General features: G+C 39.1%; 59 protein-coding genes (1 of these 59 running past the window's edge). 43 read left to right on the plus strand and 16 right to left on the minus strand.

Annotated elements, in window-relative coordinates:
- Positions 1-234: 234 nt before the first annotated feature.
- The 3 genes from AC3II9_RS16490 to AC3II9_RS16500 all read left to right on the plus strand — a co-directional run bounded on the left by AC3II9_RS16490 (position 235) and on the right by AC3II9_RS16500 (position 2,000).
- Positions 235-777 (plus strand): peroxiredoxin, encoded by a 543-nt coding sequence (locus tag AC3II9_RS16490; RefSeq protein WP_489157189.1) that lies wholly within the window; start codon positions 235-237, stop codon positions 775-777.
- 43 nt (positions 778-820) lie between these two features.
- A complete protein-coding gene (locus AC3II9_RS16495; RefSeq protein WP_489157191.1) occupies positions 821-1,273 on the plus strand; it encodes a TlpA family protein disulfide reductase in 453 nt (150 codons plus the stop codon).
- Positions 1,274-1,343: 70 nt separating this feature from the next.
- Positions 1,344-2,000: a potassium channel family protein gene (locus AC3II9_RS16500; protein WP_391366249.1), complete on the plus strand. Its 657-nt coding sequence runs from the start codon at positions 1,344-1,346 to the stop codon at positions 1,998-2,000.
- A 69-nt stretch (positions 2,001-2,069) separates the two neighbouring features.
- On the opposite strand, the gene rnjA is transcribed toward AC3II9_RS16500, so the two are convergent.
- Entirely contained in the window at positions 2,070-3,737 is a 1,668-nt protein-coding gene (gene rnjA, locus AC3II9_RS16505; protein WP_391366250.1) for a ribonuclease J1, read from the minus strand.
- 6 nt (positions 3,738-3,743) lie between these two features.
- Positions 3,744-3,953 carry a DNA-dependent RNA polymerase subunit epsilon gene (locus AC3II9_RS16510; protein ID WP_431029324.1) on the minus strand — a complete coding sequence of 70 codons (210 nt, stop codon included), beginning with the start codon at positions 3,951-3,953 and terminating at the stop codon, positions 3,744-3,746.
- A gap of 366 nt (positions 3,954-4,319) precedes the next feature.
- Between AC3II9_RS16510 and AC3II9_RS16515 the strand changes: the two genes are divergently transcribed.
- Complete coding sequence (locus AC3II9_RS16515; protein ID WP_489157193.1) at positions 4,320-5,090, plus strand: Cof-type HAD-IIB family hydrolase; 771 nt, start codon at positions 4,320-4,322, stop codon at positions 5,088-5,090.
- A gap of 126 nt (positions 5,091-5,216) precedes the next feature.
- Here the strand turns inward: AC3II9_RS16515 and def are convergent, their stop codons facing one another.
- A complete protein-coding gene (def, locus tag AC3II9_RS16520; protein ID WP_489157195.1) occupies positions 5,217-5,774 on the minus strand; it encodes a peptide deformylase in 558 nt (185 codons plus the stop codon).
- 363 nt (positions 5,775-6,137) lie between these two features.
- Between def and pdhA the strand changes: the two genes are divergently transcribed.
- The 5 genes from pdhA to AC3II9_RS16545 all read left to right on the plus strand — a co-directional run bounded on the left by pdhA (position 6,138) and on the right by AC3II9_RS16545 (position 12,625).
- Positions 6,138-7,244, plus strand: a complete 1,107-nt coding sequence (pdhA, locus tag AC3II9_RS16525; RefSeq protein WP_489157197.1) for a pyruvate dehydrogenase (acetyl-transferring) E1 component subunit alpha — start codon at positions 6,138-6,140, stop codon at positions 7,242-7,244.
- Position 7,245: 1 nt separating this feature from the next.
- Complete coding sequence (locus tag AC3II9_RS16530; protein ID WP_489157199.1) at positions 7,246-8,223, plus strand: alpha-ketoacid dehydrogenase subunit beta; 978 nt, start codon at positions 7,246-7,248, stop codon at positions 8,221-8,223.
- Positions 8,224-8,239: 16 nt separating this feature from the next.
- The gene (locus AC3II9_RS16535) at positions 8,240-9,580 is read left to right on the plus strand and encodes a dihydrolipoamide acetyltransferase family protein (protein ID WP_489157201.1); all 1,341 of its coding nucleotides are present in this window, start codon (positions 8,240-8,242) and stop codon (positions 9,578-9,580) included.
- A 4-nt stretch (positions 9,581-9,584) separates the two neighbouring features.
- Positions 9,585-10,997: a dihydrolipoyl dehydrogenase gene (gene lpdA, locus AC3II9_RS16540; RefSeq protein ID WP_391366257.1), complete on the plus strand. Its 1,413-nt coding sequence runs from the start codon at positions 9,585-9,587 to the stop codon at positions 10,995-10,997.
- Positions 10,998-11,842: 845 nt separating this feature from the next.
- On the plus strand, positions 11,843-12,625 hold the full coding sequence (locus tag AC3II9_RS16545) for an SDR family NAD(P)-dependent oxidoreductase (protein ID WP_489157203.1): 783 nt from the start codon (positions 11,843-11,845) through the stop codon (positions 12,623-12,625).
- A 48-nt stretch (positions 12,626-12,673) separates the two neighbouring features.
- On the opposite strand, the gene AC3II9_RS16550 is transcribed toward AC3II9_RS16545, so the two are convergent.
- Positions 12,674-13,111, minus strand: a complete 438-nt coding sequence (locus AC3II9_RS16550; protein WP_489157205.1) for a DUF1801 domain-containing protein — start codon at positions 13,109-13,111, stop codon at positions 12,674-12,676.
- Between the two features lie 81 nt (positions 13,112-13,192).
- Positions 13,193-14,623 (minus strand): carbon starvation CstA family protein, encoded by a 1,431-nt coding sequence (locus AC3II9_RS16555; protein ID WP_489157207.1) that lies wholly within the window; start codon positions 14,621-14,623, stop codon positions 13,193-13,195.
- 419 nt (positions 14,624-15,042) lie between these two features.
- On the opposite strand from AC3II9_RS16555, the gene AC3II9_RS16560 reads away from it, so the two are divergent.
- The 7 genes from AC3II9_RS16560 to AC3II9_RS16590 all read left to right on the plus strand — a co-directional run bounded on the left by AC3II9_RS16560 (position 15,043) and on the right by AC3II9_RS16590 (position 20,616).
- Positions 15,043-15,831 carry an enoyl-CoA hydratase/isomerase family protein gene (locus AC3II9_RS16560; RefSeq protein WP_489157209.1) on the plus strand — a complete coding sequence of 263 codons (789 nt, stop codon included), beginning with the start codon at positions 15,043-15,045 and terminating at the stop codon, positions 15,829-15,831.
- A 107-nt stretch (positions 15,832-15,938) separates the two neighbouring features.
- A complete protein-coding gene (locus AC3II9_RS16565; RefSeq protein WP_489157286.1) occupies positions 15,939-16,517 on the plus strand; it encodes a CoA transferase in 579 nt (192 codons plus the stop codon).
- 112 nt (positions 16,518-16,629) lie between these two features.
- Positions 16,630-17,781 (plus strand): IS200/IS605 family element RNA-guided endonuclease TnpB, encoded by a 1,152-nt coding sequence (gene tnpB / locus AC3II9_RS16570; protein ID WP_489157211.1) that lies wholly within the window; start codon positions 16,630-16,632, stop codon positions 17,779-17,781.
- Positions 17,782-17,840: 59 nt separating this feature from the next.
- On the plus strand, positions 17,841-18,287 hold the full coding sequence (locus AC3II9_RS16575; protein WP_489157213.1) for a CoA transferase: 447 nt from the start codon (positions 17,841-17,843) through the stop codon (positions 18,285-18,287).
- A gap of 127 nt (positions 18,288-18,414) precedes the next feature.
- Positions 18,415-19,398 carry an MBL fold metallo-hydrolase gene (locus AC3II9_RS16580; protein WP_489157215.1) on the plus strand — a complete coding sequence of 328 codons (984 nt, stop codon included), beginning with the start codon at positions 18,415-18,417 and terminating at the stop codon, positions 19,396-19,398.
- A gap of 164 nt (positions 19,399-19,562) precedes the next feature.
- Complete coding sequence (locus AC3II9_RS16585) at positions 19,563-19,964, plus strand: CidA/LrgA family protein (RefSeq protein WP_489157217.1); 402 nt, start codon at positions 19,563-19,565, stop codon at positions 19,962-19,964.
- Positions 19,939-20,616 carry an LrgB family protein gene (locus AC3II9_RS16590; protein WP_489157219.1) on the plus strand — a complete coding sequence of 226 codons (678 nt, stop codon included), beginning with the start codon at positions 19,939-19,941 and terminating at the stop codon, positions 20,614-20,616. The genes AC3II9_RS16585 and AC3II9_RS16590 overlap by 26 nt, the downstream gene beginning before the upstream one ends.
- Before the next feature lie 131 nt (positions 20,617-20,747).
- On the opposite strand, the gene AC3II9_RS16595 is transcribed toward AC3II9_RS16590, so the two are convergent.
- Positions 20,748-22,217 carry an aminotransferase class I/II-fold pyridoxal phosphate-dependent enzyme gene (locus AC3II9_RS16595; RefSeq protein ID WP_489157221.1) on the minus strand — a complete coding sequence of 490 codons (1,470 nt, stop codon included), beginning with the start codon at positions 22,215-22,217 and terminating at the stop codon, positions 20,748-20,750.
- Between the two features lie 146 nt (positions 22,218-22,363).
- Between AC3II9_RS16595 and AC3II9_RS16600 the strand changes: the two genes are divergently transcribed.
- Entirely contained in the window at positions 22,364-23,323 is a 960-nt protein-coding gene (locus tag AC3II9_RS16600; protein WP_489157223.1) for an NAD(P)H-dependent flavin oxidoreductase, read from the plus strand.
- A gap of 67 nt (positions 23,324-23,390) precedes the next feature.
- Complete coding sequence (locus tag AC3II9_RS16605) at positions 23,391-23,660, plus strand: UPF0223 family protein (RefSeq protein WP_391366276.1); 270 nt, start codon at positions 23,391-23,393, stop codon at positions 23,658-23,660.
- A 79-nt stretch (positions 23,661-23,739) separates the two neighbouring features.
- On the opposite strand, the gene AC3II9_RS16610 is transcribed toward AC3II9_RS16605, so the two are convergent.
- Both AC3II9_RS16610 and AC3II9_RS16615 read right to left on the minus strand, forming a co-directional pair.
- On the minus strand, positions 23,740-24,639 hold the full coding sequence (locus tag AC3II9_RS16610) for a ferrochelatase (RefSeq protein WP_489157225.1): 900 nt from the start codon (positions 24,637-24,639) through the stop codon (positions 23,740-23,742).
- 136 nt (positions 24,640-24,775) lie between these two features.
- Positions 24,776-25,402, minus strand: coding sequence for a YktB family protein (locus AC3II9_RS16615; protein WP_489157227.1), 627 nt, complete (start codon positions 25,400-25,402; stop codon positions 24,776-24,778).
- A 122-nt stretch (positions 25,403-25,524) separates the two neighbouring features.
- On the opposite strand from AC3II9_RS16615, the gene AC3II9_RS16620 reads away from it, so the two are divergent.
- Both AC3II9_RS16620 and AC3II9_RS16625 read left to right on the plus strand, forming a co-directional pair.
- Positions 25,525-25,722 (plus strand): hypothetical protein, encoded by a 198-nt coding sequence (locus AC3II9_RS16620; protein WP_391366279.1) that lies wholly within the window; start codon positions 25,525-25,527, stop codon positions 25,720-25,722.
- Positions 25,723-25,862: 140 nt separating this feature from the next.
- Positions 25,863-26,654: an inositol monophosphatase family protein gene (locus AC3II9_RS16625; RefSeq protein WP_489157229.1), complete on the plus strand. Its 792-nt coding sequence runs from the start codon at positions 25,863-25,865 to the stop codon at positions 26,652-26,654.
- A gap of 40 nt (positions 26,655-26,694) precedes the next feature.
- Here the strand turns inward: AC3II9_RS16625 and AC3II9_RS16630 are convergent, their stop codons facing one another.
- Complete coding sequence (locus tag AC3II9_RS16630) at positions 26,695-26,913, minus strand: DUF5325 family protein (protein WP_489157231.1); 219 nt, start codon at positions 26,911-26,913, stop codon at positions 26,695-26,697.
- A 124-nt stretch (positions 26,914-27,037) separates the two neighbouring features.
- Here AC3II9_RS16630 and typA point away from each other — a divergent pair, with 124 nt between their 5' ends.
- From typA to AC3II9_RS16655, 5 genes are all read left to right on the plus strand, one after another.
- Positions 27,038-28,888, plus strand: a complete 1,851-nt coding sequence (gene typA / locus AC3II9_RS16635; RefSeq protein WP_489157233.1) for a translational GTPase TypA — start codon at positions 27,038-27,040, stop codon at positions 28,886-28,888.
- A gap of 26 nt (positions 28,889-28,914) precedes the next feature.
- Entirely contained in the window at positions 28,915-29,319 is a 405-nt protein-coding gene (locus tag AC3II9_RS16640) for a YlaH-like family protein (protein ID WP_431029350.1), read from the plus strand.
- An 882-nt stretch (positions 29,320-30,201) separates the two neighbouring features.
- Complete coding sequence (locus tag AC3II9_RS16645) at positions 30,202-31,164, plus strand: ABC transporter substrate-binding protein (RefSeq protein ID WP_489157288.1); 963 nt, start codon at positions 30,202-30,204, stop codon at positions 31,162-31,164.
- A gap of 1 nt (position 31,165) precedes the next feature.
- Complete coding sequence (locus AC3II9_RS16650; RefSeq protein WP_489157235.1) at positions 31,166-31,951, plus strand: ABC transporter ATP-binding protein; 786 nt, start codon at positions 31,166-31,168, stop codon at positions 31,949-31,951.
- Positions 31,926-32,720, plus strand: a complete 795-nt coding sequence (locus AC3II9_RS16655) for an ABC transporter permease (RefSeq protein WP_489157237.1) — start codon at positions 31,926-31,928, stop codon at positions 32,718-32,720. The genes AC3II9_RS16650 and AC3II9_RS16655 overlap by 26 nt, the downstream gene beginning before the upstream one ends.
- A gap of 35 nt (positions 32,721-32,755) precedes the next feature.
- Here AC3II9_RS16655 and AC3II9_RS16660 read toward each other — a convergent pair whose 3' ends face one another.
- The gene (locus AC3II9_RS16660) at positions 32,756-32,959 is read right to left on the minus strand and encodes a YlaI family protein (RefSeq protein WP_391366286.1); all 204 of its coding nucleotides are present in this window, start codon (positions 32,957-32,959) and stop codon (positions 32,756-32,758) included.
- 11 nt (positions 32,960-32,970) lie between these two features.
- Positions 32,971-33,471: a peptidyl-prolyl cis-trans isomerase gene (locus AC3II9_RS16665; protein ID WP_391366287.1), complete on the minus strand. Its 501-nt coding sequence runs from the start codon at positions 33,469-33,471 to the stop codon at positions 32,971-32,973.
- A gap of 174 nt (positions 33,472-33,645) precedes the next feature.
- Between AC3II9_RS16665 and AC3II9_RS16670 the strand changes: the two genes are divergently transcribed.
- From AC3II9_RS16670 to pyc, 3 genes are all read left to right on the plus strand, one after another.
- A complete protein-coding gene (locus tag AC3II9_RS16670; RefSeq protein WP_391366288.1) occupies positions 33,646-33,927 on the plus strand; it encodes an Fpa/YlaN family protein in 282 nt (93 codons plus the stop codon).
- A gap of 65 nt (positions 33,928-33,992) precedes the next feature.
- A complete protein-coding gene (locus AC3II9_RS16675; protein WP_489157239.1) occupies positions 33,993-35,174 on the plus strand; it encodes an FtsW/RodA/SpoVE family cell cycle protein in 1,182 nt (393 codons plus the stop codon).
- Between the two features lie 14 nt (positions 35,175-35,188).
- Entirely contained in the window at positions 35,189-38,623 is a 3,435-nt protein-coding gene (gene pyc / locus AC3II9_RS16680; RefSeq protein WP_489157241.1) for a pyruvate carboxylase, read from the plus strand.
- 34 nt (positions 38,624-38,657) lie between these two features.
- Here the strand turns inward: pyc and AC3II9_RS16685 are convergent, their stop codons facing one another.
- Entirely contained in the window at positions 38,658-39,581 is a 924-nt protein-coding gene (locus AC3II9_RS16685; protein WP_391366291.1) for a COX15/CtaA family protein, read from the minus strand.
- Between the two features lie 878 nt (positions 39,582-40,459).
- On the opposite strand from AC3II9_RS16685, the gene coxB reads away from it, so the two are divergent.
- The 10 genes from coxB (at position 40,460) to AC3II9_RS16735 (ending at position 50,136) form a co-directional block, all read left to right on the plus strand.
- On the plus strand, positions 40,460-41,524 hold the full coding sequence (gene coxB / locus AC3II9_RS16690) for a cytochrome c oxidase subunit II (RefSeq protein WP_489157243.1): 1,065 nt from the start codon (positions 40,460-40,462) through the stop codon (positions 41,522-41,524).
- A 39-nt stretch (positions 41,525-41,563) separates the two neighbouring features.
- On the plus strand, positions 41,564-43,495 hold the full coding sequence (locus tag AC3II9_RS16695) for a cytochrome c oxidase subunit I (RefSeq protein ID WP_489157245.1): 1,932 nt from the start codon (positions 41,564-41,566) through the stop codon (positions 43,493-43,495).
- Positions 43,495-44,121: a cytochrome (ubi)quinol oxidase subunit III gene (locus AC3II9_RS16700; RefSeq protein WP_489157247.1), complete on the plus strand. Its 627-nt coding sequence runs from the start codon at positions 43,495-43,497 to the stop codon at positions 44,119-44,121. The genes AC3II9_RS16695 and AC3II9_RS16700 overlap by 1 nt, the downstream gene beginning before the upstream one ends.
- Before the next feature lies 1 nt (position 44,122).
- The gene (locus AC3II9_RS16705) at positions 44,123-44,464 is read left to right on the plus strand and encodes a cytochrome C oxidase subunit IV family protein (RefSeq protein WP_391366295.1); all 342 of its coding nucleotides are present in this window, start codon (positions 44,123-44,125) and stop codon (positions 44,462-44,464) included.
- A gap of 302 nt (positions 44,465-44,766) precedes the next feature.
- Complete coding sequence (locus AC3II9_RS16710; protein ID WP_489157249.1) at positions 44,767-45,468, plus strand: phosphoadenylyl-sulfate reductase; 702 nt, start codon at positions 44,767-44,769, stop codon at positions 45,466-45,468.
- 12 nt (positions 45,469-45,480) lie between these two features.
- Positions 45,481-46,545: a sulfate permease gene (gene cysP, locus AC3II9_RS16715; protein WP_489157251.1), complete on the plus strand. Its 1,065-nt coding sequence runs from the start codon at positions 45,481-45,483 to the stop codon at positions 46,543-46,545.
- A gap of 37 nt (positions 46,546-46,582) precedes the next feature.
- On the plus strand, positions 46,583-47,722 hold the full coding sequence (gene sat, locus AC3II9_RS16720; RefSeq protein WP_489157253.1) for a sulfate adenylyltransferase: 1,140 nt from the start codon (positions 46,583-46,585) through the stop codon (positions 47,720-47,722).
- Between the two features lie 12 nt (positions 47,723-47,734).
- Complete coding sequence (cysC, locus tag AC3II9_RS16725; protein ID WP_489157255.1) at positions 47,735-48,328, plus strand: adenylyl-sulfate kinase; 594 nt, start codon at positions 47,735-47,737, stop codon at positions 48,326-48,328.
- Positions 48,329-48,731: 403 nt separating this feature from the next.
- Positions 48,732-49,649, plus strand: a complete 918-nt coding sequence (ctaG, locus tag AC3II9_RS16730; protein WP_489157257.1) for a cytochrome c oxidase assembly factor CtaG — start codon at positions 48,732-48,734, stop codon at positions 49,647-49,649.
- 25 nt (positions 49,650-49,674) lie between these two features.
- Positions 49,675-50,136, plus strand: a complete 462-nt coding sequence (locus AC3II9_RS16735) for a DUF420 domain-containing protein (RefSeq protein ID WP_489157259.1) — start codon at positions 49,675-49,677, stop codon at positions 50,134-50,136.
- Positions 50,137-50,218: 82 nt separating this feature from the next.
- Here AC3II9_RS16735 and AC3II9_RS16740 read toward each other — a convergent pair whose 3' ends face one another.
- Complete coding sequence (locus AC3II9_RS16740; protein WP_391366302.1) at positions 50,219-50,584, minus strand: YugN family protein; 366 nt, start codon at positions 50,582-50,584, stop codon at positions 50,219-50,221.
- Positions 50,585-50,738: 154 nt separating this feature from the next.
- On the opposite strand from AC3II9_RS16740, the gene AC3II9_RS16745 reads away from it, so the two are divergent.
- Entirely contained in the window at positions 50,739-51,806 is a 1,068-nt protein-coding gene (locus tag AC3II9_RS16745) for a CAP domain-containing protein (RefSeq protein WP_489157260.1), read from the plus strand.
- 668 nt (positions 51,807-52,474) lie between these two features.
- Positions 52,475-53,944 (plus strand): UDP-N-acetylmuramoyl-L-alanyl-D-glutamate--2,6-diaminopimelate ligase, encoded by a 1,470-nt coding sequence (locus AC3II9_RS16750; protein WP_489157262.1) that lies wholly within the window; start codon positions 52,475-52,477, stop codon positions 53,942-53,944.
- Here the strand turns inward: AC3II9_RS16750 and AC3II9_RS16755 are convergent.
- Entirely contained in the window at positions 53,915-54,415 is a 501-nt protein-coding gene (locus AC3II9_RS16755) for a PaaI family thioesterase (protein WP_489157264.1), read from the minus strand. The two genes, AC3II9_RS16750 and AC3II9_RS16755, sit on opposite strands and share 30 nt — an antisense overlap.
- 173 nt (positions 54,416-54,588) lie before the next feature.
- Here AC3II9_RS16755 and AC3II9_RS16760 point away from each other — a divergent pair, with 173 nt between their 5' ends.
- Entirely contained in the window at positions 54,589-55,038 is a 450-nt protein-coding gene (locus AC3II9_RS16760) for a YlbF/YmcA family competence regulator (protein ID WP_489157266.1), read from the plus strand.
- 67 nt (positions 55,039-55,105) lie between these two features.
- On the opposite strand, the gene AC3II9_RS16765 is transcribed toward AC3II9_RS16760, so the two are convergent.
- The gene (locus AC3II9_RS16765; protein WP_489157268.1) at positions 55,106-56,017 is read right to left on the minus strand and encodes a glycerophosphodiester phosphodiesterase family protein; all 912 of its coding nucleotides are present in this window, start codon (positions 56,015-56,017) and stop codon (positions 55,106-55,108) included.
- A 213-nt stretch (positions 56,018-56,230) separates the two neighbouring features.
- Between AC3II9_RS16765 and AC3II9_RS16770 the strand changes: the two genes are divergently transcribed.
- Positions 56,231-56,503: a YlbG family protein gene (locus tag AC3II9_RS16770; RefSeq protein ID WP_391366308.1), complete on the plus strand. Its 273-nt coding sequence runs from the start codon at positions 56,231-56,233 to the stop codon at positions 56,501-56,503.
- Here AC3II9_RS16770 and AC3II9_RS16775 read toward each other — a convergent pair whose 3' ends face one another.
- Positions 56,504-56,893 (minus strand): DUF7147 family protein, encoded by a 390-nt coding sequence (locus AC3II9_RS16775; RefSeq protein WP_489157270.1) that lies wholly within the window; start codon positions 56,891-56,893, stop codon positions 56,504-56,506. It abuts the gene before it with no gap.
- A gap of 55 nt (positions 56,894-56,948) precedes the next feature.
- Here AC3II9_RS16775 and AC3II9_RS16780 point away from each other — a divergent pair, with 55 nt between their 5' ends.
- Positions 56,949-57,671, plus strand: the 5' portion of a protein-coding gene (locus AC3II9_RS16780) for an RNA polymerase II (RefSeq protein ID WP_489157272.1). Its footprint extends 696 nt past the window's final position; the window shows 723 of its 1,419 coding nt (coding positions 1-723); its start codon is at positions 56,949-56,951; its stop codon lies beyond the right edge, outside the window.

Raw genomic sequence — 57,671 nt, forward strand, 5'->3', positions numbered from 1 at the left:
TAGCCACAGGAGCCGGAACAGGAGATCCAAACAGGCCGCGCCTGTTTTAGCTCCTGTGTAGGCTGTGGCAAAGCGCGAAGGCTATGATACACACTTTTTATTATTTAACTGGTATTTTTAGGGTGATTTTTTACTCATTACGAGAGCGTGTGTTAAATATATACAATTAGGAGCGTGTTTTTTGGTAAGTGTCATTCGACCCGGCAGGACATATTGAAAAGGGAGGCAGTGATGATGGTTGAAAGAATAGTCGGTAAAAAGGCCCCTCATTTTGAAATGGATGCAGTATTGGTGGATAAGTCATTTGGGAAGGTATCGTTAAAAGACAGTATGGAGAAAGGGAAATGGACAGTATTGCTTTTTTATCCAATGGATTTTACGCCGGTGTGTCCAACTAATCTTACGGCAATCAGTGATCGATATGATGAATTTCAAGATTTAGATACAGAAGTGATTGGTATTTCTACGGATACAGTGTATACACATCTTGCATGGGTCAATACAGGCCGAATGCAAAATAGTGTGGGCACATTAAACTTTGCGCTTGCAGCAGACACAAATCATCGTGTTTCAAAGCAGTATGGTGTATTTGTTGAAGAAGAAGGGGCTGCGCTTCATGGTTTATTTATTATTAGCCCAACCGGAGTACTACAATATCAAACGGTTTTTTATCAGAATGTTGGGCGAGATGTGGATGAACTATTACGTGTATTACAAGTACTTCAAAGAGGAGGGCTATACCCAGTAAATTGGTGTCCGAGTCAAGAGACACTTTAACTACATTCGCATATGATAGCAAAGAGCTAGGAGGGATTAGTGGATGAAGTTACGCGCTCCAATGCCTTCGCTAGACGGAGCGAAGTGGTTAAAAGGTAGAGGATGGACAAATGACATGCTTACAGGAAAGCCAACGTTTATTCATTTTTGGTCTGTGAGCTGTAATTTATGTAAGCATGGGCTAGATACTATCAATCATTTAGCTAATCAGTATGCGGGGGATTTAAATATTATAGCCGTGCATATGCCGCGTACCGAGGAAGATGTTATTGTAGATAATGTGAAAAAGGTTGTAAAATATTATGACATGCTACAGCCAATAGTAATCGATAATGAGTTTTTAATCACGGATCGATTTAACAATCGATATGTCCCAGCCTATTATTTATTTGACGATAAGGGACTTTTACGCCATTATCAAGCAGGTGGCAGTGGATTGCGCATACTTGAAAAGCGCATTGAACGTGTTGTCCACGAACATAAAGGTATGGTTTGATGCCATACCTTTTTTATTTTGTTCATTTGCGATACACTTGAAACACATTACAATAAGGGGGCATTATACGATGAGAAAAGAATTTGTAGTCATCGGACTTGGCCGATTTGGTAGTAGTATTGTTGGAGAGTTAATTGCACAAGGGGCTAATGTTATGGCCATTGATATGTCGCAAGAACGAGTAGATGAATTTGCGCAAATTGCGACACAGGCTGTTGTAGCAGATACGACGGATGAGGCGGTTATTAAGTCTCTTGGTTTATGGAATTTTGAGCATGTGATCGTAGCAATCGGGGAAGACATCCAATCAAGTATACTGACAACGTTAATTTTAAAAGAATTAGGTGTACAGCAAATTACAGTAAAAGCGACGAACGACTATCACGAAAAAGTATTGCGTAAAATTGGTGCTGATTTTGTCGTGCATCCTGAACGTGATATGGGGATTCGAATTGCCAATAATATGATATCTAATAATGTACTGGACTATTTAGAACTATCGGACGAGCATTCCATTATGGAGATTAAAGCGAGTGATCGTATTGCTGGACGCTCTCTTGTAGACTTAGACATTCGTGCGAAATATGGGATTAATATTGTAGGGATTAAACGTGGTGAGGAAATTTTAATTACGCCTTCTCCGACAGATCCGATTTTAATGGGGGATATCCTTCTTGTTATTGGCGCGGATGTAGATATTAATCGATTTATGAAAAAAGCGTTGTAGAAAAGGATAGCGTGTATCTAGTAGGAAAGTTCCTATTGGATACACGCTTTTTATTAAGTGTATAAGAAATTACACTTCCATAATGATTGGTAAAATCATTGGACGACGTTTTGTCTTTTCGAAAAGATAAGGCCCTAAAACGTCTGTAATTTCATTTTTTAATTCAGTCCATTGGGTCGATTTCTCTTGGATGACGTGATTTAAATGTTGTGTAAGCATTTTTTGTGCTTCGTTAATCATCGTACCTGATTCGCGCATATACACAAAGCCACGTGAAATAATATCAGGTCCAGCAACGACTTTTTGATTTGTCATATCAACGCTCACAACGACGATGACAAGACCTTCTTCTGAAAGGATACGGCGATCACGTAGTACGATATTACCTATATCGCCAATTCCGTTACCATCAATATAGACATCTCCTGATGGAATGCGACCTGCTACATGTGCTTCTTTGGCACTTAAAGCAAGTACTTCACCATTTTCCATCACAAATGTGTTCTCGTGTAGTACATCACAATCAACGGCTAGCTCTGTATGCATTTTTAACATGCGGTACTCACCGTGGATAGGCATAAAGAATTTCGGCTTCATTAGTCGAAGCATTAATTTTTGTTCTTCCTGTGAGCCGTGTCCGGATGTATGGATGCTATTGAGTGAACCATGAATGACTTCAGCACCAGCGCGGAACAGCAAGTTAATAATTTTATTTACGCTCATTGTGTTCCCTGGAATCGGTGAAGAAGAGAATACAACTGTATCGCCAGGCTGAATTTGAATTTGTCGATGCGTTCCATTGGCAATACGTGATAAAGCCGCCATTGGTTCCCCTTGCGAGCCTGTACATAAAATCATGACTTCATTTGCAGGTAAACGATTAATGCTTTGAGCATCCACGAATGTTTCTTTCGGCGCAGTAATATAACCTAACTCACGACCGATTGTAATCGCATTGTCCATCGAACGACCAAACACCGCAATTTTACGACCGTGTGCAGCAGCAGCATCTGTTACTTGTTGTAAACGGTGGATATTGGATGCAAATGTCGCGAAAATAATGCGACCATCTACTTTTCGGAAAATATCATTAATGCTTTCGCCCACTTTACGTTCAGACATCGTAAAGTTAGGTACTTCAGCATTTGTACTGTCTGATAGTAAACATAAAACACCGTCACGTCCGATTTCAGCCATTTTCGTTAAGTTCGCTGGCTCTCCAACAGGAGTAAAGTCGAACTTGAAGTCCCCTGTATGTACGATATTGCCAGGGGGTGTTTTGACAACGATTCCGAACGCGTCTGGAATACTGTGTGTTGTACGGAAGAAGCTGACAGATGTTTTTCGGAATTTAATAACATCTTCTTCTTTAATTTCAATTAACTTTGTTGTGCGTAGCAAACCATGTTCATCTAGCTTATTGCGTAGTAAACCTAGCGCAAGCTTACCGCCGTAAACAGGAACGTTTACTTGGCGCAGTAAGTATGGAATGCCACCGATATGATCTTCATGCCCGTGCGTAATAAATAACCCTTTAATTTTGTCGACATTACGTACTAAATACGTATAGTCTGGAATTACGTAATCAATTCCGAGTAAATCATCTTCAGGGAATTTAATGCCTGCATCGATGAGAATGATTTCATCTTGGAATTGAACGCCATATGTGTTTTTGCCGATTTCGCCCAGTCCGCCAAGTGCGAATACAGCTGCTTGATCGTTTTTAACGAACTTCATAATCGATTAAGCATTCTCCAAACGGAAGTTAGGGCTGTTTTGCTCATACTCAAGGTATGCACCTTCTAATAATTGTACAAGCTCGATATTGTATTTGCGGTCTTTTAAATACTGACGAACTTCGCGTTCTGAAGAGGCCTCTACATATAAAGATTTTGTGTTTTCGCGAACTGGAATCTCATTCATATTTTCTTGATAATAAACTTTGTAAATCATAATTACTCTCCTTTTAAAACGTACATAGTCATTGCATTTAAGTTTATACTTTATACAACTTTTATGTTATTTGAAATACTTATGTATAAATACATGTCTGAAGAAGTATAAAATAACGAAAGTTATAAAAAGAATCATTTAAATAAATGCATTTCCTTTATATTATCATGCAGCTACTTTAAAATAAAGAAAAGCCCTTCAAATTCTGAAGGGCTTAGGCAATTGATTTTTTTCCGAGGATGCCATTTAACCGTTTCAATAATTTCTTTTTGAGCCGTTTTAGCATGGCACATCACTCCTTACATTCATTATAATGAATTTTCAGATATTTGTAAAGGTTTTTTTGTTAAAGAGAGGGTAGATTATATGAAAAAAATTTTATTTTTCGACGTAGACGGTACACTGTACGATAGTGAGAAACGTTTACCTCATTCAACGAAAGAAGCGCTATTTTCTGCGCGTAAAAATGGCTATGAAATTGCTATAGCAACAGGGCGTGCCCCATTTATGATTACGTCTTTACTAGAAGAGCTTGAAATCGATACATATGTGACATTTAACGGACAATATGTGGTGTACAAGGGGGAGGTCATTTTTACGGATTCTATTCCGCGCGATTATTTACAACAAGTGATTGCATTTGGTGAGCGTCGTGGTGAACCCGTTGTATTTTTAGATGATCGTGAAATGATTGCATCGCTTCCGGATAATCATAAGGTAGAATCTAGCTTAGCTACACTAAAATATCCGTATCCTCGTATCGATGCTGCATTTTATCAAGTGCAAGCAGTCTATCAAACGTTAATTTTTGTAGAAGAAAAAGATGAGCATTTATATCGTAAAGCGTTTCCGGAAGTGCAATTTGTACGTTGGCACCCCTATTCATGTGATATTTTGCCTAAGTCCGGTTCAAAGGCGCGCGGCATTGAGAAAATCTTGCAACATATTGGGAAGACAATGGATGATGCAGTAGCGTTTGGGGATGGCTTGAACGATATTGAAATGCTACAAGCAGTGGGACTTGGTATTGCAATGGACAATGGGCATGATCAAGCGAAGGCAGTAGCAAATGTCATTGCCCCACATGTGGATGATGATGGCATTTATAAAATTATGAAAGAGCTTGGCATGATTTAAAGTTTGTAAAAAAGCGACTTTAGATAACTACAAAGGATGTATCCCGAAAGTGAGAACTTTCGGGATACATCCTTCATTTTTGATCAATATCTACTAAGGAGTCGCATCAGTATGCTTCCTTTGTTGTTAATTTCTTTCGTATGGAGTAGCATTTGGGATTTCGCCAAATGGGTCTTTTTCGTTAATACGATCGTAAAACATGACGCCGTTTAAATGGTCAAGCTCATGCTGGAAGGCAATAGCGGGTAGTCCCGACAGTCGCATCTTTTTCTCTTCGCCGTCTACAGTCATAAATTTCACTGTAATGCGTGCATAGCGGGGTACGTAGCCTGGCACATGACGGTCCACAGAAAGGCAGCCCTCGCCAGATGTCATATATGTTTGCTCAACAGAATGGCTGACGATTTTTGGATTGATTGCAACAAAGCTTAATTGCTCCCCTTTTTCATCTGCTAAATGTAAGGCAAACATACGTTTTAAGCTATTTACTTGATTCGCTGCTAGACCAATCCCTCCACGTAAACCGTATTTTTCAGCCATTTCAGGATTTTGACTATTAATTAAGTATTCTAGCATATCATGAGCGAGGTTTTGTTCTTCTTTAGTGAGTGGGAAAGTCACTTCTTCCGCACGTGTTCGCAAAGTAGAATGACCTTCGCGAATAATATCTCCCATTAAAATCATTTAAATACTTCCTTTCGCATTTCTACTTCTGCCTTTAGTATACAATACGGAGCAAGCTGTTCAATGAAAAAACGTTGAAATACGAAAAAATATCATTGTAAATTATGGAGATGAGAAATGATGAGTTTGATTGAGCGTTTTAAGGGGAAAAATAAAAATGGAGGTGTTATTATAGTACAGGTGTTGTTTTGATATATAACAGATTGGGGTTTTTGAAATTTTTTATTTTGTATAAAAAAATGCGTTTTATTAGAAAATCAACGATTGACCGATTGTGTTTTCTTCTTTATACTGAGTGGTAAGAAATAGTTGTACTAATAAAAATAGATTAAAAAATAATACAGTTGAAAGGGAGCGTTCACTATGGGAGAAAATAAGTTTGATCCAACTGTAACGTTACATGAAATTGAAGACAAATTTCAAATGTTCCAAATTTTAAATGAAGAAGGGGAAATCGTAAACGAAGAGGCAAATCCAAACCTTTCGGATGAAGAGCTTGTAGAGTTAATGTCTCGTATGGTCTATACACGCATTTTAGATCAACGCTCAATTTCACTGAATCGTCAAGGACGTTTAGGTTTCTATGCGCCAACTGCTGGTCAAGAAGCCTCTCAATTAGCATCACAATTTGCACTTGAAAAAGCAGACTGGATTTTACCGGGCTACCGTGATGTACCGCAAATTGTTATGCATGGTTTACCACTTTGGAAAGCATTTTTATTCAGCCGTGGTCACTTTATCGGTAATCAAATTCCAGAAGGTGTAAACGTATACCCACCACAAATCATTATTGGTGCACAATATATTCAAGCGGCAGGTGTAGCACTTGGTTTGAAGAAGCGTAATGCGCAAGCTGTTGCTGTAACGTATACAGGTGACGGTGGTTCATCACAAGGTGACTTCTATGAAGGTATTAACTTTGCAGGGGCAATGAAATCACCAGCAATCTTCTTCATTCAAAACAACCAATTTGCGATTTCTACACCACGCGAATTACAAACAGCAGGTAAGACGCTTGCACAAAAAGGTGTAGCTGCTGGTATTCCAAGTATTTTAGTAGATGGTATGGATCCACTTGCCGTTTACAAAGTAACAAAAGATGCGCGTGAACGTGCAATTAATGGAGAAGGACCGACTTTAATTGAAACAATGACATACCGTTACGGACCACATACGATGGCAGGGGATGACCCAACGCGTTACCGTACAGGTGATTTAGATAATGAATGGGCAGCAAAAGACCCAATTGTACGCTTCCGTAAATTCTTAGAAGCAAAAGGTTTATGGTCACAAGAAAAAGAAGAAGCTGTAATCGAGCGTGCAAAAGAAGAAATTAAAGAAGCGATTAAACAAGCAGACCAAGCACCAAAGCAAAAAGTAACAGAGCTAATCGAGAACATGTATCGTGGTGACTTACCTGCGAACTTACAAGAACAATTAGCGATTTATAAAGAGAAGGAGTCGAAGTAATATGGCACAAATGACGATGATTCAAGCAATTACAGATGCACTTCGTTGTGAATTGAAAAATGACGAAAATGTATTAGTGTTTGGGGAAGACGTTGGGGTAAACGGAGGCGTGTTCCGCGCGACGGAAGGTCTTCAAAAAGAGTTCGGCGTAGATCGTGTATTCGATACACCGCTTGCAGAGTCCGGAATTGGTGGTCTTGCAGTTGGTTTATCGCTAACGGGTTTCCGTCCAGTGCCTGAAATTCAATTCTTCGGCTTCGTTTTCGAAGTATTTGACTCCATCGCAGGTCAAATGGCACGTACGCACTACCGTACAGGTGGTACATACAATATGCCAGTCACAATCCGTTCACCATTTGGTGGTGGAGTACACACACCGGAAATGCACTCGGATTCATTAGAAGGATTAATGGCACAAACACCGGGTTTAAAAGTGGTCATTCCTTCTACACCATATGATGCAAAAGGATTATTAATTTCAGCTATTCGTGATAATGACCCAGTTGTGTTTTTAGAGCACTTAAAATTATATCGTTCATTCCGTGAAGAAGTACCGGAAGAAGCGTACACAATCGAAATCGGTAAAGCGGATGTAAAACGAGAAGGTAAGGATCTATCCATCTTTGCATATGGTTTAATGGTTCATGAAAGCTTAAAAGCGGCAGAAGAGCTTGAAAAAGAAGGGTATTCTGTAGAGGTTGTCGACTTACGTACAATCCAACCATTAGATATCGAAACAATTATTGCTTCTGTTGAAAAAACAGGTCGTGCCATCGTTGTACAAGAAGCGCAAAAACAAGCAGGTATTGCTGCAAACGTTGTAGCGGAAATTACAGAACGTGCCATCTTAAGTTTAGAAGCACCTGTTCTTCGCGTAGCAGCACCAGATACAGTGTATGCTTTCCCACAAGCTGAGGGTGTATGGCTACCGAGCTATAAAGATGTAATGGAAACGGCGAAGAAAGTTCTAACATTCTAAAAAGAGGTGAGCATGTATGTTTAATTTCCGTTTACCGGATATCGGAGAAGGTATCCACGAAGGTGAAATCGTTAAATGGTTCGTAAAACCAGGAGACAAAGTGCAAGAAGATGATATTTTATGTGAAGTACAAAACGATAAAGCAGTTGTAGAAATCCCATCTCCAGTAGAAGGTACTGTCGAAGAGGTATTAGTAGCAGAAGGGACAGTCGCGGTTGTAGGTGACGTCCTCATTCGATTTGATGCGCCAGGTTATGAAGATTTAAAATTAAAAGGCGATGACCATGCAGAAGCAAAAGGTGAAGAGAAAACAGAAGCACAAGTCCAAGCGACAGCTGAAGCAGGTCAAGCGATAGCAAAAGAACCAACAGCAACAGAAGAGGCACCAAAAGCTGAAGTCGTACCAGCAAGTGAGCCAGATACGAATAAACGCATCATTGCAATGCCATCTGTACGTAAATTTGCACGTGACAATGGGGTAAATATTCACCAAGTCGCTGGTTCAGGTAAAAATGGCCGTGTTGTAAAAGAAGATATTGAGAAATTTATGAGCGGTGAGCAAGCGCCAGTTGCACAACAAGCAGTAGCTGAAGTACAAGCACCAGAAACGGTAGATGTACCACAAGTAGCCGTACCGGTAAATGTAGAAGGTGAGTTCCCAGAAACACGTGAAAAAATGAGCGGTATTCGCAAAGCGATTGCAAAAGCGATGGTACACTCAAAACAAACAGCGCCGCACGTGACATTAATGGACGAAGTAGATGTGACGGCACTTGTCGCACACCGTAAGCGTTTTAAAGACATTGCCGCTGAAAAAGGTGTAAAATTAACGTACTTGCCGTATGTTGTCAAGGCGTTAGTGTCTATGTTACGTGAATTCCCAGAGTTTAATCGTTCATTAGATGATGCAACACAGGAAATTATTCAAAAGCATTATTATAATATTGGTATTGCAGCTGATACTGAAAAAGGATTATTAGTTCCTGTCATTAAGCATGCAGATCGTAAATCTGTCTTCGCTGTATCAAGTGAAATTAATGAGCTGGCAACAAAAGCACGTGACGGCAAGTTAACACCAAATGAAATGAAGGGTGGCTCCATGTCGATTACGAACATTGGATCAGCTGGTGGTCAGTGGTTTACACCGGTAATTAACCATCCTGAAGTAGCAATTTTGGGAATTGGCAGAATTTCAGAGAAACCTGTAATAAAAAATGGTGAAATTGTAGCGGCACCTGTGTTAGCATTATCATTGAGCTTTGACCATCGCATGATCGATGGTGCCACTGCGCAAAATGCTTTAAATCATTTAAAGCGTTTGTTAAGTGAACCAGAACTTTTATTAATGGAGGCGTAATAAAATGGTAGTAGGAGATTTTCCAATCGAGATTGATACTCTAGTTGTTGGTGCAGGCCCTGGTGGTTATGTAGCGGCAATCCGTGCAGCGCAAACTGGACAAAAAGTAACAGTAGTAGAGCGCGGTCAACTAGGCGGCGTATGTTTAAACGTAGGATGTATCCCATCAAAAGCATTAATCTCTGTAGGTCACCGCTTTGAGCAAGCGAAGCATTCAGATGATATGGGTGTTGTCGCATCAGATGTGAAATTAGACTGGGCTAAAGCACAAGAATTCAAAAACGGTGTTGTCAAAAAATTAGTAGGCGGCGTTGAAGGTCTATTAAAAGGCAATAAAATAGATATCGTAAAAGGTGAAGCTTACTTTGTTGATGCAAACACTGTACGTGTCATTGATGGCGATAACGCACAAACTTATACGTTCAAAAATGCTATTTTAGCAACAGGTTCTCGTCCAGTTGAAATTCCAACATTCAAATTCACTGAGCGTGTAATCAACTCAACAGGTGCGCTTTCTTTACCAGAAGTACCAGAGAAATTAGTTGTAATCGGTGGCGGTTACATCGGTACAGAGTTAGGTTCTGCATACGCAAACTTAGGTTCACAAGTAACAATTATCGAGGGTGGAAAAGACATCCTAGCTGGTTTCGAAAAGCAAATGACACAGGTTGTGAAAAAAGGCTTAAAGAAAAAAGGCGTAGAAGTAGTAGTAGGCGCATCAGCTAAAGGTGTACAAGAAAATGAAAACGGCGTAATCGTAACATACGAAGTTGGCGGAGAAGAAAAAACAGTTGAAGCAAACTACGTATTAGTCACTGTAGGTCGTCGTCCAAATACAGATGAAATGGGTCTTGAGCAAATCGGTGTTAAATTTGCAGAGCGCGGTTTACTAGAAGTGGATAAACAATGTCGTACGTCAGTACCAAACATTTATGCAATCGGTGATATCGTAGCGGGTCCACAACTTGCACATAAAGCATCTTACGAAGGTAAAGTAGCGGCAGAAGCAATCGCTGGCGAGCACTCAATCGTAGATTACTTAGCAATTCCAGCAGTATGCTTCACAGATCCAGAACTTGCTACTGTAGGTTACTCAGAAGACCAAGCAAAAGCAGAAGGTATCGAAGTGAAAGCGGCGAAGTTCCCATTCGCTGCAAACGGTCGTGCATTAGCTTTAAACGCTACAGAAGGTTTCGTGAAACTTGTTGCGCGTAAAGAAGACGGCTTGTTAATCGGTGCTCAAATCGTTGGTGCTGGTGCATCTGATATGATCGCTGAAATGGGTCTAGCAATCGAAGCAGGTATGACTGCTGAAGACGTAGCATTAACAATCCATGCTCACCCAACATTAGGTGAGATCACAATGGAAGCTGCTGAAGTATTACTTGGCAACCCAATCCATATCGTATCTAAATAATTAATCAGTCAAGCCTTATTATTTCTTCGGAAATAATAGGGCTTTTTCTATGTTTACTAAAAATAATAGCCCTCATATATTAAGTTCATTTTCATCTTTTAACGTAACAGTTGATTTCAAAAATCAGTGTATACCTTGCTATTGAATCGTCTCATTTGTTTGGGTTTTGAAGAAAAAATGAACGGTTTCATTCAAAATAGAGCGCTCTACAACTAGCTACAGTGATAAAAAAGAGAGAAATTTACTAAAAACGGAGGTTGCGCTGAGTGGGGAAAAAGATCTTTTTCGGATGGAAAACGAACAGAATCGAGCTTTTTTCGAAACATATGCCGTCATCGAAATTAGTTGATGTGTGCCTTTATGATGCGATCATTCATAAAAAAATGATAACTTACGATTTTTGAATAAAAAATTTATTTATTCATTTTAAAAACGATGAAAATTGCCACTGGTCGTTTTTGAGATACGACTTAATTATGAATAAGTGCTATTTAGGATAATAGTCCTCGTTTGACACTTATTTTAAATTAAGTTGTATACCGATTTCGCTATGTGACACAATTAGGGGATTCAAAATAATCGATTTCAATGACGAGCAATAAAAATACGTACTCGTTGATTGGATTGGAGGCCACTCGACTGGACTCGGGCAGGAATAAGCATGAGCCGAAATAAATTAGCTGAAGTCGTGCCTGCGGAAAGTGAGTTGGCCGTAGCGGAAATTAACGTATTCTAATGCGTTTCTCAACAATATATAGAATGTTTCAATAATTAATTGAGCAAACATTCATTTCTAATAATTCCCAATGTATAATAGAAGTACATCGGCAAAGGGGGAATGGATGGTGGATTTACAGTTACAAGGCAAAGTAGCCATCGTGACAGGCGCGAGCAAGGGGATTGGCTTTTATACAGCGCTACAGCTCGTAAAAGAAGGGGCACATGTCACGATTTGTGCACGTGGGGAAAAATATTTAGAAGTTGCTGCCGCAAGTATTAAGCAACAAACAGGGGCTGATGTCTTGGCTGTGCCAGCAGACGTAACAAAAGAACAAGATTGCCAAGCAGTCATTGAAAAGACGATTGCTCATTACGGCAAACTTGATATTTTAGTGAATAATGCAGGAACTGCGGCTGCTTATCCATTTGAACAAGTCGCAACAGCGTTATGGCAAACGGATTTAGATGTAAAACTTTTTGGTGCCATTCATTGTGCGAAATATGCAATTCCCCACATGAAACAAGCAGGCGGAGGGGCCATTGTCAATGTGACCGCGGTATTGGCAAAAACACCACCGGCAAGCTCCTTACCGACAACGGTAAGCCGTGCAGCAGGACTAGCCTTAACAAAGGCGATGAGTAACGACTTAGGGGCTTACAATATTCGTGTAAACGCTGTTTGTATCGGTCTTATTCGAAGTGATCAAATTGAAAAACGTTGGCAAGCACAAGCACCACAATTATCGTGGGAGGAATATTCCGAGCAAGTCGGTCAATCAATCCCACTTGGTCGCATTGGCAGTACAGAAGAAGCCGCCAATGTTATTACTTTCTTAGTGTCTGATGCAGCATCCTATGTGACAGGGACAACGGTCAATATTGATGGTGGGGCGGGTAGTGCATTATAAAAAGCTGTGCGTGAAGATTTTCTTCGCGCGCAGCTTTTTATGTTGTTTTTAACGACGAATAGTTCCTTCATACAGCTCAATCCACTCATTCACTGTGATTTTGCTACACAGCTCTGCGATTAAATCAAATGGAATATGCTTTGTGGAAGTCCAGCGAATGCAGCTTTTTCCCATGTTTAGCTTAGTCGGAACCGTTTGTGCATACGCTTGTTGAAACCATGTCAGTATCTGTTCATCTGTATAAATGCCCATATGGTAAAGGGCTAAATGCCGTTTTTGAGCGGCAATACTAATGAATGGTAGCGGTGTATGTGGTGTGACATGGTAGCCAGATGGATAGGTTTCTAGCGGTATAACATATGAAATCATATTGTACTGCATTGTTTTTTCAAAGCCAGCTGGTAAATTTTCTTCAATGGTATGCATTAACTCCATAAATGCATCACGCCACTTCTCATCGATTTGTGAAATATATTGTTCAAACATCGTCCCACAACCTTTGCCTATTAATAAAACATGCATTCACGCTAATCACATATCCATGCGAAGCGTGAATGCATAACATTGTTATTCTTTTATGAAAATAGGATTATTTAGTCCATTATAACGTGCAATTTGATAGGCGTAAAGTAAGCCGATAACCGCTGTGGCAGATAATCCGATGATCATCGATAGATTATAGTCTAATCCGAATCCTTCTGGTGCTACCATTAAATACGTAAAGACGACAGCTGTCATAAACATCGCTGGAAGACCAGCAATCCAGTGGAACTTTCCTTCCTTTAATAAGTAAGAAGTAGCTACCCATAGCATAACCGTTGCCACCATTTGGTTTGTCATCCCTACATAGCGCCATAGAAATTGATAGTCAATCGTTGTTAAGTAAAATGCAGGAATAGTTACGGCAACAGTTGCTAAAATCGCAACCGTTGTCTGATTACCTTTAATGCGTGAGCCTAGGAAATCAAGCACAATCATACGAGCTGAGCGAAGCGATGTATCCCCTGTTGTAATCGGTAAGATAATCACACTTAGAATAGCTAATAAGCCACCGACAGTACCAAGTAATCCAATGGCGATCTGGTCTACTACACCACCAGCACCTACTGACGTAATAACAGCACCAAGTTCCCCTGTACCGCCAAAGAAGCTCATGCCTGCTGTACACCAAATTAAAGCAATAATCCCTTCCCCAATCATCGCACCGTAAAATACTTTTCGTCCCTCTGTTTCTTTTTTTAGTGTACGAGAAATAATCGGACTTTGTGTAGAGTGGAAGCCAGAAATAGCACCACAAGAAATCGTAATCATTAATAAAGGCCAGATTGGTAAATCAGCTGGATGTAAATTAGCAAATGTTAATTCTGGTATTTTAATATCTGAGAATAATAATGAGACTAAAATAGCACTAGCCATAATTAATAGTACAGCCCCGAATAACGGATAAATACGACCGATAATTTTGTTAATCGGTAAAATCGCTGCGATTAAAAAGTATAAGAAAATAATCACAATCGCAACCATAAAGGTAATGCCTGTTTTCGCTGAAATGACAGCTGCAGGACCTGCTGTAAATGCAGCAGCTACTAAAATCATTAACACGACAGATACGATATCTGTGAAGACACGCATTGCTTTTCCTAAATATTTTTGAACAAGCGCAGGGAATTGTGCGCCACCATGTCGTAGTGACAGCATACCTGCAAAATAATCGTGAACTGCACCGGCAAAAATACAACCGAATACGATCCAAACCATTGCAACCGGGCCATATAAGGCACCTGCAATCGCCCCATAAATTGGACCAAGCCCTGCGATATTTAATAATTGAATTGTCCAACCTTTCCAAGCGGGCATCGGAATATAATCTAAGTTATCTGTTTTTGTGTAAGCAGGGGTCGGCGTTGCATCATTGACAATAAACACCTTTTCTACAAACTTACCGTAAACAATATAACCAATTAGTAATAGAAGGATAGAACCTAAAAGTGTAAACATAAAAACTCTCCTAAAATAATTTCATTTTTTTGATAAATCGAATTATATAACGCAAAAATTATTTTGACAAACTATTTTTAGAAAATTTTATATATTGAAAACGTTTGGTGCTACTAAAAAATTTCATGTAATCGGTTACATGAAATCATTCATCTATTTCATACAGAAATCTTGTTAGTTAATTTTTTGATAATAGACAGAAAATTTTAGCTGATTTAAAAGTACGATCTTTATGTTATTTAAAACACAACAAAGCCTGAGTAAGACATTATGTATGACATAACGGAAAGAAGCTGTGTTTTAAGTCTAGCAATAGTAGCTTGTGCATATAGAATAATTATGGAAAAAACAAGTGGCGCTGTAATTGCACCTAGTATTTTCAGCAAACCATTAATAATGGCCTACGAGGAGGAAATGATATGAATTTAGAAACAATGACGGTTGAATTATTAGAATATGGTGTGCAAGTTGTAACAATTAATAACCCCCCTGCCAATACATTAAATTTAGCGATTCAACATGATTTGCTGCAACTTATTGATGAAGCGAATCATAATCCAGCTATTCGTGCAATTGTTTTTAAATCAGCCAATCAAAAAATTTTTATTGCAGGAGCAGATTTAGGACAAATGAGCAACAGTACAGGTGAAGTGGATTATGAAGAAGGGGCAAAGCAGCTTCAAGATATTTTTAATGCGCTAGAAGCTGTTCGTGTACCGACCATCGCAGCGATGAATGGACATGCACTTGGCGGTGGCTGTGAATTTGTATTAGCGTGTGATTTTCGCATTATGGGTAGCGGTACAATCGGCTTAACTGAATCATCGTTAGGGTTATTACCAGGTGCAGGTGGGACACAGCGCATGACGAAGCTCGTTGGTGGAGCAAAGGCACGTGAATTAATGTTCTTAAGTCAGCGTTTGAAAGCAGAGGAAGCGGCTGCAATCGGACTTGTGACAAAAGCGGTTGCACCAGAAGAAGTAGAAACAGAAGCGATTGCACTTGCAAAGACGCTAGCACAAGGAGCAGTGGGTGCGTTAGGTTTAATTAAAGAATGTATTTTAGCAGCTGAGCTTCCACTTGAGCAAGGGTTAAAGGTAGAGCGTGAAGCATTTGCGAAAACATTTGCAACAGGTGAGCCAACGGAAGGGATGAGAGCATTCTTCGAAAAGCGCCCACCGAATTTTATCAAGCAAGTGACAACATAAATTACTGTGGCAGGTTCTTTCTAGAGCCTGCCTGTTTGCATTTCAAGTAAAGGCTCAGCGCTTCGAGGGCGGAAATTGTCCACGCAACTAAACCAGCAGAAGAGCCTATTTGGGTTGTAGACGAATATTTACAACGTTCCAAAAAATCCATCGTCGTAGATTTAAAAAATCCAGAGGTGATCGCCTCTTTAAAAGCGTTAGTGAAAGACTATGATATTGTGGTTGAGCAATTTCGACCAGGCGTCATGGAGCGTCTTGGACTTGGTTATGAAGAGCTAAAAAAGATTCATCCAGGGCTTATTTATTGCTCGATTACAGAATATGGGCAAACAGGGCCTTTGAAGGATCGTGGAGGTCATGATATTAACTATGTCTCGCTTGCGGAAATTCAAGGGTATTCGGGTACACAAGCGGAAGGGCCTGCTCAAATCGGGATTCAAATGGCAGATATAGCAGGTGGGTCGTTGCAAGCTGTCGTTGGGATTTTAGCAGCGGTTATTTACCGTACGCGTACAGGGGAAGGGCAACATCTCGATATTAGTATGACGGACTGCGCGTTAGCATTAAATGTATTATCAGCACCAGAATACTTAGTGAGTGGTAAACCTCTAGAACGTGATCGCCTCATGTTGAACGGTGGAACTTTTTATCGTTCTCCGACAGAAGACCCTCACTTCAAGGAATGAGAAGGGGGTAGCCCAATGAGTAAGTGGGAGATGAATGTCGGTTGACGATTGCCAAAACTTGTATCATTGTGATAAAATAGGAACAAACGTTCTATAGGTGAGGTGAAAGGCAATGTTTGTCCATAAAGCATACAAATTTCGCATTTATCCAAACAAGGAACAAACCATACTGATGGCGAAAACAATCGGTTGTTCTCGTTTTGTATTCAATCACTTTTTGGCACAATGGCAGAATGCTTACAAAGAGACGGGTAAAGGGTTGACTTATAACGCTTGTTCTGCTCAATTAACCCAATTAAAGAAAGCGTTCGTTTGGTTAAAAGAAGTGGACAGCATTGCGCTGCAGTCATCACTTAAAAACCTTGCTGATGCCTATACGCGATTCTTTCAGAAACAAAATAACGCACCACGTTTCAAGTCTAAAAATAGTCAGGTCCAATCGTACATAACGAAGCATACGAATGGAAATATTGCGATTATAGGCAATCGCATCAAGTTACCTAAACTCGGTCTTGTTCGCTTTGCTAAAAGTCGTGAAGTGAAAGGACGTATTCTTCATGCCACGATTAGACGTAACCCAAGTGGCAAATACTTTGTGTCTATCTTGGTTGAAACAGAAGTACACAAGTTACCTAAGACGGGTTCTGCTGTTGGTGTTGATATGGGCTTGAAGAATTTTGCGATTCTTTCTAACGGAACAGCCTACGAAAACCCTAAATGGTTTCGAAAACTAGAGGAAAAATTAGCGAGAGCACAACGGATTCTTTCCAGACGACGAGAACTAGCAGGCAAGCGAACATGTCCATTAGATGAAGCGAAGAATTATCAGAAACAAAAGCGTAAAGTAGCACGTCTCCATGAGAAAATCACAAACGCAAGAACCGATTACTTGCATAAAATTTCAACTGATCTTGTCAAAAACCACGACATCATTGGGATAGAAGATTTGCAAGTAGCCAATCTGTTGAAAAACCACAAATTAGCGAAAGCGATTAGTGAAGTATCTTGGTCACGATTTAGGATGATGCTTGCATATAAAGCAACATGGTATGGCAAGCGAATCGTTGTGGTGTCAAAAACATTCGCTAGTTCTCAACTTTGTTCGTGTTGTGGTGACCCCAATAAAGATGTTAAACAGCTGAATGTCCGTGAATGGGATTGCCCAACCTGTGGGACACATCATGATCGAGATATGAACGCAGGGCAAAATCTTAAAAATGAAGCAATCAGACTTCTAACCGTAGGGACTACGGGGATAGCCTAATCCAAACTTTCGGTTACGAAAGTGTTCTTAGGAATCTCTCACTTCTAAGCGTAGCGAAAGTGGGAGTAGTTCAAGGGTATTATGAAACGAAGGACGGTCGCCATTTATCAGTAGGAAGTCTCGAGCCGAAATTCAGACAACAACTTTGTATGGCGATTGGGCGTGAAGATTTACTTCCGTTAGCGATGAGCTTTAAGCCAAAAGATGCGATTGCTTTGAAAGAACAATTACAGCTTATTTTTAAAGAGAAAACATTTGATGAATGGACGTCCATTTTTGCGCAGGTAGATGCTTGTGTAGAACCGGTACTCACATTTGAAGAGACGGTGGAACACCCATTGTTTTCAGCGCGTGAAATGTATGTGGAAGTAGCAAAAACAGATGGGACAACACAAAAACAAATTGCTTGTCCGATTAAGTCTAATATCTTTCAGCCAGTTTATCCTACTGCTGGGGTAGCAGCAGGCACGCATAACGAGGAGATACTCGGATCGCCTATAAAGTGAAACGTCCTGTTGCCCTTAACCAATCGGGCTTTTACGGGTAGTTGATCTCCTACCTATGCTTCTCGATTTTCCTTGAGCCTTGAGGTGGGAGTCTTAATGCGGGATAAAATAGATAGGGGATGGAACAGTGTCAAACGTCATAACAATTGGAACAAAGGCGGTATATCCCATTATTTTTGAAGTGGATTACGGTCAAATGAAAAGCATCAATTGCTATTTATATCAACATGGAGAAAGTTTAACCTTAATCGATGCGGGCATTGATTTACCAGCTTTCCTTGAATTTTTTGAGCAAAAGCTGAAAGAATATGGCTTTACAATCCATGATATTGATCAAATTTTATTGACCCATCATCATGGGGATCATATTGGGCTAGTCAATCATATTGTAAAGCAAAAGCAAGTACCGATATATGCACATCATGTATCCATTGAACGTTTGCAGTTAACAGAGGCGTATCAATTGCGGAAGCGTCAGTTTTTTCAGCAGTTGTACGAGGAATACGCTAGTTTAGAGTTAGCAGGTCCACGCCTCAAAAAGATGGAACAAACATACCAAAACACCGAAGCATTGAAAATTAATGCACCTATTATTGCCTTTTCTGATGGGGATACAGTTTGCGGTCTCCAAGTCATGGAAGTGCCAGGTCACTCGCCGGATTCCGTGTTATTTTATGAAAGAGAAACAAAATGGTTATTTGCTGGGGATTTAGTATTATATACAGGTACGACCAATGCATTGATTGACCATGATGAGCAGTTGAATTTATTGCCAACGGTGATGCAGTATAAACAGTCACTTGAAAAATGCCTACAACTTGATACAAGTGTGATTTATGCAGGACACCAGCAACCGTTTTCGAATTTATCTGAAATCGTAGAGAAAAATTTACAGCGGATTAATTTTAAGCTAGAACGTATTGTGCGCAAGGTGGCAGAGGGACATAAAACAGCCCTTGATTTAGCGAAGGCGATTTATGGTGATCGAATAAAACATGAATTTCCACTGATTATGTCTGAAATTATTGGTTATGTCACATATGGTGAAATGCAAGGGATGCTTGAAAAAAAGAGCAATGATGGGCAATGGGAGTTTTTTGTGAAGGCGTAAAAAAGTATAAGAAATGTAAAAACTGTCTTTCAATTGCAAGGGTGCAATAGAAGGCAGTTTTTCTACTTGGTGCATAAATATTGTCAATAATTTGTCAAAAACAATAGACAGAAAATTTCGTAAGTCGTAAAATGAAACTCATAGATAGAGAGGGGGCTATTAACATGAGAGTGATTCGCACAATTGCCCAAATCTGCATTTTATGGGTCTTTTATTATATTGGTGTATTAATTGTCGAGTGGACAGGGATTTTTATTCCACCGAGTATTATCGGTCTTGTTCTATTATGGGGATTACTCATGCTAAATGTGATTAATGTTAAATATATTCAAGATGGTGCTAGCTTTTTAATTGCTTTTTTAACATTATTTTTTATTCCATCTACGGTTGGAGTCGTTGAATACCCTGAATTACTAACGGTATCAGGACTTTTACTCGTTTTAGCGGTCTTTTTAAGTACCGTGATTACCATTATTATAGCGGGAAAAGTGAGTCAATTTATCGAGCAAAAGGAGCAAACAGTAAAGGAGGAAGCAGAGCATGCTAGCATTACTCATCATCATTAGTACGATTGTATTATTTATGATCCTTCAAAAAATCTATGTAAAAGTAAATCATCCGCTCTTCCTACCATTATTATCGACAACGTTTATCACGGCCATTATTTTAGTTGTATTCAATATCCCATATAGTACATATATGCAAGGCGGGGAGTGGATTCAAAAAATGCTAGGGCCAGCTGTTGTTGCGTTAGCTTATCCTTTATATAACCAGCGTACGCTTATTTATAAATATAAATATTCGATTCTATCCAGTTTAGTCGTAGCGATGCTATCTGGTCTTAGTAGTGTATATGTCTTGTTAAAACTGTTTAAAGCGAGTGATGCGTTTATGTTGACGGCTTTGCCGAAATCGTTAACAACACCTGTCGCAATGCAGGTGAGTAGTTCGATTGGAGGTATTGCGCCATTAACGGCAGTACTTGTAATGGTTGCGGGGTTTACAGGAGCCATTGTTGGACCTTTTCTATATAAAATTGCCCGTATTGATACAGCGATTAGTCGCGGGGTATCAATGGGTAGTGCAAGTCATGGCGTAGGGATTTCAAAATTAAAAGAATATGGTGAGGAAGATTTATCGATTGGTTCGCTCTCTATGGGGCTCAGTGCAGTATTAGGGGCATTTATTTGTCCTGTATTTGCCATGCTCATTATGTAAATTAAGCGAAGTCATCAGCTAATGTTGATTTTTGTTGAAACGAGTAAATTAGAAAAGTATGTGATTGCAGGTGATGAAAGCCACTCTTTTTACCCATAAAAAAACTTGAGGGCAACGTACCCTCAAGTGTTTTAGAAAATCGCACGACGTTCTTTAATGACGCGGATATTTTGTAATGTTGCATCTTCAGGGCCTTGTACAGGCAAACCTGCTTCTATATTCATTTGAATATATTTAATGTTATCTTGTGTAATTACTTCGCCAGGAATAAAAATTGGGATTCCTGGTGGGTACACCATAATGAATTCAGCTGAAATGCGGTCATGTGCTTCTGACAGTGGAATGACTTCTGTTTCTGCATAAAATGCATCACGTGGAGACATCGCAAGTGCTGGAATTTCAGGTGCTTTTACATTTGGTATCTTAATAGCTATCTCTGAGTCAAATGCTTGAGACATGCGTACTAAAGCATTCACGAGGAGATTCATTTCCTTTTTCGTATCACCAAGTGTCACTAAACATAGGATATTATATAAATCTGATAACTCGACTTCAATATTAGCGTTTTGGCGTAACCATTCTTCTGCAGTATGTCCTGTAATCCCTAAATCTTTTACGCTAATTAATAGTTTGCAAGGGTCCATATCAAATGTTGCAGAAGAGTGAAGCTTTTCACGGCCAACACATGTTAAATGTGGAATGGCATTAATCCGTTTTCGCGTATCCTTTGCCAAACGAATAGCATCATCAATTAAATCATGACCATGTACAGCTAATTGGCGACGTGCGCAATCTAAAGATGCTAGTAATGGGTAGGATGTTGATGTTGTTGTGAGCATCGAAAAGATCGACTGTGCACGTTTAGCAGAGACACGTCCTTCACGTATATTTAAGATGGATGTCCCTGTCATGGAACCGCCTAGTTTGTGCACGCTTGTAGCTGCCATATCAGCACCTGCTTGCATGGCTGATAGTGGAAGTTCGTCATGGAATTTAATGTGTACACCATGTGCCTCATCGACAATAACAGGAATATCATGGGCATGTACGATTTCAACGATGCGCTTTAAATCAGCAGCAAAGCCAAAATACGTCGGGTTAATGACTAAAACAGCTTTTGCGTCTGGGTATTTTTGTAATGCTTTTTCTACTGATTCTGGTGAAATTCCATGAGAAATACCTAACTCAGTATCTACTTCAGGATGAATGAAAATCGGAATTGCACCTGCAAATACAATTGCCGACATAATCGATTTATGAACATTCCGTGGTACTAAAATTTTATCACCTGGGCCGACGACGGTCAGAACCATCGTCTGAATTGCGCCACTAGTACCTTGAACGGAAAAAAATGTATGATCAGCACCAAAAGCTTCGGCAGCAAGGGCTTGTGCTTGCTTAATCGCTGCTTTAGGTGAATGTAAATCATCTAGCGGAGCAATATTGATTAAATCAATTGATAAAACGTTGTCGCCGACGAACTCTCGAAACGCCGGGTCCATACCGGAACCTTTCTTATGGCCTGGAATATGGAACTGAATTGGATGTCTGTTTCGATGCTTGAGTAAAACGTCGAACAATGGAGTCTCTAACTGTGACAACGCAGGTACCACCTCACTTAAATTAAATTTTTTAAAAACAAATGAATTATAGCACCTATTGCATCATGTGACTATATATAAAGTTAGAAAATTCGTCTTACTTTAATAGCGAATAAAAAAATTTAAAAGAAAAAGGGGTCATTTTAATGAATTGGGAGACACGTATAACAAAATTATTAAAAATAAAATATCCAATTATTCAGGGTGGACTTGCATACTTAGCGTATGCGGACTTAGCTGCAGCTGTATCCAATGCAGGTGGACTTGGTCAAATTACAGCAATGAGTTTACCATCGCCAGAAGCGCTAAGAGAAGAAATTGAAAAAGTACGTACGTTAACGGACAAGCCATTTGGGGTGAACTTTGCCATTGGTATGTATGGTAAAGGGTACGAGCCGATGGTTGAAGTTGCAAAAGAAATGAATGTACCTGTTGTGACAATGACAGGAGGTAACCCAGCCCCTATTTTCGATATTTTGGAGGGGAGCGATTGTAAAAAGCTTGTATTAGTCGCAGCACGTCGTCAAGCACAAAAAGCAGAAGAGTTAGGTGCCGATGCGGTGATGGTCGTTGGACAAGAAGGAGGAGGTCATTTAGGACGTGATGATGTGGGGACGATGGTACTTGTACCACAAGTAGTAGATAGTGTATCGATTCCAGTTATAGCCTCTGGAGGGATCGGCGATGGGCGTGGCTGGATGGCCGCACATGCGCTTGGTGCAGAAGGGATTGAAATGGGTACACGATTTATTGCGACAAAGGAATGTGTGCATGCATCTGATGTGTACAAGCAAGCGTTATTAAACAGTGCAGAAACGGATACGACGGTGATCAAGCGTTCAATCGGTGCACCAGCAAGGGCACTTCGGAATGACTTTACGGAGCAAATTTTAAAAATTGAAAGTGAAACACCAACGTATGAGGCATTGAAAGATTATATTAGTGGCAAAGCAAATAGACGCTATATTTATGATGGCGATATAGCACAAGGGTTTGGCTGGGCTGGTCAAGTAACTGGCATGATTCATGATATCCCAAGCGCAGCGGAACTCATCGAGCGAATGGTTGTACAGGCTACAGAAATCCGTTTAAAATGGGGGCAGTAATACAGAAAGGCCATTATCGATTTATAGGTGAAAATGGCTAGAAAGAACAACGAAGGTAGGTTACAGCATGGAATATTCGTATCCATTATCAACGGATTGGACAACGCAAGAAATGGTAGACGTTGTACATTTTTTTGAGGCAATCGAAGCAGCGCATGAAAAGGGTATTAAGCGTGAAGTATTTATGGCGAGGTATCGCCGTTTTAAAGAAATTGTTCCGTCGCAAGCAGAGGAGAAAACCATTTTCCGTGAATTTGAGCAAGCGAGTGGCTATGTGGGTTATAAAGCGGTAAAAATGGCTAAAGAATCAGCAGACGGACAAATCATTCGTCTATAAAGACAAAAGGTGTAGTAATCGTGAGGGACGATTACTACACCTTTTTACGTGAATTGCTTAGATATTTTTTTCTAAAAGTCTATATACGTGATGCAACTAGAGTAGCGAGTGCATACACTGTATCAAAGCTATCGCCAGGGAATTCTGCTACTGCAAATGGGACGCCTAATTCGTGGCATAATTGTTGGCACTGCTCACCAATCTCAAAGTAAGATTCGACATCGGCAGTGAGTGATAGTAGCTCACATGTGACAAAGCCAGTGCTACCTGAAGCATGTAGTGCACGAATTTTATCTTTTACATCTGGCTCTAGCCAATTTGCTTTCCCGCCAGAAGAACGATAAGTAAGATGGAAGTTATGAATATTCGACTTAGCAGCAATTGCTGTTGCTAGCTCTGTAAATTGCTTCACATAGATCGCATTGCGTTCTGGATCAATTGGTTGGCTATGCACAGTAAATAAGATGTGGGCATTGTCCTGTGCTGCAAGTGGTAACCAATGCAATGCACGTGTTACACGTTCAGCATAAACATTCACAATCCCTTCATCTGTATGCCAATCTGTAATAGCGATATGTTTGATATTGTTTTGTGCAACTAAATCCGCTACTTCTTGATGTACTGCGCCACCACCAGATGCAGAGAAAATCGGGTTAATGGGTAATGTAACGATTGTCGTTACACCGTCATTTAGTGCTTGTTTTACAGCCTCCTGCACGAATGGTGTGGTATGTTTATAGGCATTGTAAACTTTTACAGGCTCCTCTAGACGACGATTGAGTAAGCTTTCTAAACCTTTAGCAATCCGTTGGGTAGAAGAGGCAATGAAATCTGGGAATCCAGACTTTTTAAACGATGCCTCAATTTGTTCCATCATCGGTGCTGGAACAGGCTTGCCATTGAGAATATGGCTAAAATATGTACGAACATCATCGATTGATGTTGGTGCACCATATGCATAATAAATGATACCAATCATGTGTTGTATACTCCTTTCAACTCATAGTATATACAATATAATTTAAATTGCGCACTTAAATGATAATCATTTTCAACGTGTTTAAAAAAATAATTAACAGATATGTCATTATTCCGCACATCTGTTAATAAAATAATTATTTTCCAACGAAAATATTGTAAATTAACAGTAAATCATCGAATGTTTTTTTCGTGAATTGCATAAACTCATCAGAAGAAAGGTTAATTGCATCGTCAGCTACGATATGTCGACCTACTAATAGTTCACCTTTTTTTACATCGCGCAAGCGTATAATAAGTGTCTCAAGTTTTTCACTACGTGCTTCCCCTAATTTTATGGCATCTGGGGACATATGATCACCTGAAATAATGTAATCATCACTTAATTGATTAAATGCATCGATATTTTGCAATAAGCGTTTGGCCATCTCAGCTTTTTGAGGTGCTTCGTAAATGATAGCGGTCACAATAAATAAATGACTATTCCACAAACCAATTTGAAAATGCGGTAATGCTTTGTAGCCTCGTTTATAAGGGGCAAAAGCTACCCAAGAATCTTTTGGAGGATTGACAGTTCGACGTGCATGCTTGGCAACGTGATGGAAAAATTCATCTCCAGTTTTAATACTTAAATAATTGGAAAAGATTTCACCTAGTGTATGGAATTTAGGACGAACAATAGTAGTCAATGCTTCCATGCGCTCATCTAAACCATTTATTTGAAAAACATTAAAATCCTCCGCCGTCCACTGTACATTGCTCAAAATTAATAACTCCTTTCGATTTTTAGGTTTATTTTAATAAGTTTTTGGGAAAAAATCATATAACACACACTTTCCATAATGTCAAAAAGTGTTGCAAAAAAATGCTAAGGAAGTGATGGAAAATGAAACAGATGATTAAAATTATACGCAAAGTTGATATTGAAAAGCAATATGAGCAAATTTTGCGTCTAGAGCTGGATTATGAGCTCGCATCTTTGTATGTTGCGATGAAGGATCAAGACAATGTAGAGATGGAAAAGGCTAAAAAGCGGTTAAAGGAAATTCATGAGGAATTAGAAGGTCTCCATGCATATGCATAGCAAAAAATTCATACCAAACTAAAAAATCACTTGCTGAGTGTTCGGACAGCAAGTGATTTTTTGTTATACTAAACATATAGTGCAAATTTATATTCATTCATTATATAGATGAAAACAGGGAAGAGGAAGGTGGTTACACAGTGGATTTAAAGCGATTAGATGCATTTGCAAAAGGGGTTATTTTCGAGGCGGGAAAACGTATACGAGAATCATTTACATATGATTTAGAAGTTGAAACAAAATCGAATGCGAATGATTTAGTAACGAATATTGATCGTGAAACAGAGCTTTTTTTTATTGAACAAATTCATGCATTTGACCCGACACATAAAATTATTGGAGAAGAAGGGATGGGGGAAAGACCGGACTCTTTAGCGGGGGTTGTTTGGATTATTGACCCAATCGATGGCACGATGAACTTTGTTAAGCAACATCGCCATTTTATGATTACGGTTGGGATTTACATTGATGGTATTGGAAAACTTGGGTACATATTCGATGTAATGCGTGAGGATTTATTTTATGCCATTGCAGGGGAAGGCGCTTGGTACAACGATTCACCGATGCGTAAGCTGCAACCATTAAAAATTGAAGAAGCAGTGATTGGGATTAATGCGAGTTGGGTAACACCGAATCCTAAAATCAATCATGAAAAATTAATCGAACTTATTCGAACAGTACGTGGTACGCGTTCATACGGCTCAGCTGCAATGGAAATTGCCTTTGTGGTGAGCGGTAAACTAGATGGGTATATTTCGATGCGGCTAGCTCCTTGGGATATTGCGGGTGGCATCATTATTGCACAAGAAGTTGGCGCAATCGCAACTAATTTAGAGGGGACTGGTTTTGATTTAATGCAATCTGATACGTTTATCATTGCCAATCCGTCTATTCATCAACTCATCCTAGAAAACTATATCGAACAGAAATAAAGAAAGCCACCAAATTTACACATTTGGTGGCTTTTATCAATTATAAAAGACCTGCTTGTACGAACTTTTTCTTTTGTTTCATACCCATTATAAAGATCACACACGTGGCGATAATGCAAGCGATAATCCCAATCATGCCAGCCGTATCGTATTTATCTGTTCCAGCCATAAATACAAAAGATACGGAGAAGCCGATGCCAATCATCGAAAGCATCGCTGCGAGTGCGTAAATAAACATGACAAGTTTTGCTTTATTCATGAGAAATCCTCCTCTAAAGATACTATATTAAGAGAACAATGTTCAATTTCCAAAAAGACATTTGTGTCTACATATGCTATAATAGCACAGTTAAACAACTGAAAAAAGAATATGGAGTGGAATAATGACAAATTTACGTCAAGATTTACGTAACATTGCAATTATCGCGCACGTTGACCATGGGAAAACGACGCTAGTAGACCAATTATTAAAACAATCAGGGACATTCCGTTCGAATGAACAAGTAGAAGAACGTGCAATGGACTCAAATGATATCGAACGTGAGCGCGGTATTACGATTTTAGCAAAAAATACAGCTGTTAACTATAATGGCACACGTATTAACATTTTAGATACACCAGGACACGCAGACTTCGGTGGAGAAGTAGAACGTATCCTTAAAATGGTAGACGGCGTTTTACTCGTAGTAGACGCTTATGAAGGCTGTATGCCACAAACACGCTTTGTATTAAAGAAAGCACTAGAGCAAAATTTAACGCCAATCGTTGTAGTGAACAAAGTCGATAAAGATTCAGCTCGTCCAGAAGAAGTAGTAGACGAAGTGTTAGAGTTATTAATCGAACTAGATGCAAATGACGATCAATTAGACTTCCCTGTTGTGTATGCTTCAGGTGTGAATGGGACGGCTTCATTAGATTCAAACCCAGCAAATCAAGAAGAGAACATGCAGTGCTTATTTGAGCAAATCATTGAGCATATTCCAGCCCCAGTGGATAATTCAGATGAGCCATTACAATTCCAAGTAGCATTACTTGATTATAATGACTTCGTCGGTCGTATCGGTATTGGCCGTGTATTCCGTGGGACGATTTCTGTTGGTCAGCAAGTAGCATTAATGAAGCTTGATGGCACAGTGAAAAACTTCCGTGTAACGAAAATTTTCGGCTTCTTCGGTTTAAAACGTGAGGAAGTACAAACAGCCAAAGCGGGTGACTTAATCGCCGTTTCGGGTATGGAAGATATTAACGTAGGCGAAACAGTTTGTCCTGCTGAGCATCAAGAAGCGCTACCGCCATTACGTATTGATGAACCAACATTACAAATGACATTTTTAGTCAATAACTCACCATTTGCTGGGCGTGAAGGGAAATGGGTAACATCTTCTAAAATTGAAGAGCGTTTACGTGCACAACTGCAAACGGACGTATCACTTCGCGTTGAAGATACAGATTCACCGGATGCTTGGACAGTATCAGGTCGTGGTGAATTACACTTATCGATTCTAATCGAAAACATGCGTCGTGAAGGCTTTGAGTTACAAGTGTCGAAACCACAAGTAATTATTAAAGAAGTAGATGGTGTGAAATGTGAACCAATCGAACGTGTACAAGTAGATGTACCAGAAGATTGCGTAGGTTCTATTATCGAGTCACTTGGTACACGTAAAGGTGAAATGTTAGACATGGTTAACAATGGTAACGGGCAAGTACGTATTATTTTCAACGTACCAGCGCGTGGCTTAATTGGTTACTCAACAGAGTTCATGTCGTTAACAAAAGGTTTTGGTATCATTAACCATACGTTTGATTCGTACCAACCAGTTGTAGCAGGTAAAGTGGGAGGCCGTCACCAAGGTGTACTTGTATCAATGGAGAACGGTAAATCAACAACTTATGGTATGATGGGTGTGGAAGACCGTGGTACACTATTTGTGGAACCAGGTACAGAAGTTTACGAAGGGATGATCGTTGGTGAAAATACACGCGAAAACGACATCACAGTAAATATTACAAAACAAAAGCAAAAAACAAATATTCGTTCTGCGAATAAAGACCAAACAAACGTGATTAAAAAACCTCGTCTTATGACACTTGAAGAAGCGTTAGAATATTTAAGTGATGATGAGTACTTAGAGGTAACACCAGAGTCAATTCGTTTACGTAAACAAATTTTAGATAAAAATGAACGTGAACGTATTGCGAAAAAGAAAAAATACGCTGAAATGGAGCAGTAAAAGCGTATCAAAAGAAAGGATGAAGGATGTTGTTGAATTTAGCACTAAACTTTATTCAAGCATCTGCACCTACTGATGAAATAACGCAAGTTTATAGTAGAATGTCTGGTATTACGCGCTATATTTATGAAAATTTAGCGACGGTAGATGCGTCAGGTGCGGTTGATTATACGATTCCAGGTTATATTACGTTAGCGCTTATATTTGTCTTATCGGCGATTGTATATAAACTAGGCTTCGCAAAAACATTACCGCTATGGCAAAATGCTATTATTTATATATTCCTATTTTTAGGATGTATTATGCTGACATTCTTCGCCTTTTTCCTGCCAATGGTGGAAGGGTTAATTGTTGCAGCGTTGATTTTAATCGTCTATAAATCGCGCTTATGGCGTGAGAAACGTGAAGAGCAAAAAGCTGTAGCAAAATAATTCAAAAAGCTCGAATCTCCTTTAAGATAGGAGATTCGAGCTTTTTTAGTAGCTTAGGATAGAGCATGGGTTTTATAAAGACAAAAAAACAAGCGTGTTGATTTACCTTTTATTGTTAATGCAATCTTGTGAAACGTTGATTTCCGCTCCATTCGGCTCGCTTTCCACGGGCATGGCCTCAGCCTCCTCGTCGCTCGTACCTCGCTCCTGCGGGGTCTTCAGCTCATGTTTTTCCCGTAGGAGTCTCGCCGATTCCGCTTCAATCAACTGGCAAGTCATTTTTGATTACGTTTTACTAAAAAACAAGCTTCTATAAAGGAATATTTTGTTAATCAACACACCTGGCTAAAAATAAAGAAAGATTCTCATTCATTACGGTAGAGACTGGGTAATTACACTTGCAAATAGAAAGAAAATGATTTCTTTTATATAGTCGGTTTTTAAAATTTAGAGTTAAAAAAGTAGGCTAATTTAACAAAGGGAGTGCATTCACCTATTTCAAATACTCTTTCTCACTCTAAAAAACAAATGCCTTCTATATAGACTTCTATATAGATAAGAGAAATATTTTTCTAGCATATCGAGAAGTATTCACTTTTGCCGTAGCGCGCCATAGCCACAGGAGCCGTAACAGGAGATCCAAACAGGCCACGCCTGTTTTAGCTCCTGTGTAGGCTGTGGCAAAGCGCGGAGGCTATGATAAATACCTTCACTATTCAACTGGTATTTTTAGGGTACGTTTTTGCTCATTACGAGTAATAAATACAGATTTCTATCAAGGCACCCTTTTAGGCGATTTTGCATAACCTACTCTAGATAAAAGACCCTATTATTTAGAGGAGGATAGTCGTGAAAAGATTCGTGAAATCTGGTTTTGTTGTGATGTTCACATTGATGTTGCTTCTCGTTCTGTCAGCGTGCGGCGAGAAAGAACTGCAAGATGTGAAAGTTGGTGAGGTCACGCGCTCTATTTTTTATGCCCCTCAATATGTAGCAATTGAAAAAGGCTTTTTTGAAGAAGAAGGCTTGAATGTCGAGTTAACGACAATCCCTGGTGGTGACAAGACAATGACGGCTTTACTATCTGATGGCATCGATATCGCCCTTGTCGGCTCGGAAACATCGATTTATGTAACCGCTCAAGGGGCAAATGATCCAATTAAAAACTTTGCCCAGCTTACGCAAACAGACGGGACATTTTTAGTAGCACGTGAGAAAATAGAACAATTTTCTTGGGATATGTTAAAAGATTCTACTTTCTTAGGGCAGCGTAAAGGTGGTATGCCACAAATGGCGGGCGAATTCGTCTTAAAGAAACATGGCATTGACCCACACAATGACCTTGAATTGATTCAAAACGTAGACTTTGCTAATATTGCCTCTGCTTTTGCATCGGGTACGGGTGATTATGTTCAATTATTTGAACCGACTGCCTCTGTATTCGAAAAAGAAGGAAGAGGCCATATTGTAGCGTCATTCGGTACAGAGTCGGGTCATTTACCATATACAACATTTATGACGAAAGCGAGCTTTATTGATAGTGATCCTGAAACGGTAGAGAAGTTTACAAGAGCGATTAAAAAAGCCCAAGACTGGGTGTATGAAAATAGCGCGGAAGATGTAGCCAAAGCGATTCAACCGTTCTTTGAGGATACAGATGTAGAGCTGATTGCAACGGTTGTAGAACGTTATAGAGCCCAAGAATCCTATGCAAAAGATCCAATTTTAGATGAAGAAGAATGGAACAATTTACAAGATGTTATGGAAGAAGCGGGCGAGTTGCCAAGACGGATGGATTACAATGAGCTCGTGGATACTTCATTTGCAGAGAAAGTAACGAAGTAATATGGAGTTTTTAACAGTTAACAATGTACATCATACGTATTTTTCAACTGAAACGGCGACAGAAGCATTACAAAATATTCATTTATCCATTCAAAAAGGTGAATTTATCTCTTTTTTAGGTCCTAGTGGATGCGGGAAGACAACGCTTTTATCGATTATTGCTGGTTTATTCCCTCCAACAACGGGAACAGTTTTAATTGAAGAACAACCCGTTTACGAAAATGATTACTTGTCAATCGGCTATATGTTGCAACAAGATTATTTATTCCCTTGGAAAACCATTGAAGAAAATATTGCATTAGGACTCACGCTTTTAAATAAAGAACAAGAACAAATACAAGAAATTACGGCCCGCTTATTAAAGATGATTGGGCTACCGCATATCGGGCAAAAATTTCCTAGAGAGCTTTCTGGTGGGATGAGGCAGCGGGTAGCGTTAGCTAGAACATTGGCAGTTGATCCAAAAATATTACTATTAGATGAACCGTTTTCTGCACTTGACTATCAATCAAAATTAAAGTTAGAAGATTTAGTGTCCGAAATGTTGAAGGCATTTGGCAAAACAGCGATCCTCGTCACACATGATATTGGCGAAGCAATTGCGATGAGTGATCGAATCTTTATCTTTTCAGCTCGACCAGGAAGAGTATATAAAACATTTGAAGTACCAGAAGAGTTAAAGCGTTTAACACCATTTAAAGCTCGTGCCCATCCAACCTACTCTACGCTATTCCAAATGATTTGGAAGGAGCTTGAAAGTCTTGAACACGGAAACACTTCACAATGAATATAAAAAATCATTAATAAAAGAAAAGCGATTGATTCGTTTTTTTCAACTTGTAATATTAATTGGTTTTATCGGTCTATGGGAGCTCGCTTCTAGATGGCAGTGGATTGATCAGCTCATTTTTAGTTCACCATTAAAAATCGGCGCGTTATTTATCGATAAGATTCAGGATGGCACTTTATTTGCGCATATTGGTATTACATTATTTGAAACCGTACTGGGCTTTATTATCGGTACACTGCTCGGCACAATATTAGCAGCTATTCTTTGGTGGTCATCTTTTTTATCGAAAGTGCTAGATCCGTATTTAGTCATACTCAATGCGATGCCTAAAGTAGCGCTAGGCCCTATTTTAATCGTGGCACTAGGACCAGGTATGACATCGATTATTACAATGGGGGCTATTATTTCGGTCATTATCTCAACGATTGTTATTTATACAGCTTTTAAAGGGGTAGACGGAAATTATTTGAAGGTGCTGCAAACGTTTAATGCAAGCAGGCTGCAAATGTTTAAAGAGGCCGTTCTACCTGCATCCTTTCCGACAATTATTTCAACATTAAAGGTAAATGTTGGGCTATCTTGGGTAGGGGTCATCGTGGGGGAATTTCTTGTCTCGAAACAGGGACTTGGTTATTTAATTATTTACGGCTTCCAAGTATTTAATTTCAATCTTGTCTTAATGTCGCTTGTGATCATCGCTATTTTTGCAACAATTATGTATCAGGTTGTAGAGCTACTAGAAAAGAAATTGGTGAGGAACGGATAAAGAAACCCTTGAGCATGCTCAAGGGTTTTTAGTATTTAAAATTCTTCATCAATCTTTGAAGAGGTGCGGTAAAATTTGAATTTGCCTGTTGCAATGCGTTGTTCTGTTTTTTCGGCAATTCGTTCGCTACATGGCTCACACATATACGTATGAATAGGACGATTGCGTAATTTTTTTGCTAGGGGCAAATCATCTGATAGCTGGTGGATTGAATCACAAATGACGCATTTGACGCGCATGCTATTCCTCCTTATTGAACACGAATCGCGATAACCTCTTTAATCGGGTTGTCAACGTTTGAACCATCATCAAATAATAAGTGAACCGGACCACCATCTGTAATCGGTTTGCCGTCTTGACTAAATTTGAAAATGATTGTTTTTGCTTCTTCAATGGAGAAGACATGCTCCTCCCCATTGGCGCATTCGAATACGATTTGTGTCGCTTCTGGTTTAATTTCTGCATTTTTTAGGAAAGGGCTAATTGCCATGCCAAATGTCCCTGTTAGCATCCCTTTACGGTCAAATTTACGTTCTGTTTTTAAGGTCGGAGGGAAAACGGCACCTTCCATAATTTCACGTGACCAGTGTGCACCAACATCGGCTAAATATTTTTCTTCTGTATTATCAGGTGCTTTTTCTGTGACAAAATAAGTTGTTAAATCAAGGCGGCGGTCATCGAAAATCCAAACGGTTGGATCCAGTGTTAGCGAATATGTAACCGCACCTTTAATAGGAATGATTGAGTTCATCAAAAATCCTCCTTTTATAATATATCCTCATACAGTATAACGCCTTTTTTATAAAATAAGAAACATTTAAATGAAGTTTGCGTCTATATGCAAAGACACTTGCATTTTTACCCTTGAAAAGATAAACTTTATTAAGATAGAGTCGAAGAAATATCAGATAATGGGGGCGTCCTCATGGATACTAAATCACAAGCTTCCTTCCAGGAGAAAGCATTAGAGCAGTTACAAACAGATGCAGGTAAAATTGCTCGTTTAATTAAAGTACAAATGGATAATTTAACGATGCCACAATGTCCTTTATACGAAGAAGTGTTAGATACACAAATGTTTGGCTTATCGCGTGAAATTGACTTTGCCGTAAAGGTAGGTCTTATTGAGCGTGAACAAGGTAAGGACATTCTTGATGCTTTGGAAAAAGAGTTATCCTTACTGCATGATGCATATACAGACAAATAACAGAAAAAACTCAAACGCATGTATAATGCGGTTTGAGTTTTTTTTCTAAAATGAGGGTTAAAATAATGAAAAAATATTTCGCAACATACTTCAGGAACTTTGATTATTTGTTATTTTTTACATACGTATTTTTATGTTTATTCGGATTAGTCATGATTTACAGTGCGGGCATGATGGTGGGCATTATGTATGAGGATGGAACACCCGACTACTTTTATCGAAAGCAAGTAATCAATTTAGTTGTTGCTGCAGTTATATTTTGTATCGGTGCCTTTTTCCCGTACAAGCATTACAGTAATAAATTCGTCATGCTTTTTGGTATGGCTATGATGGCAATTTTACTTGTTTGGTTAAATGTCGATGGATTTGGTCGTGAGGAAACAGGTTCACAAAGTTGGATTCGATTGTTGGGGATGTCGTTCCAGCCTTCTGAATATGCCAAACTATTTATTATTTTATATATAGCAGGTTCTTTTTATAAAAAAAGTTTAAAAGAAAAATCCATTCAATATGTAAAACCAAATGATATCGGTTATCCAATTGCGATTTGGCTCATTATTTTGTTGAGTGTCGGCTTAGAAACAGACTTAGGGGCATTCATTATTATTTTTATGATTGCTATTTCGGTTGTTTTTTTAAGTGGTATACGAGGAAAGTCATTATTTCGGTTCTTTACTGTATTAAGTGCATTCGGTGGCGTCCTGGCCGGTGCATTAGCACTCTTTAAGCATGATTCTATTTTTAATGCTAGTCGATTAGGACGATTACAAGTTTGGTCAAATCCGTTTGCATATGAACAAGGGTCTGGTTACCAAGTGATTAATGGGTATTTAGCGATTGGGCAAGGTGGTTTAGAAGGGGTAGGACTTGGTCAATCCATTCAAAAGCTAGGGTATTTACCGGAACCACAAAATGATTTTATTATGGCAATTATTGCAGAAGAATTAGGAATCCTTGGGGTAGCCATCGTCATTGGTGGTATTGGATTGATTGTTCTTCGCAGTTTCTATATTGCAATGACTACAAAAGATCCACTAGCACGTATGATTGCAGGTGGAATTGGCAGTTGGATTGGGTTTCAAACCTTTGTAAATCTAGGGGGTGTATCGGGAGTAATCCCGTTAACCGGAGTAACGCTACCTTTTATAAGCTACGGCGGTACTTCTATATTGATGCTTTCTTTAGCGATGGGCATTTTAATTAATGTCTCTATGTACTATAAGAAAGATAAAAAAAAGCTATTATAGGGGGTTGAGGAGAAATGACACACATTCACAAAGTGTTGGTCGCAAATCGAGGGGAGATTGCCATCCGTATTTTCCGAGCGTGTACGGAACTAAAGTTGAAAACGGTGGCTATTTATTCGCGTGAGGATAGCGGTGCCTTTCATCGTTACAAAGCGGATGAAGCGTATATTGTAGGAGTAGGAAAAAAGCCGATTGATGCCTATTTAGACATTGAAGGAATTCTTGCGATTGCAAAGGATGCTGGTGTTGATGCGATTCATCCAGGGTATGGCTTTTTATCTGAAAATGTGGAGTTTGCACGCCGCTGTGAAGAAGAAGGCATTTTGTTCATCGGGCCAACATCTAAACATCTCGACATGTTTGGCGACAAAGTAAAAGCGCGTGAACAAGCGATTTTAGCAGACATTCCTGTCATTCCGGGTACAGACGGTCCAGTAGCAAATCTGGAAGAGGTTGCTGCATTTGGTGAGGCGTACGGCTATCCAATTATGATTAAAGCAGCCCTTGGTGGTGGTGGCCGTGGGATGCGTCTCGTGCAAACGAAAGAAGAACTGGCTTCTTCCTATGAACGGGCTAAATCAGAGGCAAAGGCAGCATTTGGTTCTGATGAGGTGTATGTAGAAAAGGCCATTATAAAACCAAAGCATATTGAAGTACAAATTATTGGTGATACAGCAGGGAATATTGTGCATTTATATGAGCGCGATTGTTCTATTCAACGACGTCATCAAAAGGTTGTTGAGATTGCACCATCGAATTCGATTTCAACACAACTGCGTAATCAAATTTGTGATGCAGCTGTAAAACTAATGAAAAATGTAGGCTATGTGAATGCAGGCACAGTGGAGTTTTTAGTAGCTGGCGATCATTTCTACTTTATCGAAGTAAACCCGCGTATCCAAGTAGAACATACCATTACGGAAATGATTACGGGTGTAGATATCGTGCATGCGCAAATTAAAGTTGCAGCTGGTTATACCCTTCATTCACCTGAAATTAATATTCCAGCACAACAAGAAATCCCGCTATTCGGATATGCGATTCAATCACGTGTGACGACGGAAGATCCGAAAAATGATTTTATGCCGGATACAGGAAAGTTAATGGTGTATCGTTCAAGTGGTGGCTTTGGCGTTCGTCTAGATGCAGGTAACGGATTCCAAGGTGCGGTTGTTACCCCTTATTACGACTCGTTACTTGTCAAAATTTCGACTTGGGGTATGACATTTAATGAGGCCGCAGCGAAGATGAGCCGAAACTTAAGTGAATTCCGTATTCGAGGCGTTAAAACGAATATCCCATTTTTAGAAAATGTTGTACTACATGAAAAATTTTTAACAGGAACATTCGATACAAGTTTTATCGATTCAACCCCTGAATTATTTGTGTTCCCAGTACGAAAAGACCGTGGTACAAAGCTGCTTAGCTATATTGGTAATGTTACATTAAACGGCTTCCCAGGTGTAGAAAAACAAGCAAAGCCTATTTTTACACAACCAGAGCAACCGAAAATTGATTTGCTCATACCGCCACCATTAGGTACAAAGCAAATTTTAGATGAGCACGGTGCGGATGGGTTAGTGGAATGGATTAAGGCGCAAGAAGATGTGCTATTAACGGATACGACATTCCGTGATGCACATCAATCCCTTCTAGCAACACGCGTGCGCTCGCAAGATATGTTCCAAATTGCAGATGCAACGAGTCGTCTCATGCACAATTACTTCTCGCTTGAAATGTGGGGAGGGGCTACATTTGATGTAGCGTACCGCTTTTTAAAAGAAGATCCGTGGGCACGTCTTGAAAAACTACGTAAACAAGTGCCGAATGTACTGTTCCAAATGTTATTACGTGGTGCCAATGCAGTTGGTTATACAAACTATCCAGATAATTTAATTCGGGCATTTATTCAGGAATCAGCGGCATCTGGTATTGATGTATTCCGTATTTTTGATTCACTCAACTGGATCAAAGGAATGGAAGTAGCCATTGATGAAGTGCGTAACACAGGGAAGGTTGCAGAAGCAGCCATTTGTTATACGGGCGATCTTTTAGATGATACACGTGCGAAATATACAGTACAGTACTATAAAGAGATGGCACGTGCGTTAGAAAATACAGGTGCACATATTTTAGCGATTAAAGATATGGCGGGACTTTTAAAACCAGAGGCAGCTTATCGTTTAATCTCCGAATTAAAAGAGGCAACAAGCTTACCAATTCACTTGCATACGCATGATACAAGTGGTAACGGGATTTACTTATATGCCAAAGCGATTGAAGCAGGGGTCGACATTATTGATACGGCACTCGGTTCAATGGCGGGCTTAACATCACAACCAAGTGCAAACTCGCTCTACTATGCGATGAAAGGAAGCGAGCGTCAAGTACGAGCGGACATTGCGTCACTTGAAAAGCTTTCTTACTACTGGGAAGATGTGCGTAAATACTATGTTGACTTTGAAAGTGGTATGAATGCACCTCATTCGGAAATTTACGTACACGAAATGCCAGGTGGCCAATACAGTAACTTACAGCAACAAGCAAAAGCAGTAGGACTTGGTGACCGTTGGGATGAAGTCAAAACGATGTACTCGCGCGTGAATATGATGTTTGGGGATATCGTGAAAGTGACACCGTCTTCGAAAGTGGTAGGCGATATGGCATTGTTTATGGTGCAAAATAACTTAGATGAAGACAATATTGATGAGCGTGGACAAACATTGGATTTCCCAGATTCGGTTATCGAATTTTTCCAAGGCTATTTAGGTCAACCACATGGTGGTTTCCCAGAAAAACTACAACAAGTAGTTTTAAAAGATCGTGAAGCCATTACAGTGCGTCCAGGAGAATTACTTGCACCTGTTGACTTTGAGCAATTAGCGAAAGACTTAGCGGAAAAAATAGGGCGTGACGTCACAAATAAAGACGTGCTTGCCTATGCACTATATCCGAAAGTATTTGAGGAGTATGCTAAAACTGTCGATTTATTTGGCGATATTTCAGTGCTTGATACGCCGACGTTTTTATATGGCTTAAAGCTAGGAGAAGAAATTGAGGTAGAGATCGAGAAAGGCAAAACGTTAATTGTGAAGTTAGTGTCAATTGGTGAACCGCAACATGACGGTACGCGCGTTATGTACTTCGAGTTAAACGGTCAATCACGTGAACTGGTCATTCAAGATATGACGGTAGAAGTCGATGGCAGTATTGCATTAAAAGCAGATCCGTCCAATCCAAATCAAATCGGTGCGACAATGCCGGGTACAGTACTAAAAGTTGTTGTATCGAAAGGGAGTTCAGTGAAGCGTGGCGATCACTTGTTGATTACCGAAGCGATGAAGATGGAAACGACTGTACAAGCACCAAAAGATGGGATTGTCAAAGAAGTATATGCTTCAGCAGGAGATGCCATTTCCACAGGTGACCTATTAATTGAATTAACATAAAAAATAAGAGTACGAGGTTTCAAACCTCGTACTCTTATTTTAATTTTTCGTTTTGATTGCTGCGATAGACAAGTAAAATCATATAGCAGAACAAGCCAAATAGTAATGAAATAAACAAAGAGTGTAATAGTGATACAGTCAAATTTAATTTTGTTAAAACGACTAACATGCCGGCTAATACTTGTAGTATGACAATAATGAATGCGATAATCCAGCCCCAGTAAATCACGCGTTGCTCTTTGTAGTTTTTCACGACATGAAGTGTAATGTACAGTATCCAAATGAAGATGAGCAATACAGCAAATCTGTGCCCCATTTGAACCCACTCATACATATTATATGGCAATGCAAATGGCTGATCATTGCGACAGAACGGCCAATCTGGACAAACTAAGCTTGAGTCTGTATGACGTACAAGTGCTCCCGTATACACGACGATATAAGAATAGATTGTAACCCCAATAATATGCCATTTTAATTTAGGTGCAATGAATACTTGGTCTGCATCAAACTTTGTATCTACTTCAAATACTATTAAAGAAAGTAATAGCACGGCAGCAAATGAGATTAGAGAAATACCAAAGTGCAATGCTAAAATGAAATCCCCTTGCCCCCATAATACTTGTGCAGCGCCAATCAGCGCTTGTGCAACAAGAAAGAAAATGGCGTTAAAGCCTAAAAACTTTACTTCTTTAATATGACCTAATTTGCGCCAAGTCCAAAAAACTAAAGCAACGATGAAAATGGATACAGAACCTGTTACTAGTCGGTGTGAAAATTCAATTAATACTTCTGTTGTAATTTCTTTAGGGATAAGAGATCCGTTACAGTCCGGCCAATTTCGTCCGCAACCTAAACCACTATCGGTTTTTGTAACGAGCGCCCCTCCTAAAAGGATCAGCAGCATGCCTAATGTTGCTGCTACAGCTAGCCATTTCAAATATTTACTATGTTGCATTATAATGTGCCACCTACTTCTAATATCAACATCGCTCTTAAAAAGCGTCTCTAGTTTTAGATGATAGCGAATAAAGTAGCAAAAGACAACTTCTAACGAGAATCCGTTTTTAGATACGATTTCCATTTCACAAATTGTTCATAAATTCGTACCCTAACTTTCACAAATGATAGTAGAAAATGGATTACTATATATATGTTGTTTTCTCGCGGATTCGCTTCATTCCGATTTCATGAAACTTTCACCGAAATTTCACCAAACGTCTAGAAATCATAGACAAATTTCGATATAGTTAATGATAGCGGAATATGCTTACAAAAATGAAAGGAATGGTAACTTTTAGGGAAGTTGTATACTGAATTGGAAAAGCCATCAGATGTAAAGGAATTATTTGCATTCATAAAGATTGAAAGCGGCTATTCTAATTTAGTTGTACTTTTCACATTGAGTGGAATGTTTGTCTTTTCAACAAGTTCTCTATTCATTTGCAGTGTACATATTGAATATGGGATACTCACCACTCATTCACGTGTTGCCGGTCCTTAATAATTTGTAAGTGAAATTTTTGATCTATGGCATTACTTGGTGCCAGCATGTGGGGACTAGTTAGAGACATAATCTTTGAGGCGTTCGGCTGAGAAAATTAAATGAATAGTTATTTCATAATTATTCAATGCTTGTATTGGAAAAGATCGAAATTAGACAAACTTTGTTCATGAACTAGATAGCCGGATGAAGTATGTACTATTAACACGATCTGTTCAATGATAAGCTAGTGTTAGGGATTCTTTCTTGGATGATAAGAATTCATATAGAACTAAACCATAGTCCTGGTTACACATGAAAATACAACAAAGAAAGAGAGGTTTTATTAAGCTATGATGAAAGGGCTTAAAAAATGGCGTCTATTCTCGCTGTTAGCAGTAATGACTGTCTTCCTTTCAGCTTGTGGTGAAGAATATATTTCGACACTTACACCAGCTGGTCCAGTTGGTCAAGAACAGCTGAATATTTTATTACTTGCAACTGCGATTATGACGTTAGTAGTTGTCATTGTTTCTGTTATCTATTTACTTGCTTTCGTTAAGTTCCGCCGTTCAAAAGTAGGCGAAAATTATATGCCTAAACAAGTAGAAGGTAGCCATACTCTTGAAGTAATTTGGACAGTAATTCCAATTATATTACTGTTAATCTTATCTGTTCCTACACTTACAGCTACTTATAAATTTGCAAATGTTGCTGCAATGGATGAAGTAGATGAAGAAGGAAACAAAACAGCACTTACTGTAAACGTAACTGCAAAATTATATTGGTGGGAGTTTGAGTATCCAGATTTAGGAATTATCACGGCGCAAGAGCTTGTTGTTCCAACTGGTGAAAAAGTATACTTCAACCTAATCGCTGCTGACGTTAAGCACTCTTTCTGGATTCCAGCAGTCGGCGGTAAAATGGATACAAACGTAGATAATTTAAACAAGTTCTATTTACAATTCGACAAAGAGTCTGAAGGCTTAAAAGATGGCGTATTCTATGGTAAATGTGCTGAGCTTTGCGGTCCTTCACATGCTTTAATGGACTTCAAAGTTAAAACATTAGAGCCTGCTGCATTTGATGCATGGGTAGCTGCTATGAAAGCGACTGAAGGGAACACAGCTGATGCTAACTCAACAAATGCTGGTGAAGCTACATTCGCAAAAAGCTGTTTAGGCTGTCACGCAGTATCTGGTGTATCTGGTGCTGGCATTGGACCAAACTTAACGACATTCGGTGACCGTAACCGCGTAGCTGGTTTCATGGATCACACGGTAGAAGAAACAACAAACTGGATTGTGGATCCAGAGTTCTACAAACCGGGCAACTTAATGACTGGTAAATACAATGTTTCAGAAGAAGAAGCGAAAGCTATTGCTGAGTACTTAATGACATTAAAAGTAGAAGATTAATTTCACACTTAGACAGAAACTTTGAAGGAGGTTAAAGTTGTGAGCTCTGTGGCAAAGAAAAAGGGCTTAGGAGGACACATCTGGGATTATTTAACGACTGTCGATCATAAAAAGATTGCCATTCTTTATTTAGTTGCTGGTACATTGTTCTTCGCAATCGCTGGTTTTGAAGCGCTACTTATACGTATTCAATTAATGATTCCTAACAACGATTTCATTTCAGCGGGCCTATTTAACGAATTATTAACAATGCACGGTACGACGATGCTATTCTTAGCAGCGACACCGTTACTATTTGCATTTATGAATGCGATCGTTCCGCTTCAAATTGGGGCACGTGACGTAGCATTCCCATTCTTAAACTCACTAGGATTCTGGTTATTCTTCCTTGGTGCAGTATTCCTTCACCTGTCATTCTTTATGGGTGGGGCTCCTGATGCAGGGTGGACTTCTTATGCATCATTATCTTTATATTCACCTGGTCATGGTATTGACTTCTATGTATTAGGTTTACAAATTTCTGGTGCGGGTACATTAATTTCTGGTATCAACTTCATCGTAACGATTATTACGATGCGTGCACCTGGTATGACGTTCATGCGTATGCCATTATTCACTTGGACTACACTAGTTTCAAGTACATTAATTTTATTCGCATTCCCTCCATTAACAGTTGGTTTATTCTTAATGTTAGTGGACCGTATGTTCGGAGCTAACTTCTTCGACCATACAATGGGTGGTAACACGATTGTTTGGGAGCACTTATTCTGGATCTTCGGTCACCCTGAAGTATATATTTTAGTATTACCTGCGTTCGGTTTATTCTCTGAAATTATTCCGGTATTCGCTCGTAAACGTTTATTCGGATACTCTTCAATGGTATTCGCAACAATTTTAATCGGTTTCTTAGGGTTCATGGTATGGGCTCACCACATGTTCACAACAGGTTTAGGTGCAACTGCCAACGCAATCTTCGCGGTAGCAACAATGGCAATCGCTGTACCAACTGGTATGAAAGTATTCAACTGGATCTTAACTATTTGGGGCGGATCTATTAAAGTTACAGTACCAATGCTTTATGCACTTGGTTTCATCCCGTCATTCGTTGCGGGTGGTGTGACAGGGGTAATGCAGGCAACTGCTCCACTTGACTACCAATTACACGATTCTTACTTTATCGTAGCTCACTTCCACTACGTAATCGTAGGTGGTATCGTAACTGCGTTATTCGGTTCAGCTCACTTCTACTGGCCGATTATGTTTAACCGTACGTTAAATGAAAAACTAGGGGTACTTACTTTCTGGGTATTCTTCATTGGTTTCCACTTAACGTTCTTCTTACAGCATTTCTTAGGTTTAATGGGTATGCCACGTCGTGTATTCACATACATGGGCGATCAAGGTTGGGATTCATTCAACATGATTTCAACAGTTGGTGCATTAATGATGGGTGTTGGTGTAATCCTATTAGTAATTAACGTATTATTATCAATTAAATCAGCACCAGTTAATCGTCGTGACTACTGGGGCGATGGTCGTTCACTTGAATGGGCGCTTGAAACACCGCTTCCATTCTACAACTTCAAACAAACGCCACTTGTTCGTGGATACGATCCATATTGGATTGAAAAGGAAGAAGGCAATAAAGAGGGTATGGTGTATGCTGAGCCACTAGGCGATATTCACATGCCAAATAACTCAATTTTACCTTTCTTAATGTCAATCGGTATGTTCGTTGCTGCATTCGGTGCGCTTTATAGCCCATGGGGTGACCAAGCGATTGCAGGTACTGCTGAAAGTATTTCATCAGGTGCGTCATTAGCATTAATGATCGGTGGTTTAGGTTTAACAGTTGCTTGTATGATTACTCGTTCATTCAAAGACGATTTAGGCTACCATGTGCATAAAGCAGAAGTAGAACAAATCGAACGTGAACTTGCTGAATACCGTGCTAAAGGGGGTAAAAAATAATGGATATCAATCATAAATTTACTCCACAAAGCTGGCCTCAGCATGCTGAGCAAGCAACTATGGAAGGTAAAAACAAGTTCGTAGGTTTCTGGATTTTCCTTTCGTGTGAGGTTGTACTTTTCGCTTCATTATTTGCCACATACTTAGCGCTTAAAGACCAAGGTCCAGCTGGTATGGAGTTCTCTGCTAAAGGGCTTTATGAGTTACCATTAGCATTTATGATGACGATGTTATTATTAACATCTTCATTAACTTCTGTGTACGCAATGTACCACATGAAAAACTATAACTTTAAAGGCGTTCAGACTTGGATGGCAATCACTGTTATTTTAGGTCTTGGCTTCTTAGGGTTAGAAATTTATGAGTTCCAACACTATGTACACATTGGTTTTGGTTATACGCAATCAGCGTTCTCTTCAGCGTTCTTCACGCTTGTAGGTACGCACGGTTTACACGTTATCATCGGTTTAGTGTGGATCACTGGCCTACTAATCCGTAATGCTAAACGTGGTCTTAACTTATACAACGCACCGAAGTACTTCGTAGCGTCACTTTACTGGCACTTCATTGACGTTGTTTGGGTATTCATCTTTACAGTAGTTTACTTGATGGGAGTGTTAGGATAATATGGCACACGATACTCATTTTGAAACTCGTTCTCAGGCACAGTATGAATACGATCGCGTTCAAAACTCAAAAAAAATGCGTAAGCAAGTAACGCAATTCGCGATTATGATCCTGCTAACATTTGTTGCATTCTCAGCAGTTGTAGCAGACTTTGCTCCAAACTTCATTAAACCGTTAGTATTATTACTAGCAGGTATTCAAGTAGTACAACAACTTTATTCTTTCATGCATATGGAAGAAAAAGATGCTCCGCACATGGGCGTTATTCAATTCTTCATGTGGGGTGGCGGATTTATCGCCTTTACGTTCTTCGTAGCGTTCTTAACAATTATTTGGTGGTAATTCGTTAATGAAAACGTCTCTAGCATTTGCTAGAGGCGTTTTTTTATGTGTTTAATCATATGCAATGCCGGTTAGTTCAAATACTCAAAGAGATAATTAATTAAAAAAACACAAAAACCTAGTTGACTAATAGGATATGTATAGTATACTTCATTATAAGAGTATTCGTTAAGCAAAAAAAATGAATCTCTATTTAAATCGATGAACTAAAAATAGAGCTGACTAGTCAACTAGAGGCGTTTTAATGCAGGCTTTGGCCATGCATTAGAGCGCCTTTTTATTTTAAGTAAGGGGGAAATGGATTGTTAACGTATGAAAATTGGCGAAAGCCAAACATTGAATTTGAACAAGACGACACGTATAAAGGGGCATTGCATGTTTTGAAATGGGCGTATGAACATTACAATGAGGAAATTGTATATGCATGCAGCTTCGGGATTGAGGGGATTGTACTAATCGACTTAATTTCGAAAGTGAAGCCAGATGCACAAATTGTTTTTTTAGATACAGATGTTCACTTTAAAGAAACATATGAAACGATTGAACGTGTGAAAGAAAAATATCCACAGTTGCAAATTGACATGAAAAAGCCAACATTATCACTTGAAGAACAGGCAGAAAAATATGGTGCTGCACTTTGGGAAAGAGAGCCGAATCAGTGCTGTCATATTCGTAAACTAGTTCCTTTAAATGAAACATTGACTGCTTCAAAAGCTTGGATTTCCGGTTTGCGCCGTGAGCAATCTGAAACACGAGCAAATATTGAATACATTAATGTCGATGACCGTTTTAAATCCGTTAAAGTATGTCCACTTATTTATTGGACATGGAAAGATGTATGGCGATATGTGTCAAAGCACAATTTACCATACAATCCACTTCATGATAAAGGGTATCCAAGCATTGGCTGTGAAACATGTACTAAGCCTGCTTTCACGATGGAAGATTTACGGTCAGGTCGTTGGGCAGGTAATGGGAAAACGGAGTGCGGCTTGCACGGATAAAGGGGGACTTACATGCTAGAATACATTGCCATTGCCATTGCCTTATTTTTTGCAGCAAATATTGGCGCAAGTGGAGCTGCAGCTTCTATGGGGGTGGCATATGGCTCAGGCGCAATAAAAAATGCCAAGTTTGCCCTTCTGCTTTGCGGAATTGGTGTTATCGCCGGTGCCGTATTAGGAGGGGGAGAAGTTGTTAAAACAATTAGTGGTGGCATTATTCCCGAAAGCATTATTACAGTAAAGTTAGTCATCATTATTTTATTAGCTGCTACAAGTACATTATTTATTGCAAATTTAATGGGGATTCCGTTATCCACCAGCGAAGTAACAGTAGGTTCCATTGTCGGTGTCGGTGTCGCGTACCAAGTGCTTTATATAGAGAAGTTGCTATATATTATGGCATTTTGGTTTATCGTACCGATCATTGCATTTTTACTATTATTGATAGGAGGGAAAATTCTTTATCATTTTCAGCAGAAAGGTTATTTGAAAGATCGCCCGTTATTTACATTTTTACTTATTATCGCCGGGTTTTTTGAAGCATTTTCAGCAGGCATGAATAATGTGGCAAACGCTGTTGGTCCCCTTGTTGCTGCAAATATGATGACGATCACTGAAGGTGTTTGGATTGGCGGGGTTTTTGTTGCCATTGGTGCACTTCTTCTAGGGAGACGTGTCCTTGAAACGAATGGAAAAAAGATTACACGATATGAAAAAACAGAGGGCATTTTAATTTCAAGTACAGGTGCTTTATTAGTTGGGATTAGTTCTATTTTTGGTTTACCGGTACCGCTAACACAAGTTACGTCTTCAGGGATCATTGGATTAGGCGTTGCTAAAAATGGTGCCAAAGTGTTTGATAAAAATATTGTCAAAAAAATTTTACGGATTTGGATCGTATCTCCGCTGTTTTCGTTAGCGATCTCTTATATGTTGGTCAAAGTATTTATCGAAAGTGATTATTATTCAATGATTGTACTTGTAAGTGTGGCAATCGCGATTATGGGTGCTTTTAGTTTAATGCAAATTGTACGAGAAGAGGAACAAACCTTCAACGACGAAGGGTCAGGTATTTAAACTGAGTAATTAAATTGGAATAATTGGAGGGAATATAATGAGTTTACAAGCACATGGTGGGGATTTAATTAATACGTATCGTCCAGATACAGATGTTTCAGCAATTCAAAAGGAAATTCAATTAGATGCAATAGCGCTAAGTGATTTAGAGTTAATTGGGATAGGGGCGTATAGTCCATTAGATGGTTTTTTAAATCAAGCCGATTATGATTCCGTTGTAAAAAATATGCGTTTAGCAAATGGCATAGTGTGGAGTATCCCGATTACATTGCCAGTAGAACCGGCAGTTGCTGCGACATTGCACCGCGGGGAACAAGTAAAACTTATTTTTAATGGAGAAGTTTACGGTACATTAACAGTTGGAGATATTTATGAACCGAATAAGCAGCAAGAGGCAAAATATGTGTATGGAACGGAAGATTTAGCACATCCAGGGGTAGCGAAATTATTTGAGCGTCCAAATGTTTATGTAGGCGGCGCCATTACATTAATTAAGAAATCTGAGAAACCATTCCCAGCTTATACATTTGAGCCTTCCGAAACACGGGCCATTTTTGCTGAAAAAGGTTGGAAAACAATCGTAGGATTCCAAACTCGTAACCCTGTGCATCGTGCCCATGAATATATTCAAAAAGTAGCGCTTGAAATTGTGGATGGTTTATTTTTAAATCCGCTTGTAGGCGAAACGAAATCAGATGATATTTCAGCAACTATTCGTATGGAAAGTTATGAAGTCCTGCTTGAAAAATATTATCCCACAGAGCGTGTGCAACTAGGGGTATTTTTAGCAGCCATGCGTTATGCAGGCCCTCGTGAGGCGATTTTTCACGCTTTAGTACGGAAAAATTACGGTTGTACACATTTTATTGTTGGACGCGATCATGCGGGGGTTGGTGATTATTACGGCACATATGATGCACAAAAATTATTTGATTTATTTGAGCCGGAGGAAATTGGTATTACGCCGTTGAAGTTTGAGCATAGTTTTTATTGCAGTGAATGTGAAGGAATGGCCACAACGAAAACATGTGCGCATGGTCCAGAAGCACGCGTTATTTTATCTGGCACAAAAGTACGTGAAATGCTACGAGCAGGTGAAATTCCGCCAAGTACATTTAGCCGTAAAGAAGTCATTGAAGTGTTAATTCGTGGATTACGAGAAGAAGCAACAGTATAGGAGGATATAGAGATGAGCACAAATATCGTATGGCATGAGGCATCGATTTTAAAACAAGAACGACGAGAAAAAAATAGCCATTCCAGTTTTATTTTATGGTTTACAGGTCTTTCGGCATCAGGGAAGTCTAGTATTGCCAATGCATTTGCTCGCAAGTTGTTTGAGCATAATAAGCAAGTGTTTGTGTTAGACGGAGATAATATTCGCCATGGTTTAAATAATGATTTAGGATTTGATGAAGTAAGCCGTAAAGAAAATATTCGTCGTATTGGTGAAGTATCGAAACTTTTCGTTGAAAGTGGACAAATTGTGTTAACAGCATTTATTTCGCCCTATCGCGAAGATCGTCAGGTTGTTCGTGCTTTAGTAGAAGACGGCGAGTTTATTGAGGTATATGTGAAAGCTTCGGTTGACGCCTGTGAAAAGCGTGATCCGAAAGGGCTTTATAAAAAAGCGCGTAACAACGAAATCCCAAACTTTACAGGCATTAGTGCGCCGTATGAAGAGCCGTTACATCCGGAAATTGTCCTAGATTCTGAAAATCACTCAATTGAACAATGTGTCGAACAACTGCATGCGTTTTTAATTGAAAAAGGATTAATCTAAATAGTGAAGGGGATGTCTAGAAAGTGAACGCTTTCTGGATATCCCCTTTAGTTATTGATCGCTATCTACTAAGAGATATTGCGCCACCATCCTCGTGGCAAGGAACCGTCTTAAAATATCTTTTTAGATAGCTCCTTTTTCATTAATAATGAGAGTATAAAATGTCGCATTATGAACAACAATCATTGAAAAAAGTATCTATGTCTAGGCAAATTGCCATTCCCTCACGACGCTTCGACCCTCTCCTACGTATGGTAATTACATTTGTTGAGGATGAGCAACACTTTTGTTCTTGCGTATTTCTCAACATTCCCTCATAATGCAATTGTCATACTATGTTCATTGAAGTCTCTAAAAACGACATTTATAATAGAGATATTGAAGTTTAAAGGAGCGCGATTTTATGCCACTTAGTATATTTGGTTTTCAAGCGTTATGGAGCCCTTATTTAATCGGGGTCATCGCATTTTTAACAGTCGTTTACTTTTTAACAACTGTTACATGGAGAAAAGATTTTAAAGTAAGCGAGCCTTTAAAGAAAAGCGAAGCAATTTATTTTATTTTAGCGATGATTATATTATATATCATTAAAGGATCTCCAATTGATTTATTAGGTCATATTATGTTTACGATGCATATGGTACAAATGGCATTCTTATTATTATTAGTACCTATTTTCATCATTAAAGGTATCCCGTGGTGGGTATGGAAAGTCGTTGTAGAAGCGCCGGTTGTACGTACGATATTTAAAATCTTTACACAACCACTTGTTGCGATTTTTATCTTTATTGCGATGTTTAGCTTTTACCATATTCCATCCGTTTTTGATGCCATTAAATTAGATATGACGCTACATGGCATCTATACATTCGTCTTATTTATTACAGCTTTATTTATGTATTGGCCATTATTAAATCAAGTAGACGGACAACATAAGATGAAAAATATTAATAAACTGGCGTATATTGCAGGGAATGCGGTATTAATTACACCAGCTTGTGCCTTAATTATTTTTGCGTCACACCCGATGTATGCAACTTATACAGAGGCAGACGCATGGCTACAAGCGATGGAGCTATGTGTGCCTGTTGATACATTAGCTGGTCTTAATTTATCAGGTCCTGAGCTATTTTCTAATATGGACCCAGTAAGTGATCAACAAGTAGGCGGTGTAATGATGAAAATCATCCAAGAAATTATTTTTGGTGTGATTTTAGCACGCATTTTCCGTCAATGGTGGGTGAGTGAACGTGGTAGCCAACAGGAAATCAATGAAAAGGCATTGCGTGATTTCCAACAAAAACGTGCAAATTATAATTAATTAGATAGGAATAGGAGAATAGGAAATGAGTGTACCAATTTTACCAACTATTAGTACATCATTCATCGTGCTGAGTGCTATTTTAGTAGCGATTGGATGGGGCTTAATCGCAAAAAGAAAAATCGAAGCGCATAGAAAGGTAATGTATGCTGCTGGTGTTGCGGCAACTATTTTCTTTATCATTTATGCTTCACGTACAGTATTTATTGGGAATACAGCGTTTGGTGGTCCAGATGAGTTAAAAGGCTATTATACGTTCTTCTTAATTTTTCATATTACACTTGCAACGGTCGGGGCTGTTTTCGGTATTACGAGTCTTTGGACAGGCTATAAAAACAATTTAAAATTACATCGTAAAATTGGACCGATTTCAAGTATTATTTGGTTCTTTACAGCAATCACAGGTGTAATGGTCTATTTGTTATTATATGTAATTTATGAAGGCGGCGAAACGACGTCTGTAATTAAAGCAATTTTAGGTTTTTAAGTATATAGGCTTCTATGTGTGATGCATAGGAGCTTTTTCATGTAAAGAAAAAAGGCAACCGGCTTTGGTTGCCTATCACTTATTATTTTGCTTCAAAACCATATTGTGCAAGATCTTTTGCAACAGCTGTAAAAATCTGCTCACAATCTTTCACAAGGTGAGCTGGGAATGTCTCGTCATTATATTCTACACCATGTGGGTAGTAGTATTTACCAAGAGCAGGTTTTAAAATTTTTAAAGTTGCATCGTGAGCACCTACATCGCCAGAAATTGCTTCACAGAAAACGCGTAAGTAGAAGCGACCTTCACGAATGTCGAAACGGCGGTCAAATGTCATGCGATCATAGTCCCACTCGCCATAACATTCTAAGCCATGATTTTTTAAGATGTTTGTAAGAAAGTCTTGATCAACAACAATGTTTTCAATTTTTGTATTTTCAAAATACATTGTAATATCCTCCTTTAGCAAATCGTACATATTTTATACGCTCTGTTTTTAATAATAGAGCAAATTTACAGATGTTGCAATGACAACATTGTGTCAAGCGTGGCTGAATTGATATAATTATAGAGAATCATTTATAGTAAAAGGAGGGAAATTTATGAAGGCACTCTTGCGTATTTTAATCATTTCAAGCTTTTTAGGCATTATTTTTTACTATTCAAATATAGAAGAGCAAAACGTTCCATTAGAAGGACCGAATGGGGTGCAACAAGCAATCCCTTCTGAGCAGTACATAAATGATTACACTGAAACATTATCACGACCTGAGGCAGGTATTTCGACAATGATTGGTCAGCCTTCGAAAATTGTATTGGAAAACTACGGGGAACCTACTAGGATAGATCGCTCTGCATTTGGTTATGAATGGTGGGTATATAATCAAGATGCTACGATCATGTTTGGAATTGAGCAAGGGAAAATAATACAAGTGTATACGAATGCAGAAAATGTCGATATTAGTCCGTATTATATTGGACAACCAGTTGAAGATGTTTATCGTATGACAATTGTAGATGCAGAAGTATCTGTTGCAATTGATGATAATATTTTCATCTTTACGATGAGTGAAGATGATACAAAAAATCGTTTATTGGCAAAGTTCGATACAATATACGCGCAGCTATACATAGATGAAGAACGAGGAATACTAGCAGGGATTCGTTATATGAACGGGAAAACGCTCGTGCAGCATCAGCCTTACGAAATGCAATTTACGGGAGAATTAGTAGAGAAGCAAACGCCATCTTCATTTTTACAATTTGAACTGAATCGTACAATGGCAAAACAATTATTTGAATTGACGAATGTATATAGACAAAAGTACGAGTTAGAACCGCTATTGACGTTTAATGAGTTAAATACGACGGCAATGGCGCATAGTGAAGATATGTTTCTTCAAAATTATATCTCACATGAGTCACCTACATACGGGTCACTACAACAGCGGCTAAAAGATAGTAACATTGTATATGAAAAGGCGAATGAAAATATTGCGATGGCTTATTATGATGCCATTGAAGCTGTGCATGGCTTATTAAATTCGCCAAATCATCGTGAAACAATGTTGAATGACGAATACACACATGTGGGAACAGGTGTGTATTATAATTACTATACTCAAATATTTCTTAAGCAAGTAGTACAAGAAGAAAGTGAAACGGAATAACTGTTGAAAGTGTAAACAAGGGTATTTTGCGCCAGGTTTACACTTTTTTAATTACCATCTCGTAATGAGTAAAGATACATCCTAAAAATACCAGTAGGATAGTAAAAGATATTAAACTAAATCGTAATGGTAGCCTCCGCGCTTTGCCACAGCCTACACAGGAGCTAAAACAGGCGCGGCCTGTTTGGATCTCCTGTTCCGGCTCCTGTGGCGATGGCGCGCTACGGCAAAAGTGAATACTTCTCGATATGCTAGAAAAATATTTCTCTTCTTTAAAAGAAATCATTTTCTTTTCATTTGCACATATCTTCGCTTAGCCTCTGTAATCTATGAGGATATTTATTGTTTTTTAGCAACCCATTTTTTATTGAACAATAGTTGCTTGTAGCGCAGGCACGAGACTCCTACGGGAAAAGCGAGACAATCAAGACCCCGCAGGAGCGAAGGATGAGCGACGAGGAGGCTTGATCTCGCCCGTGGAAAGCGAGTGCCGTAGCGGAAAGCAACGGTTACTCAACTGGTAATATATGTTTTGATGTTTGCTTATTAGGAGTTACCATAAAATATTAATACTAACGTCTTGTACATTCGTCATGAATGTTATAAAGCGATGGCTTTTTTGTGTCAAATTTTGTGCGCCCACATACTGTAGAGCAGGAGGGTGTAACGTGCAATTAGCGGAGTTATTAAAAGATTGGCCGTGCACTGTAAAAGGCTCAATTCGAGAAGAAGTTTTTCGTCTAGAAGATGTCGTGGATGAAGTGCGACCAGGGGATTTATTTATCGCACGTAAAGGAAAAAAACATGATAGTAAAAAATGGATTCAAAAGGCGATTGAGTCAGGTGCAAAAGCAATCGTTGTGGACGATGAAGTGTTTTTTGATGGGTGTGTTAGCGATATCCCATTCGTTTGGGTGCCTAATATATTACAATTCAGTGCCTATGCCAGTGCAAAACTATGCGGCTTTCCTTCTGAAGCACTGACAATCATTGCGATTACAGGTACGAATGGCAAAACAACGGTTAGTCACTTGATAGGACAGTTGTTGCAAAAAATGAATAAGCGTGTACTAGTGATTGGTACAAATGGCGTCTATCTAAATGGTACGTTATTTAATGCAAATATAGAACAGTTAACGACATTGCAACCAAAACATTTACATCCAATATTACTTGAAGCTGTCCGAAAAAATGTACAGTATGTTGTAATGGAAGCTTCATCAATGGGCTTGGCTACACATCGACTGGATGAGTGCGATATTGATATTGGTGTTTTTCTGAATTTAGGGGAAGACCACTTAGAAGATCATGGCTCGTTTGAACAGTATAAGTTGGCGAAGCAACGCCTAGCCGGACTGAGTAAAAAAATCGTATTAAATGGAGACGATTCTTTTTGTCGAGGGGTGGGCGTACTGGCGAAGCGTGAGAAACGCTACTTTGGCATAAAGGGTCGAGTGGATATTTTATTGCAATTATTGGCAGAGGGAAAAGCCGAAAGTACATGTTGCGTCCAAATGGCGAATCATGAAAAGGTCATTACTATTCCATTTATAGGTGATTACCAGCGATCAAATGTAGCAGCGGCTATCACTGTAATGGATATGCTTGGTTTTCCGTTTGAGGATGTAATGAAAGAAGTACCAATGCTTACTTTACCGATTGGTCGAATGCAAACATTCCATAGTAGTCAAGGTTTTCGAGTGATTGTCGATTATGCGCATACAGCCGATGCGTTAAAAGCGGTATTACAGGCAGTTAAAAATACAGTTGACCAAAAGCTGGTTGTCGTATTTAGTTGTGGTGGAGAACGAGATGTAGCAAAGCGAAAAGAAATGGGTACGGTAGCATCTAAGTATGCAGATCATATTATTTTGACAACGGATAATTGTCGAAGTGAAGACCCCGAAGTGATAAATGAACAAATTGCCACAGGCTTTTTTGCTACTCAAAGCTATGAGGTCATTTTATCTCGCGCTGAAGCGATTGAAACAGCGCTAAGGCAAGCGATAGAAGGCGATATTATTGTGATTGCGGGAAAGGGGCATGAACGTACGCAAACAATTGGCGATGTTACAACCCCATTTTCTGATATTGATTATGTAACGAATTTACTGACGCGGCTCGATGACGAAAAATGATGCAGTAGCCGTAGCTAATTTTTTACCTGTTTCATCTTCAATAACACACTCCATAACGATCATTCGACGCCCCTTATTCACGAAATAGCCTGTAGCAATTAATTCCTTGTTTTTCGTTGTTGCGATATAGTTGATTGTTAAATTGGTTGTGACAACATTTTTCCCTTCTTCAACCGACCGAGAAGCAAGTCCGCCCATCGCGGCATCAGCAATTGTTGCTAAAATGCCACCATGCGGTACTTTAATCGTATTATGGATAACAGGTGTCACCGGTATGCGTACAATGCTATGGTCAGTGTAAAACTCACCCGTCATATGTAAAGTGGCATTAATATAGCGGCGATGAACACCTGTTTGTTTGTCGTGTAGCCCTTGAAGGAGATGCATAAGTACTTCTTCATCTTCTGGTGTACTATGTGCCAAAATCGATTGTAAAAGTTGCTCAGCTTCCTGTTTTTTCGATGCAATCATAATGTTCTTCCTTTATCCTGAGTATTATTTAGTAGTTAGTAAAGTATATATATTGAAGGAGATCCACATAAGCAAGGACATCATCTCGAACTATTTGGGGCAAGATGTGTCTTTCTAATAACAAATATAACATCTTTTCTGTTATGATAGGTGGGAGATTGGAGGAATTTTCGATGATAATGACTTCAGAGTGGGCTTTTATTTTAGATGAAGCTGATGCGTTAAGTGCGATGATTCTTTCTTCTGAACAAGCTAACAATTTACGTGATGCATACCGCGCAGTATATGACAATCACCAGCTTGTAGAGCAAATTCATACATTTAGCCGTCTTAAAGAACAATATGAAGACGTACAACGTTTTGGGAAATATCATCCCGATTATCATATAATCATGAAAAAAATACGCGAACAGAAGCGTGCGCTAGATTTAAATGATGCAATTGCACAGCTAAAAATTGCAGAAAATGACTATCAAGATTTGTTAGATGAAGTGAGTCTACTGATTGGGAAGTCTGTATCAGAAGCTGTCAAAGTACCTGTAAGTAATCCCTTTTTTGCCACAGGAAGCGGGTGTAGTACGGGAGGTTGCGGTTCAGGCGGTAGTTGTGGCTGTTCCGTATAAAGGGGAGAATGTTTATGTTGTCCTTAAACGAAATGCGAGAGGTGTTGAATACCTCTCGCATTTTGTTTTATACATTTACGTATTTCTTTAGTAAAGTTTCAGCGATATCAGGGCGATCTGTAATGATGCCTGTTGCGCCGGAGCGAACTAAGCGAGACATCGTTACTAAATCGTTAATCCCTGTATATAAGACGTGGCAATTTAAATCGCTTAAGAACTTGATGAATTTTGGTGAATCAAAATTCATGACATTAGATTTTAATGGTACTTCAAATACATCTGCTTTTGGATTGAACAGATGTCCGAATTGGCTTGTAAATGATGTATATGCTTTTGTAATATCAGCATCGCCAGCGCCTAACGCTACGCGATTTTGTGCGTATAAATTAAAGCGATCAGCTTGTTCGCTGTAATTTGAAGAGACAATGACACGATTTGTTGCCTGTAATTCTTCAAGTAGGCGCCATAATTTTGAAGGCATTAAGCTACCTTCATAAGTATCAGGAGCATCTTTAATATCGATATATACAACCTTCTCAGGGAATGTTTCAAGCAATTCACGCAATGTTACAACTTCTACTTTTTCGTTTTTATATGGATAGTTGCCTTCTAAACACTCAAAGTTTTCTCCGATATTTAACTCGCGTAATTCAGCAAGTGTTAAGTCTTTTACAGAACTAGATACGCCTGTTAGTCGTTCCGTTGAGGCATCGTGGAATAAAATAATTTCCTCATCTTTTGTAAGACGGACATCCACTTTAAATCCATCTGCACCATACTGCACTGCTTTTTCAAATGCCAACATCGAATGTTCGGGTGCTAAATGAGCGCCACCATGATGCGCTAATACAATCGGACGTGTAAAGCTTAGTACGTCTTTATCTTCACGTTTTTGTGGTTTTGCTACTGCTTTTGACCCTGCCCATACTGCTGCGCTAGCTGCTGCAATGGCAAGTGCAATTTTTGTTTTTTTTCCCATACTTTATCCTCCTCATACATTACGTATTCCTTTGTGAAGCTTCAATTATACATGTAAGACATAAATAGAGCGCTGTTTTACATGAAACTCGTGAGGAAAAAACACTCTATTGTTTCTATTATAACGGAAAATACTACCTTCTGTCAGCTAAACGCTGTTGCTATCAATTTTGACTGTATGGTATGCTCATATCAAGAAATGGAGGATTTATATATGATAGAAAGGCAAGGAATTATCGTCTATGTGCATCAGTTAAAGCACGCCAAGTCCCTTCGTAAATATGGTCATGTGCATTATATTTCACGCAAAATGAAGTACGTCGCAATGTATTGCAATCAAGAGGACGTTGAAATGCTGAAACAAAAACTACAACGTCTTCCATTTGTGAAAGACGTTGTTGAGTCATTCCGTCCGCTATTAAAAACGGAATTTGAGAATGCGAAACCAGATAAGGCAAAGGAATATGACTATAAAATAGGCCTTTAACTATTGCATTGGAGGTATATAGCGGCTCATGCGTAAAATACCAATTAAGTATTGATAAAACTGGTTTGTTTCTGAAAAGATAGAAGAATGTTTCACTTCAAGTGTAGTTGCTTTTTTATCGATAGAAGCTAAAGCGTCTGTAAATAATGTCATCCGTTTTGTCGTTTTTTCTGCACTGTAAGGAATTCCTTCTCGGCAGATGTAAATAGGCATAAATTTGCTTTCTCCTACAGGTTGAAACGCAACGGCTAGTGAGCAATATGTTTGTTCATTTTTAGTAGACGTAAAGATAAATGCTTCGTGGAAACGTACTTTGTTTGTTTGAATTAGTTCGCATAACTCATATACATCTCCGTAACCTTGACCAAGCTCTATAAATTGTTGAATCATTATGTTTCACATCCTTTCCATACCATATAGTATCACGATGCAGGAGGACAGGCACATGAAATTTGCAGTGAGTTTATTTGCAACATTCTCAATCATCGTCGGCGCTATGTTATTTATGCAATACCAAGTGTATTCTAATCAAGACATTCCAACAAATGAAGCGTTTACGTATTCACAAGAAATTGAAATTACGTATAGAGCAGGAAGTCTAGATATCCGTCATCATTTCAAAAATTTACCGAATGATTCACTGGAGATTGTATGGCCCGCATTAGCGATCGATCGAAATTGTTTTTTAGAGACGGAATATAGCTGTGCACGTTTAAATGAGGATAAGGCGACATTTGAAGCAGGTGAAAACCGCACCCAATCGGTTTCGTATATTATTCCACTTGAAGGCGGATTAACGTCTGAAAAAGTAATTAAAAATGTATATGCATCTTTAAAAAACGGTGATGTAAAATTTTCAACGGTGCATATTTCAACAGAAAGTTCAGTGGCCGGTCAGTGGGTGACGGGATTACCACTCATTGGTCAACAATCTTTAGCCCTTGTTAATTATTCAATGTTTAGTGGGAATGGACAAGTTGATGATCTTTATTGGCAACAAACAGGACTCACACTACAAAAGAAAACAGACGCATTATCCATTTATGCGAATACCGATATTTCAGCAGAGATAAGCCAGGCTGCAGACGAACTAAATCGTTTAAGTGATGAGCATATCGCCATTATTGCTGGAAATAATATAGAGGTAGAAGCACATCGTATGTTGTTT

The organism is Lysinibacillus sp. RU7, from assembly GCF_057837305.1.

What these genes read in the sequence shown, in the direction of transcription:
- AC3II9_RS16490 (WP_489157189.1), top strand. Translation starts at nt 235, where the DNA reads ATGGTTGAAAGAATAGTCGGTAAAAAGGCCCCTCATTTTGAAATGGAT.
- AC3II9_RS16495 (WP_489157191.1), top strand. Translation starts at nt 821, where the DNA reads ATGAAGTTACGCGCTCCAATGCCTTCGCTAGACGGAGCGAAGTGGTTA.
- AC3II9_RS16500 (WP_391366249.1), top strand. Translation starts at nt 1,344, where the DNA reads ATGAGAAAAGAATTTGTAGTCATCGGACTTGGCCGATTTGGTAGTAGT.
- rnjA (WP_391366250.1), bottom strand. Translation starts at nt 3,737, where the DNA reads ATGAAGTTCGTTAAAAACGATCAAGCAGCTGTATTCGCACTTGGCGGA.
- AC3II9_RS16510 (WP_431029324.1), bottom strand. Translation starts at nt 3,953, where the DNA reads ATGATTTACAAAGTTTATTATCAAGAAAATATGAATGAGATTCCAGTT.
- AC3II9_RS16515 (WP_489157193.1), top strand. Translation starts at nt 4,320, where the DNA reads ATGAAAAAAATTTTATTTTTCGACGTAGACGGTACACTGTACGATAGT.
- def (WP_489157195.1), bottom strand. Translation starts at nt 5,774, where the DNA reads ATGATTTTAATGGGAGATATTATTCGCGAAGGTCATTCTACTTTGCGA.
- pdhA (WP_489157197.1), top strand. Translation starts at nt 6,138, where the DNA reads ATGGGAGAAAATAAGTTTGATCCAACTGTAACGTTACATGAAATTGAA.
- AC3II9_RS16530 (WP_489157199.1), top strand. Translation starts at nt 7,246, where the DNA reads ATGGCACAAATGACGATGATTCAAGCAATTACAGATGCACTTCGTTGT.
- AC3II9_RS16535 (WP_489157201.1), top strand. Translation starts at nt 8,240, where the DNA reads ATGTTTAATTTCCGTTTACCGGATATCGGAGAAGGTATCCACGAAGGT.
- lpdA (WP_391366257.1), top strand. Translation starts at nt 9,585, where the DNA reads ATGGTAGTAGGAGATTTTCCAATCGAGATTGATACTCTAGTTGTTGGT.
- AC3II9_RS16550 (WP_489157205.1), bottom strand. Translation starts at nt 13,111, where the DNA reads ATGTTTGAACAATATATTTCACAAATCGATGAGAAGTGGCGTGATGCA.
- AC3II9_RS16555 (WP_489157207.1), bottom strand. Translation starts at nt 14,623, where the DNA reads ATGTTTACACTTTTAGGTTCTATCCTTCTATTACTAATTGGTTATATT.
- AC3II9_RS16560 (WP_489157209.1), top strand. Translation starts at nt 15,043, where the DNA reads ATGAATTTAGAAACAATGACGGTTGAATTATTAGAATATGGTGTGCAA.
- tnpB (WP_489157211.1), top strand. Translation starts at nt 16,630, where the DNA reads ATGTTTGTCCATAAAGCATACAAATTTCGCATTTATCCAAACAAGGAA.
- AC3II9_RS16585 (WP_489157217.1), top strand. Translation starts at nt 19,563, where the DNA reads ATGAGAGTGATTCGCACAATTGCCCAAATCTGCATTTTATGGGTCTTT.
- AC3II9_RS16590 (WP_489157219.1), top strand. Translation starts at nt 19,939, where the DNA reads ATGCTAGCATTACTCATCATCATTAGTACGATTGTATTATTTATGATC.
- AC3II9_RS16600 (WP_489157223.1), top strand. Translation starts at nt 22,364, where the DNA reads ATGAATTGGGAGACACGTATAACAAAATTATTAAAAATAAAATATCCA.
- AC3II9_RS16605 (WP_391366276.1), top strand. Translation starts at nt 23,391, where the DNA reads ATGGAATATTCGTATCCATTATCAACGGATTGGACAACGCAAGAAATG.
- AC3II9_RS16610 (WP_489157225.1), bottom strand. Translation starts at nt 24,639, where the DNA reads ATGATTGGTATCATTTATTATGCATATGGTGCACCAACATCAATCGAT.
- AC3II9_RS16620 (WP_391366279.1), top strand. Translation starts at nt 25,525, where the DNA reads ATGAAACAGATGATTAAAATTATACGCAAAGTTGATATTGAAAAGCAA.
- AC3II9_RS16630 (WP_489157231.1), bottom strand. Translation starts at nt 26,913, where the DNA reads ATGAATAAAGCAAAACTTGTCATGTTTATTTACGCACTCGCAGCGATG.
- typA (WP_489157233.1), top strand. Translation starts at nt 27,038, where the DNA reads ATGACAAATTTACGTCAAGATTTACGTAACATTGCAATTATCGCGCAC.
- AC3II9_RS16640 (WP_431029350.1), top strand. Translation starts at nt 28,915, where the DNA reads ATGTTGTTGAATTTAGCACTAAACTTTATTCAAGCATCTGCACCTACT.
- AC3II9_RS16645 (WP_489157288.1), top strand. Translation starts at nt 30,202, where the DNA reads ATGTTCACATTGATGTTGCTTCTCGTTCTGTCAGCGTGCGGCGAGAAA.
- AC3II9_RS16650 (WP_489157235.1), top strand. Translation starts at nt 31,166, where the DNA reads ATGGAGTTTTTAACAGTTAACAATGTACATCATACGTATTTTTCAACT.
- AC3II9_RS16660 (WP_391366286.1), bottom strand. Translation starts at nt 32,959, where the DNA reads ATGCGCGTCAAATGCGTCATTTGTGATTCAATCCACCAGCTATCAGAT.
- AC3II9_RS16665 (WP_391366287.1), bottom strand. Translation starts at nt 33,471, where the DNA reads ATGAACTCAATCATTCCTATTAAAGGTGCGGTTACATATTCGCTAACA.
- AC3II9_RS16670 (WP_391366288.1), top strand. Translation starts at nt 33,646, where the DNA reads ATGGATACTAAATCACAAGCTTCCTTCCAGGAGAAAGCATTAGAGCAG.
- AC3II9_RS16675 (WP_489157239.1), top strand. Translation starts at nt 33,993, where the DNA reads ATGAAAAAATATTTCGCAACATACTTCAGGAACTTTGATTATTTGTTA.
- pyc (WP_489157241.1), top strand. Translation starts at nt 35,189, where the DNA reads ATGACACACATTCACAAAGTGTTGGTCGCAAATCGAGGGGAGATTGCC.
- AC3II9_RS16685 (WP_391366291.1), bottom strand. Translation starts at nt 39,581, where the DNA reads ATGCAACATAGTAAATATTTGAAATGGCTAGCTGTAGCAGCAACATTA.
- coxB (WP_489157243.1), top strand. Translation starts at nt 40,460, where the DNA reads ATGATGAAAGGGCTTAAAAAATGGCGTCTATTCTCGCTGTTAGCAGTA.
- AC3II9_RS16700 (WP_489157247.1), top strand. Translation starts at nt 43,495, where the DNA reads ATGGATATCAATCATAAATTTACTCCACAAAGCTGGCCTCAGCATGCT.
- AC3II9_RS16705 (WP_391366295.1), top strand. Translation starts at nt 44,123, where the DNA reads ATGGCACACGATACTCATTTTGAAACTCGTTCTCAGGCACAGTATGAA.
- cysP (WP_489157251.1), top strand. Translation starts at nt 45,481, where the DNA reads ATGCTAGAATACATTGCCATTGCCATTGCCTTATTTTTTGCAGCAAAT.
- sat (WP_489157253.1), top strand. Translation starts at nt 46,583, where the DNA reads ATGAGTTTACAAGCACATGGTGGGGATTTAATTAATACGTATCGTCCA.
- cysC (WP_489157255.1), top strand. Translation starts at nt 47,735, where the DNA reads ATGAGCACAAATATCGTATGGCATGAGGCATCGATTTTAAAACAAGAA.
- ctaG (WP_489157257.1), top strand. Translation starts at nt 48,732, where the DNA reads ATGCCACTTAGTATATTTGGTTTTCAAGCGTTATGGAGCCCTTATTTA.
- AC3II9_RS16735 (WP_489157259.1), top strand. Translation starts at nt 49,675, where the DNA reads ATGAGTGTACCAATTTTACCAACTATTAGTACATCATTCATCGTGCTG.
- AC3II9_RS16740 (WP_391366302.1), bottom strand. Translation starts at nt 50,584, where the DNA reads ATGTATTTTGAAAATACAAAAATTGAAAACATTGTTGTTGATCAAGAC.
- AC3II9_RS16745 (WP_489157260.1), top strand. Translation starts at nt 50,739, where the DNA reads ATGAAGGCACTCTTGCGTATTTTAATCATTTCAAGCTTTTTAGGCATT.
- AC3II9_RS16755 (WP_489157264.1), bottom strand. Translation starts at nt 54,415, where the DNA reads ATGATTGCATCGAAAAAACAGGAAGCTGAGCAACTTTTACAATCGATT.
- AC3II9_RS16760 (WP_489157266.1), top strand. Translation starts at nt 54,589, where the DNA reads ATGATAATGACTTCAGAGTGGGCTTTTATTTTAGATGAAGCTGATGCG.
- AC3II9_RS16765 (WP_489157268.1), bottom strand. Translation starts at nt 56,017, where the DNA reads ATGGGAAAAAAAACAAAAATTGCACTTGCCATTGCAGCAGCTAGCGCA.
- AC3II9_RS16770 (WP_391366308.1), top strand. Translation starts at nt 56,231, where the DNA reads ATGATAGAAAGGCAAGGAATTATCGTCTATGTGCATCAGTTAAAGCAC.
- AC3II9_RS16775 (WP_489157270.1), bottom strand. Translation starts at nt 56,893, where the DNA reads ATGATTCAACAATTTATAGAGCTTGGTCAAGGTTACGGAGATGTATAT.